The 57,671-nt window shown below is 41.8% G+C and carries 53 protein-coding genes, 7 tRNA genes and 3 pseudogenes (2 of these 63 cut by a window edge); 16 read left to right on the top strand and 47 right to left on the bottom strand.

The genetic code is table 11. The annotated features are described in order from the left end of the window. From rpoB to FTT76_RS04530, 27 genes and pseudogenes are all read right to left on the bottom strand, one after another. A protein-coding gene (gene rpoB, locus FTT76_RS04400; protein ID WP_180007035.1) for a DNA-directed RNA polymerase subunit beta crosses the window boundary here: on the bottom strand, window positions 1–3,618 show its 5' portion. The gene continues 471 nt to the left of window position 1, outside the view; only the first 3,618 of its 4,089 coding nucleotides appear in the window; it begins with the start codon at window positions 3,616–3,618; its stop codon lies beyond the left edge, outside the window. Between the two features lie 303 nt (window positions 3,619–3,921). After that, the gene (rplL, locus tag FTT76_RS04405) at window positions 3,922–4,293 is read right to left on the bottom strand and encodes a 50S ribosomal protein L7/L12 (RefSeq protein WP_078189828.1); all 372 of its coding nucleotides are present in this window, start codon (window positions 4,291–4,293) and stop codon (window positions 3,922–3,924) included. A 48-nt stretch (window positions 4,294–4,341) separates the two neighbouring features. Further along, on the bottom strand, window positions 4,342–4,848 hold the full coding sequence (gene rplJ, locus FTT76_RS04410; protein ID WP_111885844.1) for a 50S ribosomal protein L10: 507 nt from the start codon (window positions 4,846–4,848) through the stop codon (window positions 4,342–4,344). A gap of 301 nt (window positions 4,849–5,149) precedes the next feature. Further along, window positions 5,150–5,845, bottom strand: coding sequence for a 50S ribosomal protein L1 (gene rplA / locus FTT76_RS04415; RefSeq protein WP_078189830.1), 696 nt, complete (start codon window positions 5,843–5,845; stop codon window positions 5,150–5,152). A 3-nt stretch (window positions 5,846–5,848) separates the two neighbouring features. Then, on the bottom strand, window positions 5,849–6,277 hold the full coding sequence (gene rplK, locus FTT76_RS04420; RefSeq protein WP_004868049.1) for a 50S ribosomal protein L11: 429 nt from the start codon (window positions 6,275–6,277) through the stop codon (window positions 5,849–5,851). Between the two features lie 115 nt (window positions 6,278–6,392). Continuing rightward, entirely contained in the window at window positions 6,393–6,926 is a 534-nt protein-coding gene (nusG, locus tag FTT76_RS04425) for a transcription termination/antitermination protein NusG (RefSeq protein ID WP_078189831.1), read from the bottom strand. Between the two features lie 7 nt (window positions 6,927–6,933). After that, window positions 6,934–7,374, bottom strand: coding sequence for a preprotein translocase subunit SecE (gene secE / locus FTT76_RS04430; RefSeq protein ID WP_078189832.1), 441 nt, complete (start codon window positions 7,372–7,374; stop codon window positions 6,934–6,936). A gap of 76 nt (window positions 7,375–7,450) precedes the next feature. Then, window positions 7,451–7,526: transfer RNA gene (locus FTT76_RS04435), tRNA-Trp, on the bottom strand. 55 nt (window positions 7,527–7,581) lie between these two features. Then, complete coding sequence (gene tuf / locus FTT76_RS04440; protein ID WP_078190047.1) at window positions 7,582–8,772, bottom strand: elongation factor Tu; 1,191 nt, start codon at window positions 8,770–8,772, stop codon at window positions 7,582–7,584. A gap of 154 nt (window positions 8,773–8,926) precedes the next feature. Next, window positions 8,927–9,001, bottom strand: a tRNA-Thr gene (locus FTT76_RS04445). Window positions 9,002–9,024: 23 nt separating this feature from the next. Beyond that, a tRNA-Gly gene (locus tag FTT76_RS04450) sits at window positions 9,025–9,100 on the bottom strand. A 38-nt stretch (window positions 9,101–9,138) separates the two neighbouring features. Next, window positions 9,139–9,222: transfer RNA gene (locus FTT76_RS04455), tRNA-Tyr, on the bottom strand. A gap of 54 nt (window positions 9,223–9,276) precedes the next feature. After that, window positions 9,277–9,352 (bottom strand) — tRNA-Thr (locus tag FTT76_RS04460). Between the two features lie 98 nt (window positions 9,353–9,450). Then, window positions 9,451–10,944: an anthranilate synthase component I gene (gene trpE / locus FTT76_RS04465; protein ID WP_078193306.1), complete on the bottom strand. Its 1,494-nt coding sequence runs from the start codon at window positions 10,942–10,944 to the stop codon at window positions 9,451–9,453. A 117-nt stretch (window positions 10,945–11,061) separates the two neighbouring features. Next, window positions 11,062–11,730, bottom strand: coding sequence for a phosphoglycolate phosphatase (gene gph, locus FTT76_RS04470; protein WP_180025946.1), 669 nt, complete (start codon window positions 11,728–11,730; stop codon window positions 11,062–11,064). Window positions 11,731–11,807: 77 nt separating this feature from the next. Further along, window positions 11,808–12,557 carry an FHA domain-containing protein gene (locus FTT76_RS04475; RefSeq protein WP_180025945.1) on the bottom strand — a complete coding sequence of 250 codons (750 nt, stop codon included), beginning with the start codon at window positions 12,555–12,557 and terminating at the stop codon, window positions 11,808–11,810. Window positions 12,558–12,634: 77 nt separating this feature from the next. Continuing rightward, window positions 12,635–14,866: a type II secretion system secretin GspD gene (gspD, locus tag FTT76_RS04480; protein WP_180025944.1), complete on the bottom strand. Its 2,232-nt coding sequence runs from the start codon at window positions 14,864–14,866 to the stop codon at window positions 12,635–12,637. A 42-nt stretch (window positions 14,867–14,908) separates the two neighbouring features. Further along, entirely contained in the window at window positions 14,909–15,775 is an 867-nt protein-coding gene (locus tag FTT76_RS04485) for a type II secretion system protein N (RefSeq protein WP_180007029.1), read from the bottom strand. Then, window positions 15,775–16,518 carry a type II secretion system protein N gene (gspN, locus tag FTT76_RS04490; RefSeq protein ID WP_168379021.1) on the bottom strand — a complete coding sequence of 248 codons (744 nt, stop codon included), beginning with the start codon at window positions 16,516–16,518 and terminating at the stop codon, window positions 15,775–15,777. The genes FTT76_RS04485 and gspN overlap by 1 nt, the downstream gene beginning before the upstream one ends. Window positions 16,519–16,685: 167 nt before the next feature. After that, entirely contained in the window at window positions 16,686–17,012 is a 327-nt protein-coding gene (locus tag FTT76_RS04495) for an H-NS family nucleoid-associated regulatory protein (RefSeq protein ID WP_180007248.1), read from the bottom strand. A gap of 142 nt (window positions 17,013–17,154) precedes the next feature. Then, window positions 17,155–17,587, bottom strand: a pseudogene (locus FTT76_RS04500) (acyl-CoA thioesterase). 9 nt (window positions 17,588–17,596) lie between these two features. Then, window positions 17,597–18,790 (bottom strand): heme biosynthesis protein HemY, encoded by a 1,194-nt coding sequence (locus tag FTT76_RS04505; RefSeq protein WP_180007025.1) that lies wholly within the window; start codon window positions 18,788–18,790, stop codon window positions 17,597–17,599. A gap of 6 nt (window positions 18,791–18,796) precedes the next feature. Next, window positions 18,797–19,639 (bottom strand): hypothetical protein, encoded by an 843-nt coding sequence (locus FTT76_RS04510; protein WP_180007023.1) that lies wholly within the window; start codon window positions 19,637–19,639, stop codon window positions 18,797–18,799. Beyond that, on the bottom strand, window positions 19,636–20,415 hold the full coding sequence (locus FTT76_RS04515; protein ID WP_180002832.1) for a uroporphyrinogen-III synthase: 780 nt from the start codon (window positions 20,413–20,415) through the stop codon (window positions 19,636–19,638). Before FTT76_RS04515 ends, FTT76_RS04510 begins: the two co-directional genes overlap by 4 nt. 3 nt (window positions 20,416–20,418) lie before the next feature. Then, on the bottom strand, window positions 20,419–21,336 hold the full coding sequence (gene hemC / locus FTT76_RS04520; protein WP_218945470.1) for a hydroxymethylbilane synthase: 918 nt from the start codon (window positions 21,334–21,336) through the stop codon (window positions 20,419–20,421). A gap of 95 nt (window positions 21,337–21,431) precedes the next feature. Beyond that, window positions 21,432–22,172, bottom strand: a complete 741-nt coding sequence (locus FTT76_RS04525; RefSeq protein WP_180002830.1) for a LytTR family DNA-binding domain-containing protein — start codon at window positions 22,170–22,172, stop codon at window positions 21,432–21,434. Between the two features lie 53 nt (window positions 22,173–22,225). Further along, window positions 22,226–23,379 (bottom strand): annotated as a pseudogene (locus tag FTT76_RS04530) (sensor histidine kinase). Between FTT76_RS04530 and argH the strand changes: the two are divergent. After that, on the top strand, window positions 23,370–24,800 hold the full coding sequence (argH, locus tag FTT76_RS04535; RefSeq protein ID WP_180007020.1) for an argininosuccinate lyase: 1,431 nt from the start codon (window positions 23,370–23,372) through the stop codon (window positions 24,798–24,800). The pseudogene FTT76_RS04530 and the gene argH overlap by 10 nt on opposite strands. 27 nt (window positions 24,801–24,827) lie before the next feature. Then, window positions 24,828–25,097, top strand: coding sequence for an oxidative damage protection protein (locus FTT76_RS04540; protein WP_180007019.1), 270 nt, complete (start codon window positions 24,828–24,830; stop codon window positions 25,095–25,097). 1,002 nt (window positions 25,098–26,099) lie between these two features. On the opposite strand, the gene pgsA is transcribed toward FTT76_RS04540, so the two are convergent. The 3 genes from pgsA to uvrC form a co-directional block, all read right to left on the bottom strand. Continuing rightward, window positions 26,100–26,687, bottom strand: a complete 588-nt coding sequence (gene pgsA, locus FTT76_RS04545) for a CDP-diacylglycerol--glycerol-3-phosphate 3-phosphatidyltransferase (RefSeq protein WP_078190467.1) — start codon at window positions 26,685–26,687, stop codon at window positions 26,100–26,102. A gap of 104 nt (window positions 26,688–26,791) precedes the next feature. Next, window positions 26,792–27,586: a thioesterase family protein gene (locus FTT76_RS04550; protein WP_180050760.1), complete on the bottom strand. Its 795-nt coding sequence runs from the start codon at window positions 27,584–27,586 to the stop codon at window positions 26,792–26,794. 136 nt (window positions 27,587–27,722) lie between these two features. Next, window positions 27,723–29,522 carry an excinuclease ABC subunit UvrC gene (uvrC, locus tag FTT76_RS04555; RefSeq protein WP_180042078.1) on the bottom strand — a complete coding sequence of 600 codons (1,800 nt, stop codon included), beginning with the start codon at window positions 29,520–29,522 and terminating at the stop codon, window positions 27,723–27,725. Between the two features lie 178 nt (window positions 29,523–29,700). Here uvrC and FTT76_RS04560 point away from each other — a divergent pair, with 178 nt between their 5' ends. Further along, the gene (locus FTT76_RS04560) at window positions 29,701–30,759 is read left to right on the top strand and encodes an AAA family ATPase (RefSeq protein ID WP_180065789.1); all 1,059 of its coding nucleotides are present in this window, start codon (window positions 29,701–29,703) and stop codon (window positions 30,757–30,759) included. Window positions 30,760–30,811: 52 nt separating this feature from the next. Here FTT76_RS04560 and FTT76_RS04565 read toward each other — a convergent pair whose 3' ends face one another. The 3 genes and pseudogenes from FTT76_RS04565 to FTT76_RS04575 all read right to left on the bottom strand — a co-directional run. Then, complete coding sequence (locus FTT76_RS04565) at window positions 30,812–31,222, bottom strand: PH domain-containing protein (RefSeq protein WP_180025935.1); 411 nt, start codon at window positions 31,220–31,222, stop codon at window positions 30,812–30,814. A gap of 181 nt (window positions 31,223–31,403) precedes the next feature. Further along, window positions 31,404–32,486: a diguanylate cyclase domain-containing protein gene (locus FTT76_RS04570; RefSeq protein WP_180025934.1), complete on the bottom strand. Its 1,083-nt coding sequence runs from the start codon at window positions 32,484–32,486 to the stop codon at window positions 31,404–31,406. A 366-nt stretch (window positions 32,487–32,852) separates the two neighbouring features. After that, window positions 32,853–33,051 (bottom strand): annotated as a pseudogene (locus FTT76_RS04575) (lipid A hydroxylase LpxO); the annotation flags it as partial. Between the two features lie 814 nt (window positions 33,052–33,865). On the opposite strand from FTT76_RS04575, the gene fadB reads away from it, so the two are divergent. The 3 genes from fadB (at window position 33,866) to drt2 (ending at window position 38,999) form a co-directional block, all read left to right on the top strand. After that, window positions 33,866–36,019, top strand: coding sequence for a fatty acid oxidation complex subunit alpha FadB (gene fadB / locus FTT76_RS04580; protein WP_180190090.1), 2,154 nt, complete (start codon window positions 33,866–33,868; stop codon window positions 36,017–36,019). A 12-nt stretch (window positions 36,020–36,031) separates the two neighbouring features. Continuing rightward, window positions 36,032–37,204, top strand: coding sequence for an acetyl-CoA C-acyltransferase FadA (fadA, locus tag FTT76_RS04585; RefSeq protein ID WP_180059364.1), 1,173 nt, complete (start codon window positions 36,032–36,034; stop codon window positions 37,202–37,204). A 406-nt stretch (window positions 37,205–37,610) separates the two neighbouring features. After that, window positions 37,611–38,999 (top strand): antiviral reverse transcriptase Drt2, encoded by a 1,389-nt coding sequence (gene drt2, locus FTT76_RS04590; RefSeq protein ID WP_180190091.1) that lies wholly within the window; start codon window positions 37,611–37,613, stop codon window positions 38,997–38,999. A 196-nt stretch (window positions 39,000–39,195) separates the two neighbouring features. Here the strand turns inward: drt2 and tehB are convergent, their stop codons facing one another. Next, window positions 39,196–40,068 (bottom strand): SAM-dependent methyltransferase TehB, encoded by an 873-nt coding sequence (gene tehB / locus FTT76_RS04595; RefSeq protein WP_180190092.1) that lies wholly within the window; start codon window positions 40,066–40,068, stop codon window positions 39,196–39,198. Window positions 40,069–40,364: 296 nt separating this feature from the next. On the opposite strand from tehB, the gene FTT76_RS04600 reads away from it, so the two are divergent. Then, window positions 40,365–40,919 carry a hypothetical protein gene (locus FTT76_RS04600; RefSeq protein ID WP_180190093.1) on the top strand — a complete coding sequence of 185 codons (555 nt, stop codon included), beginning with the start codon at window positions 40,365–40,367 and terminating at the stop codon, window positions 40,917–40,919. A 54-nt stretch (window positions 40,920–40,973) separates the two neighbouring features. Here the strand turns inward: FTT76_RS04600 and FTT76_RS04605 are convergent, their stop codons facing one another. The 11 genes from FTT76_RS04605 to FTT76_RS04655 form a co-directional block, all read right to left on the bottom strand. Further along, a complete protein-coding gene (locus FTT76_RS04605) occupies window positions 40,974–41,873 on the bottom strand; it encodes a GGDEF domain-containing protein (RefSeq protein WP_257235039.1) in 900 nt (299 codons plus the stop codon). Between the two features lie 51 nt (window positions 41,874–41,924). Further along, complete coding sequence (locus FTT76_RS04610; protein ID WP_180190095.1) at window positions 41,925–42,335, bottom strand: hypothetical protein; 411 nt, start codon at window positions 42,333–42,335, stop codon at window positions 41,925–41,927. A gap of 376 nt (window positions 42,336–42,711) precedes the next feature. Further along, window positions 42,712–42,990, bottom strand: a complete 279-nt coding sequence (locus FTT76_RS04615; protein WP_078190480.1) for a hypothetical protein — start codon at window positions 42,988–42,990, stop codon at window positions 42,712–42,714. Window positions 42,991–43,069: 79 nt separating this feature from the next. Then, window positions 43,070–43,819, bottom strand: a complete 750-nt coding sequence (locus FTT76_RS04620; protein ID WP_111885958.1) for a hypothetical protein — start codon at window positions 43,817–43,819, stop codon at window positions 43,070–43,072. Window positions 43,820–44,011: 192 nt separating this feature from the next. Further along, on the bottom strand, window positions 44,012–44,539 hold the full coding sequence (locus FTT76_RS04625; protein ID WP_257235021.1) for a hypothetical protein: 528 nt from the start codon (window positions 44,537–44,539) through the stop codon (window positions 44,012–44,014). A gap of 193 nt (window positions 44,540–44,732) precedes the next feature. Beyond that, window positions 44,733–45,467 carry a class I SAM-dependent methyltransferase gene (locus tag FTT76_RS04630; RefSeq protein WP_180190096.1) on the bottom strand — a complete coding sequence of 245 codons (735 nt, stop codon included), beginning with the start codon at window positions 45,465–45,467 and terminating at the stop codon, window positions 44,733–44,735. A 105-nt stretch (window positions 45,468–45,572) separates the two neighbouring features. Then, window positions 45,573–46,298: a hypothetical protein gene (locus FTT76_RS04635; RefSeq protein ID WP_257235023.1), complete on the bottom strand. Its 726-nt coding sequence runs from the start codon at window positions 46,296–46,298 to the stop codon at window positions 45,573–45,575. A gap of 30 nt (window positions 46,299–46,328) precedes the next feature. Further along, the gene (locus FTT76_RS04640; RefSeq protein ID WP_180190097.1) at window positions 46,329–46,769 is read right to left on the bottom strand and encodes a hypothetical protein; all 441 of its coding nucleotides are present in this window, start codon (window positions 46,767–46,769) and stop codon (window positions 46,329–46,331) included. A gap of 151 nt (window positions 46,770–46,920) precedes the next feature. Further along, window positions 46,921–46,996: transfer RNA gene (locus FTT76_RS04645), tRNA-Phe, on the bottom strand. A gap of 137 nt (window positions 46,997–47,133) precedes the next feature. Next, window positions 47,134–47,209: transfer RNA gene (locus FTT76_RS04650), tRNA-Phe, on the bottom strand. A gap of 207 nt (window positions 47,210–47,416) precedes the next feature. Further along, window positions 47,417–47,806: a GNAT family N-acetyltransferase gene (locus tag FTT76_RS04655; RefSeq protein ID WP_078190486.1), complete on the bottom strand. Its 390-nt coding sequence runs from the start codon at window positions 47,804–47,806 to the stop codon at window positions 47,417–47,419. Window positions 47,807–47,903: 97 nt separating this feature from the next. On the opposite strand from FTT76_RS04655, the gene hisB reads away from it, so the two are divergent. From hisB to FTT76_RS04695, 8 genes are all read left to right on the top strand, one after another. Further along, on the top strand, window positions 47,904–48,497 hold the full coding sequence (gene hisB, locus FTT76_RS04660) for an imidazoleglycerol-phosphate dehydratase HisB (RefSeq protein ID WP_078190487.1): 594 nt from the start codon (window positions 47,904–47,906) through the stop codon (window positions 48,495–48,497). Beyond that, window positions 48,497–49,114, top strand: coding sequence for an imidazole glycerol phosphate synthase subunit HisH (hisH, locus tag FTT76_RS04665; RefSeq protein ID WP_180190098.1), 618 nt, complete (start codon window positions 48,497–48,499; stop codon window positions 49,112–49,114). Before hisB ends, hisH begins: the two co-directional genes overlap by 1 nt. Window positions 49,115–49,244: 130 nt before the next feature. Beyond that, a complete protein-coding gene (locus FTT76_RS04670; RefSeq protein ID WP_111884526.1) occupies window positions 49,245–49,754 on the top strand; it encodes a DUF805 domain-containing protein in 510 nt (169 codons plus the stop codon). A 227-nt stretch (window positions 49,755–49,981) separates the two neighbouring features. Further along, window positions 49,982–50,455 (top strand): DUF805 domain-containing protein, encoded by a 474-nt coding sequence (locus FTT76_RS04675; protein ID WP_180190099.1) that lies wholly within the window; start codon window positions 49,982–49,984, stop codon window positions 50,453–50,455. A 174-nt stretch (window positions 50,456–50,629) separates the two neighbouring features. Next, a complete protein-coding gene (locus FTT76_RS04680; protein ID WP_180050689.1) occupies window positions 50,630–51,295 on the top strand; it encodes a 3'-5' exonuclease in 666 nt (221 codons plus the stop codon). Between the two features lie 432 nt (window positions 51,296–51,727). Next, window positions 51,728–52,492, top strand: coding sequence for a hypothetical protein (locus FTT76_RS04685; protein ID WP_180050685.1), 765 nt, complete (start codon window positions 51,728–51,730; stop codon window positions 52,490–52,492). 193 nt (window positions 52,493–52,685) lie between these two features. Beyond that, on the top strand, window positions 52,686–53,417 hold the full coding sequence (gene hisA / locus FTT76_RS04690) for a 1-(5-phosphoribosyl)-5-[(5-phosphoribosylamino)methylideneamino]imidazole-4-carboxamide isomerase (RefSeq protein ID WP_078190493.1): 732 nt from the start codon (window positions 52,686–52,688) through the stop codon (window positions 53,415–53,417). A gap of 69 nt (window positions 53,418–53,486) precedes the next feature. Next, complete coding sequence (locus tag FTT76_RS04695) at window positions 53,487–54,401, top strand: DMT family transporter (protein WP_180050682.1); 915 nt, start codon at window positions 53,487–53,489, stop codon at window positions 54,399–54,401. Window positions 54,402–54,467: 66 nt separating this feature from the next. On the opposite strand, the gene FTT76_RS04700 is transcribed toward FTT76_RS04695, so the two are convergent. Continuing rightward, on the bottom strand, window positions 54,468–55,877 hold the full coding sequence (locus FTT76_RS04700) for an FAD-binding oxidoreductase (RefSeq protein WP_180050679.1): 1,410 nt from the start codon (window positions 55,875–55,877) through the stop codon (window positions 54,468–54,470). 60 nt (window positions 55,878–55,937) lie between these two features. Beyond that, the gene (locus FTT76_RS04705) at window positions 55,938–57,269 is read right to left on the bottom strand and encodes an APC family permease (protein ID WP_180190100.1); all 1,332 of its coding nucleotides are present in this window, start codon (window positions 57,267–57,269) and stop codon (window positions 55,938–55,940) included. Window positions 57,270–57,365: 96 nt separating this feature from the next. Here FTT76_RS04705 and FTT76_RS04710 point away from each other — a divergent pair, with 96 nt between their 5' ends. Then, window positions 57,366–57,671 carry the 5' portion of a helix-turn-helix domain-containing protein gene (locus tag FTT76_RS04710; protein ID WP_180050672.1) on the top strand. It continues 54 nt past the right edge of the window, so only the first 306 of its 360 coding nucleotides appear in the window; its start codon is at window positions 57,366–57,368; its stop codon lies off the right edge, out of view.

The raw sequence follows: 57,671 nt of genomic DNA on the forward strand, positions 1-57,671 counted from the left end.
AAATACTGGTGTTGCTAAAGGAACACCTTTACGCAAGTTACCTGAAAGCACCAAGATTTCTTCATCAGTCAAGCTATCAAGATCTTCTTGTTCGCCACCAACTTTGTTGTAAATCTTGTCTAAGAAATCACGAAGCTCAAGTACAGTACGTTGCTCTTTCATCATCTTGTCGATTTGATCGCCAAGACCTTTAGCTGCCATACCTAAGTGAGTTTCAAGAATCTGACCCACGTTCATACGTGATGGTACACCCAGTGGGTTAAGTACAACATCAACTGGAACACCGTTTGCATCGTGTGGCATGTCTTCTACAGGCAAGATGTTTGATACAACACCTTTGTTACCGTGACGACCCGCCATTTTATCACCCGGTTGGATGCGACGTTTTACAGCCAAGTAAACTTTAACAACTTTCAATACGCCAGTTGTTAGTTCATCACCTGTAGAAAGTTTGCGTTTTTTCTCTGCAAATTTTTCGTCAATTTCAAGGCTCTTCTCTTTCAAGAACACTTGAATTTGAGTTAAACGCTCAGCAATCGCTTCGTCAACTGGTTGGATTTCAATAAGATCAACCAACTCAAGACCAGACAATAACTCTTCAGTTAATTTGTCACCGCGTTTAGTTGTACCGCCACCGTTAGATTCTTGACCTTTCAATAGACGAACAATACGTTCACGAGCCGCTTCTTCGAAGATTTTGTATTCTTCTTTCAAGTCTTTACGGTAAGCATCAAGTTGTGCTTTCTCAATTGCTTGAGCACGTTCGTCTTTTTCAAGACCGTCACGTGTAAATACTTGAACGTCAATTACAGTACCTTTCACAGATGAAGATACACGTAATGAAGAGTCTTTTACGTCAGCCGCTTTTTCACCGAAGATTGCGCGAAGCAATTTTTCTTCCGGAGTTAACTGAGTTTCACCTTTAGGCGTTACTTTACCTACAAGAATGTCACCAGCAGTTACTTCAGCACCGATATAAACGATACCTGATTCATCCAATTTAGAAAGTGCAGCTTCACCCACGTTCGGGATATCCGCTGTAATTTCTTCAGCACCCAATTTGGTATCACGTGCAACACATGAAAGCTCTTGGATGTGTATAGACGTTAAACGATCTTCTTGAAGTACACGCTCTGATAATAAGATCGAGTCTTCGTAGTTGTAACCGTTCCAAGTCATGAACGCTACACGCATGTTTTGACCCAATGCCAATTCACCGCCATCTGTTGATGGACCATCAGCAAGAACGTCACCACGTGCAACTTTATCACCTAAACGTACAACAACGTTTTGGTTGATACATGTATTTTGGTTCGAACGTGTGTATTTGATCAGGTTGTAGATATCTACACCTGCTTCGCCTGCCACCATCTCTTCTTCGTTTACACGAATAACGACACGAGAAGCATCAACGAATTCAATACGACCACCACGTTTCGCAAGTACACACACACCCGAGTCATGCGCTACGTTTGCTTCCATACCTGTACCAACAAGCGGTTTGTCAGCACGTAATGTAGGAACAGCCTGACGCTGCATGTTTGAACCCATCAATGCACGGTTGGCATCATCGTGTTCAAGGAACGGAATAAGTGATGCCGCTACAGATACCACCTGCTGAGCAGATACATCCATATGCGTTACTTTTTCTGGTGGAATACGTACGAATTCACCTTGGTGACGTACAGATACGAATTCTTCAGTTAAGTTACCGTCTTTATCGATACCAGAATCGGCCTGTGCAATCACAGTACCTACTTCTTCAATCGCAGAAAGGTATTCAACATCATCCGTTACACGACCATCAACAACTTTACGGTATGGAGTTTCCAAGAAACCGAAGCTGTTACATTTAGCGTATACAGACAATGAGTTAATCAAACCAATGTTTGGACCTTCAGGAGTCTCAATTGGACATACACGACCGTAGTGAGTTTGATGTACGTCACGTACTTCGAAGCCCGCACGCTCACGAGTCAAACCACCTGGGCCCAATGCTGATACACGACGTTTGTGTGTAATTTCAGACAACGGGTTGTTTTGGTCCATGAACTGAGACAACTGGCTTGAACCAAAGAATTCTTTGATTGCAGCAGCAACTGGTTTCGCATTGATTAAATCTTGCGGAGACAAGTTATCAGTTTCAGCTTGAGATAAACGTTCTTTAACAGCACGTTCAACACGAACTAGACCAACACGGAATTGGTTTTCTGTCATTTCACCAACAGAACGAACACGACGGTTACCCAAGTGATCGATATCGTCGACTTCACCTTTACCGTTACGGATTTCAACTAATGTTTTCAATACATCAGTGATGTCTTCGTTTGAAAGAATACCTTCAACTTCACGAGACTTCTGATCCGTACCCACTTCGTAAGGACGACCCAAACGACGGTTGAACTTCATACGACCTACTGGTGATAAGTCATAACGTTCAGAAGAGAAGAACAAGTTATTGAATAAGTTTTCAGCAGCTTCTTTTGTTGGTGGCTCACCCGGACGCATCACTTTGTAGATTTCTACAAGTGCTTCTTCACGACCAGTTGTAGTATCTGCACGTAAAGAGTCCGCAATGAATGGACCACGGTCGATGTCATTGGTATAAAGTACGTTGAATTGCTTAACGCCGCCCTCAGCCAATTTCACCATAATTTCATGGCTAAGTACGGTATTTGCCGCAACAACTTCGCCATCACGTAACGTTACATCTTCAGCAACGATACGTTCATATAGGTATTCATCAGGAACAGAAAGTTTTTCAAGACCTGCTGCTTCCATTTGACGAACATGGCGCGCGTTAATACGTTTACCTTGTTCAACAATTGTTTTACCGTCTGTACCCACGATATCAAACTGTGCCATTTCGCCACGTAGACGTTCTGGAACCAAGTCAATTTGATAGCTACCCATATCAAGATATACAGGTACTTTTTCGTAGAACATGTCTAGGATTTGTTCGTTATTATAACCCAAGGCACGAAGCACAACAGTCGCAAGTAATTTACGACGACGGTCAATACGAACATATACAAGATCTTTTGCATCGAATTCAAAGTCTAACCATGAACCACGGTAAGGAATGATACGAGCAGAATAAAGAACTTTACCGCTAGAGTGAGTTTTGCCTTTATCGTGATCAAAGAATACACCTGGTGAACGGTGTAATTGAGATACGATTACACGCTCAGTACCATTGATCACAAAGGTACCGTTGTCTGTCATAAGTGGCATTTCACCCATGTAGACTTCTTGCTCACGCACATCTTTGATTGTTTTAGTTTCGCGATCTTTAATGATCAGACGAATTTTTACACGCATTGGCGCCGCATAAGTTGAGCCACGAAGAATACATTCGCGCACATCAAATTCAGGCTTACCAAGACTATACTCAACAAATTCTAAAGCAGCATTGCCAGAATAACTTTCAATAGGAAAAACTGAACGAAATGCGGCTTGGAGACCGATATCTTCGCGGTTTTTTGGAGTTTTGCCGTCTTGAAGGAAAGTTCGGTACGAGTCGACTTGAATCGCGAGCAAGTACGGAACATCCATTACCTTGGGCAATTTACCAAAATTCTTACGGATCCGTTTCTTTTCGGTATATGAGTATGCCATCTGGAGTCCTCGGAAAGTAAACTAAGTCCGCCTGCAGAACGAACTTAGAAGGAATTACGCAGGCCGATATGGCCACCACTTTCACAAATGCTGCAATTTTTAGTGGTATTAAAACGCTTAACAATATTTTTTACTGAAAAATATTGGTAAGCGTTTGGTTTTATAAATTATTTTTAATTTGTATGATTTTTATATCATGCAAACAAAAATCGAGCCGATTATTGTAACGCAAAAAGGCTGATGACCCAAGGGCCACCAGCCATTTTTTGGAGCCGATTATAAAAAAATCGACTCCCCTTAAGATTACTTAAGTGTAACTGTAGCACCAGCTTCTTCAAGTTTTTTCTTAAGTTCTTCGCCTTCTTCTTTAGAAACGCCTTCTTTAAGAACTGAAGGAGCGCTTTCAACAAGATCTTTAGCTTCTTTAAGACCAAGGCCAGTAGCTTCACGAACTGCTTTAATTACAGCAACTTTGTTAGCACCGAAAGAAGTCAACTCAACGTTGAATTCTGATTGTTCTTCAGCAGCAGCACCAGCAGCGCCAGGAGCAGCAGCAACTGCTACAGCAGCAGCAGATACGTTGAATTTTTCTTCGAAAGCAGAAATAAGTTCAACAAGTTCAAGAACAGTTTTTTCAGCAACTGCGTTTAAGATTTCTTCGTTTGTTAAAGCCATGAGAGTAACTCCAAATGGGTATTGAATGGTGTGTAAATTGATTTAAGCTTAAGCAGCTTCTGACTCGTTTTTCTCTTTGAGCGCAGTAATAAGGCGACCCAATTTCGAAATAGGAGCTTGAAGAACGTTTGCAAGCATAGTAAGCGCTTTCTCTTGGTTTGGAAGGTTCGCGATAACGCTAACTTCAGCACCTTGATAAACTTTACCGTCAAATGCAGCAGCTTTAAGTTCAAATGCTTTATTAGTTTTAGCAAATTCTTCGAACAAACGAGCAGCTGCGCCCATGTCGTCTTCAGAAGTTGAGAAAGCTAAGATTGTTGGGCCAACAAGGTTGTCGCTCAAGATATTGAATTGAGTATCTTGAAGAGCACGTTTAGCCAAAGTGTTACGAACTACACGAGTAGCAACACCTAGTTTACGAGCTTCAACACGTAGAGCAGTTAATTGCTCAACAGTTAAACCTTGATAGTCAGCAACAACAGCAGCATACGCAGTAGAAGCAACTTCAGTTACTTCAGCTACGATCTGTTTTTTGCCTTCGATAAGAAGAGCCATTGTAAAACCTCCTAACGGTGATTTATGCACCTATACAGATGCACTCCCAATTCGTTAGCTCATCACTGAACCAACACGCGGAGGAGGAACAAATCACACCACCGCGTCTACTCAGGCTGGGCTATTAAGAAGAAAGCATAAAACTCCCCTCGCCTGAGGTCTTTGACGCTGATAAATCTAAATTTATCAATTCAAAGTTTGCCTGAATCACGCAATATACGACGGAACGTTTCTTGCGTAATATTTAAAGCGGTGCTTCAAATATTACTCAGGGCTTTAAAATTCTGTAATAAGTCGAAACTTATTTAGAAACGTTTGCCACATCAACAACAAGACCAGGACCCATAGTAGAGCTTAGAGTGATCTTTTGGATGTAAACACCTTTAGAAGTAGCAGGTTTTGCTTTCTTAAGGTCTGCTACAAGAGCTTCAACGTTTGAACGAACAGCTTCAGCAGTGAAACCTACTTGACCGATCGCAGCGTGGATGATACCTGCTTTGTCTACACGGTAACGTGCTTGACCAGCTTTCGCATTTTTAACAGCAGAAGCTACGTCAGGAGTTACAGTACCCACTTTAGGGTTTGGCATTAAGCCACGTGGACCAAGAATCGTACCTAACTTACCAACAACGCGCATTGCATCCGGAGCTGCAATTACTACGTCAAAGTCAAGGTTACCCGCTTGGATGCTTTCAGCAAGATCATCAAAACCAACAACGTCCGCGCCTTCAGCTTTAGCAGCTTCAGCAGCAGCGCCTTGAGCAAACACAGCTACACGTACAGTTTTACCAGTACCTGCAGGAAGTGTAGTCGCGCCACGAACAACTTGGTCAGATTTACGAGGATCAACACCTAGGTTTACAGCAACATCCAAAGATTCTTTGAATTTTACTGCTGGAAGGCCGTTAAGAACTGCAACTGCTTCTTCCAAAGTGTAAACTTTGTTAGCTTCAACAGCAGCAACAATGGCTTTTTGACGTTTAGTTAATTTAGCCATGTCTTATAGCTCCACTTCCAAGCCCATAGAACGCGCAGAACCAGCAATGGTACGTACACGTGCGTCTAAATCAGCACCAGTAAGATCTGGTTCTTTAGTAGTCGCAATTTCTTCTAATTGAGCGCGAGTCAACTTACCAACTTTAGTTTTGTTAGGTACAGCTGAACCCTTTTGGATGCCCGCAGCTTTCTTAAGAAGAATCGCAGCAGGAGGAGTTTTCATGATGAATGTGAACGACTTGTCGTTGTACACAGTGATCACTACTGGAATTGGAAGACCAGCTTCAACTTTTTGTGTCGCAGCATTAAATTCTTTACAGAATGCCATGATGTTAACACCACGTTGACCTAGTGCAGGACCAATCGGTGGAGATGGATTTGCTTTACCAGCTGGAACTTGCAGCTTGATATAGCCGTCAATCTTCTTAGCCATTTCAATTACCTCTGGGTACTAACGCCGCTAGGCTCCCCATACATATAAGTAACGATACCGTTACAACAACAATGCCCGACTCATAACAAATCGGGCGTTTATCAACCAAGTTAAATTAAACCGATTTTTCGACTTGGCGAAATTCCAGCTCAACCTGAGTTGGTCGATTAAATACATTAATCGTCAACGTTAAACGTGACTTATCGTATAGAACTTCTTCCACCACGCCTTTAAAATCGGTGAATGGACCGTCAATTACGAGTAATTCTTCACCTGGTTCAAACATCGTCTTAGGACGAGGTGCTTCGCCAGTATTGCGTACACGTGCAAGAATCGCATCAGCTTCTTTTTGCGTAATTGGTGCAGGCTTTTCTGCAGTACCACCGATGAAACCTAATACTTTTGGACATTCTTTAACAATGTGCCAAGTTTCATCATTCATTTCCATCTCGACTAACACATAGCCGGGAAAGAATTTACGCTCAGATTTACGTTTCTTACCATCCTTCATTTCCACTACTTCTTCAGTAGGGACAAGGACTTCACCAAAGCTATCGGCTACAGCGCTACGCTGGATTCGATCATTAAGTGAGCGTAACACTTGTTTTTCATAACCAGAATAGGCATGAATAATGTACCAACGTTTCATAGCTCTCTTACCCGATAATAAACTTCATTAACCAGCTCAAAGCATAGTCAAAGCACCATAATAAAATAGATGCCACTAAGACTACCGCAAGTACCTGCCAAGATGTGGTCATGGTCTCTTGCTTGGTTGGCCAAGTCACTCGACGTAACTCAATTCGAGCATCTTTCAACAATCGAACAAAGCCTTTGCCTTGATGGGTGGCGTATAATAAACCTAAAGCCACGATGATACAAGCCAAAATTACCCCAACACGGACCCAAACATCATTCGCTGGTGCCCAGTATGCTGGCAAATGTTGATTCACCATCATAGAACTACCGAGTAAAATCAACGCGATAACCCACAGAACATAGTCTAAAGGGGAACCAGAATTAACAACTTCAGCAGGATTATTTCTTTGAGGAATTGGCGCGTCGCTTAATGCGTCACGCGATTTATCATTCGACATTTTTGTACTCGTCGTAGGATTCGCGACTTATTATATGACCAGTTGAGCCAGCATCAAGCTTCTTTTTAAAAAAATTTGGCAGGCCAGGAGGGACTCGAACCCCCAACATTCGGTTTTGGAGACCGACGCTCTACCAATTGAACTACTGACCTGCAGAGCAAATCGAGAGTCGAAACTCTCGATCTGTACAAAGATAACTGTATTATATTATGCAGTTACTTTAGAAACAACACCCGCACCAACTGTACGGCCACCTTCACGGATCGCGAAGCGTAAGCCAGCGTCCATTGCGATTGGGTGGATTAATTCTACTGACATTTCCACGTTGTCACCAGGCATAACCATTTCAACGCCTTCTTTAAGCGCGATCGCACCAGTTACGTCAGTTGTACGGAAGTAGAACTGTGGACGGTAACCGTTAAGGAATGGAGTATGACGACCACCTTCGTCTTTAGAAAGTACGTATACTTCTGCGTCGAATTTAGTATGCGGTTTGATTGTACCTGGTTTAGCCAATACTTGACCACGTTGAACGTCTTCACGTTTAGTACCACGTAGAAGAACACCACAGTTCTCGCCCGCACGACCTTCGTCAAGAAGTTTACGGAACATTTCTACGCCAGTTACAGTTGTTTTAACTGTATCTTTAATACCAACGATTTCAACTTCTTCGCCTACTTTCACGATACCAGTTTCAACACGGCCAGTTACTACTGTACCACGACCTGAAATTGAGAATACATCTTCGATTGGCATAAGGAATGCAAGGTCGATAGCACGTTCTGGCTCTGGAATGTAAGAGTCAAGAGCTTCAACAAGAGCAACTACTGCGTCTTCGCCATATTGACCAGCTTCACCATTAAGCGCTGCAAGAGCAGAACCACGGATTACTGGGGTGTCGTCGCCTGGGAAGTCATAAGTAGAAAGAAGTTCACGAACTTCCATTTCTACTAATTCAAGAAGCTCTTCGTCGTCAACAAGGTCGCATTTGTTTAAGAATACAACGATGTAAGGTACACCTACCTGACGAGAAAGAAGGATGTGTTCACGAGTTTGTGGCATTGGACCATCAGTCGCAGCACATACAAGGATCGCACCATCCATTTGCGCAGCACCAGTAATCATGTTTTTAACATAATCGGCGTGACCTGGGCAGTCTACGTGAGCGTAGTGACGGATTGGAGAATCGTATTCTACGTGTGAAGTATTAATTGTAATACCACGTGCTTTTTCTTCTGGTGCAGAGTCGATTGCAGCGTAATCTTTCGCTTCACCACCGAATTTTTTTGCACATACAGTTGCAATCGCAGCTGTTAAAGTCGTTTTACCATGGTCAACGTGACCGATTGTGCCCACGTTAACGTGTGGCTTATTACGTTCAAACTTAGCCTTAGCCATGCTTTTCTTCCTCGTTTACGTCGAACACAATTCTGAGTAAAACCCAGCTCCGACATATCGCCTAAAAAAATAAACACCCAATACTTGAAAAGCAGACTAAAAAGCCTGCTTCTGGAATCTTGTGCAACATTTAAAGTTGCTAAACTGTAAAATCTGGAGCTCTTATCGAGATTTGAACTCGAGACCTCTCCCTTACCAAGGGAGTGCTCTACCACTGAGCTATAAGAGCAAATATAAGCACTTCAATAGATATGGAGCGGGAGACGAGGGTCGAACTCGCGACATGTAGCTTGGAAGGCTACCGCTCTACCAACTGAGCTACTCCCGCACGATGTTGGTACAAACCACTTATTGAAGTCTTAAAATTGGTGGTGAGGGAAGGATTCGAACCTTCGAAACTTTCGTAGCGGAGTTACAGTCCGCCCCCTTTGACCGCTCGGGAACCTCACCATTTTACACTTACTTCAGTGCCGTTCTTTCTACTCACTCTCAAACTCTCTAAGATGGTGCCGGCACACGGATTCGAACTGTGGACCTACTGATTACAAGTCAGTTGCTCTACCAACTGAGCTATGCCGGCGTTTCTTAGTGTTTCGTACGTTTCGTATCGGAACGGTGTGCAGTTTAGCAAATCTTGAAATCCTTGCAAGTGTTTTTTCTAAAAAAAACGTGAAAAACTCATAAAATCAATCCATTTGATGATAATTCAACCGCTTTGATCACTGCGCGAGCTTTTATTTGGGTTTCATTCCACTCTGATTCAGGATTTGAGTCATAAACTACCCCTGCTCCAGCTTGAACATAGACCTTATTTTCTCGAATTACACAGGTACGAATCGCAATCGACATGTCCATTTCACCATGCCAGCCTAAATAACCAACAGCACCACCAAAAATTCCACGTTTTACTGGTTCAACTTCGTCAATAATTTCCATAGCACGGATTTTTGGTGCGCCTGAAAGCGTGCCCGCAGGGAATGTTGCCTTAAAAACATCCAAAGCATCGACATCATCACGTACTTCACCTTGCACATTTGACACAATGTGCATGACATGCGAATAACGTTCGATCACCATTTGATCAGTCACGTGAACTTTACCGATTTTAGAAACGCGTCCAACATCATTTCGCCCCAAATCGATCAACATCAAATGCTCTGCAATTTCTTTTTCATCAGATAGCAAATCTTTTTCTAGCGCTAAATCTTCTTCTTTTGTTTTACCCCGTGGTCGCGTTCCCGCCAAAGGACGAACTGTTGCCACACCATTTTCTAAACGGGACAAAATTTCAGGTGATGAACCGACGATATGAAAAGGAATGTCATTTTCTAGTGTCTGCCCTTGCACCAAGAACAAATATGGCGATGGATTGAGGTGACGTAGTGCACGATAGACCTGCAAAGGCTCACCATCAAAATCGGATACCATACGATGGCCCGGCACAACCTGCATCACATCACCGGCCTTAATGTACTCTTTTACTTTCGCAATAGAATCAATAAAATTGTCATGTCCAGTGATGGATTCAAACTGTGGTGCAGTATGCTTATTTGCTTTGAGTGCAATTGGGGTTGCCAAAAGTTCTTCTAGCTCATCCAATTGTTGCTGCGCCTTGGTATAGGCCTCAGCATCATTTACATCGGCATGCACAATTAAGAATAAGGTATCCTTAAGGTTATCAAAGACGATGACGGTTTTTGATAGCATCATCCAAATATCCGGAATCCCGACCGGGTCAGCTTCTGGAACGTTATTGAGCTTTGGTTCGATATAACGTACAGCATCATAACCAAAGTATCCAACCAATCCACCGGTAAAGCTCGGCAACGCTGGCAAATCTTGCTGTGTAGGCACTTTATATTGTGCTTGGAAGTCACGAATGTATTGAAATGGGTCAGCACATTGTTGTTTTTCAACCGAGCCATCAGCATGTTGAACGGTCAACTGCCCTTCATTACACGAAAATACGGTGGACTCGCCCAAGCCAATAATGGAGTAACGCGCCCAGTTTTCGCCACCCTCTACAGATTCAAATAAATAGGCTTGTTTATGTTGTTTTAATCGCGCAAAGACAGAAAGTGGAGTTTCTGTATCTGCCAAGCGCTGACGATATACCGGAATCAAGTTATATCCAGCAGTTTTCAGTTGTTCAAATTGAGTTTGTGTAGTCATTTGGGTTTCTCTATATTTCGCGTGGTCAATTTCAGTTAATTTCTTCTCATGCTGATTGAGTGACGCCATCGAAAACCTACACACTTGCTCATTTTCACTTCCTTAACCCTACTTATTTCAACCCAATAATTCTTTTAAGTTATCAACCACGTGCTGCGGCTGACAATCTCGAATATTTTCACCATGATTATAGCCATAGCTGACCACAATACAATCAATACCCGCACGACGTGCTGCCTCTACATCATTGACAGAATCACCCACCATCAAAATTTGCTGTTTCGGCAAGGCATAATGCTCCGCACAATACTCTAGCTGCTTGGGATGTGGTTTACGCTCTTCAAAACGATCTCCGCCAATCACATCATCAAAGTATTCATGCATACCTAGTGCCTGCACAATACTGCGTGCCGGTTGCTCTGGTTTATTGGTCACACAAATCAGAATTTTCTCTTCTGCTTTTGCCCAATCCAAGAACTCTAGAATGCCGTCAAAGGGCTGCGTCAAAACACAAGGATCTGCATTGTAAATCTTTAGAAAAGTTTCCAGTAAAAGATGGTGCTGTGCGGCATCCACCTTCCCGGTCAAGTATTCAAGTACGCTATGACAAAACAATGAAGTTCCTTTCCCAATCCAGTTTCGCACCTGCGCTTCTGTGACCAACGGTAATTGCAACGCATTTAAACTCATATTCATCGCACGATGTAAGTCAGATGCTGAATCGACTAGCGTTCCATCCAGATCAAATAAAATCATTTGGCGTTCTGCTAAACGAACTTCAAACATAATGTCCCTCTATTTTTTTGTAAATTTTCCCCATAAAAAAGGCATGCCCATGCATGCCTTTTGAGGAATGTCTCGGTTTATTTAAACAAGACCCATGCAATAATTGCAAGAATGATTAAAACAATGACTGAGATTAAGCCCACAGAGGCATTTTTTTGCGCTTCACGCTCTTGCTCTACACATGTCGCTGGAATTTCTACATCACATGCTTCATTTTTCGGAACAGCAGTTACGTCAATTCCCTCAGGAATTGGTGCAGGTTTAGGCACATCTACATTGGTCGGCATACCATCACGAGTCAATTGAACTGAGCTATCTCGCTCTTTCAACTCTGGCATACCTTGATCATTCATTTGTTGTGCTGCGGTTTTAACGACAGGCTCTTGTGCCTTAGTCTCAGACGTGTTTGCTACAGACTCTTGTGCCACATTTTCAGAAACTGCAACAGCTTCAGACGGCTGCTGAACAGGTGTAATTTCTTCTGTTTGCAATGCTTCAACGCTTTGTTCGATATCCGCTGGAATCTGAACAGCTTTAGCTGGAGCCAATAAACTAAACTTCACACTGGCAAACTGTACAATATCACCTTCTTTTAAAAGTGATTCACCAGTCAAACGGACATCATTAATAAACGTCCCATTAGATGAATTGAGATCTTGCAACCAGAGTGCCTGATCTTTCAGTACAAAGGCAGCATGTTTACGCGATACATCAGATTCTTGTAAAACAATATCTGCTTGTTGATGACGCCCCACCAACATATCTCGCTCAATACTAATTTCTTGTCCTGTTAAATCACCAGAAATTGCTTGAATTTTCCAAGTCATGAAGTTAATTCTCTATTGCTCGTTTTTTTCATCATAGCATGCTGTGGTTTCAAAGCTAAACCACCCTGCCGTCTAACCTAAGGCGTGCCCGCCACTTTGCCATTCGGTACGGTAATGGTTTGGCGCTTCACCGCAGGTTCAATGGCGACTGGCGTGGAGACCACTGCCGCTGGCTGTGTCATTTGTGGTGCTGTCGGTACCGTCTTATACACAGGGGCTGGCGCTGTACCTTTTGAAACAGGTATGCGCTGTTGATACACATCATCCACATTTTCAGGTAATTTCGCAAAATTACCGTCATTATCCAGTGCCAGTTGCAGACTATAGAGCTGACTGTAGCGCTGCTGAGACATTTTCTTCACATCGGCAGAATTTCCAACAATAGTCGGATGAATAAAGATCAGTAAATTGCGTTTACTGTTAGATTTTCCTTCCGAGCTAAAGAGTTTGCCGAGTACAGGAATAGCCCCTAGCCCCGGAACCGATTGACGCCCATGCAATGTATTGTCAGAGATCAAACCACCCAACACAATCGTTTGACCATGCTCTGCCAAGATCGAGGTTTTAATCGCACGTTTAGTCGTAACCAAGTCCGACGCTTGACCTTTATTGTCTTTTACATCAGAAACTTCTTGCTCTACCTCTAAACGCACCGAGCCGCCATCACCAATATGCGGCACAACTTTCAAAGTAACACCGACATCTTTACGCTCAATCGATGTATACGGATTGGCTGTACCACCATTGGTGGTGACCGAACCTGTCACAAATGGAACGTTTTCACCCACCACAATATAGGCTTCTTCGTTGTCCATCGTCACAATAGACGGTGTAGATAATAGATTCGATTTGGTTTTTTCTTTTAAGGCCTGAATCATCGCACCATAGAGTTTGCGCGAACCATCACTGCCTTCACGATAATCACCAAGAACTAAAGAAGTACCGGCACTCACCGCGCTACCTGCACCCGCAGCGCCGCCAGTTAAATATCCTGCGGCAATATTTTTTAAACTAGAACCAAAGTTATCAAAGTTAATTAAGCCGATACCACTACTGATATCTCCCAACGCCCATTGCACACCGAGCTGATCGGTATCCGTGCCTTCAACTTCAATAATCGCCGCTTCGATCAGCACTTGCTGACGACGAATATCGAGCTGCTGAATCGCAGATTCAATTTCTCGCATGAGCTGCGGATCTGCTTTTACAATCAGTGCATTTTGTGTTGCATCAGCAATAATACTCACGCCATTGGCGTTAAAACTTGAGATACCGTTTTGCGTATTATTGGAAGAGTTATTGCTGTTGAGGTTAATGCCAGAACTGGTGTTGTTTTGTGAACTGAATGACTGTGAATTTGAACTGTTACTATCATTCATTAAACTGTTCATCGTGCTGCTATTTGAGCTATTCGATGAATTCGTACTCGAAACGGCCTGCCCCGTGACCAAGCCTTGTAAGATTTCCGACAAGTTTTTTGCACTTGCATACTTTAGACGAAAAACTTTCAATCCACCCAATCGATCTGCCGCAGGCACATCTAAGGTCTCAATAATCTTACGAATACGCTTACGTGTCGCTGTATCACCTTTAATGATAATACGATTGGTTCGATTGTCTGCGATGATACGAATTCGTGACCCTTTTGGGTCTTTTGATGCGCCGGTCGAACTCATCGACTCTAACAGCCCAATCATTTCTTCGGCCTGACTCGATTGCAGCGTCACGGCTTCGATATCATTTTGACCCGTTCCATCTAAATTACGAATAATCGTTTCGAGCTGGTAAATATTACTTGCGCGATCTGACACAATCAGCGCATTGGTCCCTGCCACTGCTGACAAATGTGCAAATTGCGGCATCAATGGACGTAGGGCTGGAATTAAGTCGTTGGCATTGGTGTTATCAAGCCAAATCACTCGGGTGACAATTTGGTCTCCAGATGCACGGTGGCGCGCATCATAAGGAATGCCCGAGCTTTTTACATTACTGTCTGGAACCAGTTTAATGGTGTTGCCTGATGGAATCGCTACCACGCCATTGACATTCAATACACCGAGAAACAGGTCATAGACTTCATTTTTATTTAAAGGCTTATTGGAAATAACCGTTACATTTCCTCGTACCCGTGGATCAACTGCAAAATTTTTCCCCGTGATATCTGCGACTTCATTAATGAATGCCGTAAGATCTGCATCACGTAAATTGATTTTCCATGTTTGTGCATAACTTGCTGTGCTGACCATAGCAACCAAGGGCACCATGGCATAGGCAGCTAAAGTTGAACGGTTATTATTAAATAAAGCCATATACGCCTGTGTTTCCTAACCCTATAAAGTGATGAAACATCACTAAAAATCCTGTTGTATGGTCATCACTTGATCACCACGTTTGACTTCAAGTTTCACCTGCCCTTCACGGCGGGCTTGTTCTAATAATTGCGCCTCAGATTGTCCTGCACCGACTGCCTGCCCATTTAAAGACATGATGCGGTCACCCGGTTGCAAACCCAATTTATTTCTCAAGGCAGCAGGTGTTCGATTTGAAATCTCAAACCCACCATTACCTGATGGATTCACCCCCATTTCCTGCAGATATTGCTCACGATTTTCTGTCATGCGTTGTACGGCCTGACCAATCGCGGACTGCGTCGTGCCTTGCCCTGAATTTGCAGGATTAGCTGCATTTTGCATGCTGTTATTTTGCAAAGATCCGCCTGATGTTGCATTGGCTGTAGGGACAATCGGTTGATCTAATCCGTTTTCAATACCTTGGAACGCTAATTCACGCCGTGCACCATTACCCTGCGTTAAAATCACCTTATCCCAATAAACTTCAGCCAGTTGATATGATGAACCTTGAATGGTTTCTCCAACCAAGTAGCGATCTGAACTCTCATTGACCTTAATCACTGCCGACGAGTAGCGACTTGGCTGTCCAACCACCACACCTTGTAACACCATATTTAACTGCGCGTCAGCTGCTGAACTGCGGTTTTCCTGAAACAAGGCAAAAGAGCTAATATTAGGAACTTGCGTTTGCTGTGAACCCAATTCAACTCGGTCTAACTGCATGGCTTGTGGCGGTGCAATCAATAACCAAAATAAAGCGGCTAACTTCCAGCACAGGTACAAAATTATTAAAACCAAGACCACAGGTGCAAGTCGATCTGTTTGCTTCCAATTGATCTCGCGGATTTTTTCGAAATAGTCAGCCATCAGTTCACCCCACTCAATAGGGGTTGACGCGAACTAATCACATACGTATCTAATCCTGCCTTACCTTCATAGGAAGCAACATTCATCAAAAAGCGCTGGGTTAATTGCACATCCAACATGAGGTCTGGCTCAAGTGACATGTTCATCATTTTTTGTTCACGTTGATCTCGAACATCAATCGACAATTTGCCATTATCGTCTTTTAATTGAGCCAACATGGCAGGCACATTCATTGACTCTTGACGCTGTGCAAAGCTAAATGATAAATCCCCACCTGCCCACTGTATCTCGCCTGATGAACGACTAAATCCCTGTTGTGGCTTATATTTAAACTGCACATCTTTTAATTGAATGGCATTCATTGGCCATTGCCAATCGGCAAAACTTTTTAAGGTTTCAGGAGCAATTTGACCCTCTAAGTTTTTAATACTAATACTTTTACCAAAACCATACCCCATCACACCTTGTAGTTTGGTATTGCCACTATGAATTTCAACATTTGCACCCAAGCGTAATAAAATCAAATCCCACGGGCGTGTGTTCCAGTTTAACGAGCCTTTCAAATTTCCTCGTGTCCAATCTGCTTGCCCATGCCAAATATTGCCACTGACGTTATGTAGCATTTGGTTATTTTTATAAAACTTTGTAATGAGCCACGCTGCTGGCACTTGCAGCATAACGAAAATTAAAAAACTGATCGCAGCAAAAATGAGCCACCGAATATTATTAGTTTTATTGATCATCCCACCACAACCGATCCATCAATTTTTTTCCATCATTTAAACATTTTTCTTTATAGACACATTATGCATACTTTTTCTGCATAGCCAATTCAAAGAGATAAAAAAACCAGGCATTTGCCTGGTTTAATTATCCTGAACTCAGGATATGACGATTTCATGAATTGTTCTTAAATTAAGAAGTCTTCTAGTTTCGCGCCTTTTTCTAACTCAGCCACTAACCAACGTGGTTGTTTACCACGACCAGTCCACGTGTCATCTGCATTGGTTTTGCTACGGTAACGTGGCTCAACCGCTTTACGCGTTGATTTTTTACGTTTGCTTAAACCAAATTCAAGAATTTGTTCAACGCTTAAATCTAAATTTTCTGCAATTTCAACAATACGGTTATACGCATCTTCAATCGCTTGATCTTTTTTAGATGCAATCAGTGCTTCAGCTTCTACTTGAAGCTTCTTTAACTCTTCAACTGATAAATTACTAATATCAGGCATAATCTTTAACTCCGAAATTTCATTTTAATAATGCTTATGAAAACTCGCTCATAATATTATAATAAAATTTTTATTCAATAAATAATTTTCATTTTACTACAATATTTTAACACGACTCCTTAAAATATATAAAGTTAAATTGTATTTAAATATTATTTCCCACTGAATTTTCTAAGGCTTTTATTTTGGTTTTAATATTTTCTGGAATAGATGTTTTTTGCAGGGTCATTTTATCCACGCACACAATAACCGCATCGCCTGTTGCAACGATTTTTTGTTGCTGTTCACTCCATAATATATAACCCATACGAAATGCACTATTTCTTAATTCTTCAACGCGCGTTGCCACTTTTAAAATATCAGGATAAACCACGGGGGCTTAAATATTTACACTGGCTTGAAGCAACAACCGTAACCACAGACTGATTAAATATATCCAACTGATCTAAATAACCAATCCGCGCACTTTCCATATAACGATAATAATGCACGTTATTTACATGACCAAAAGCATCCATATCCCCCCAAGCTACGTGTTGAGTATGAATCAATGAATATTGAGCTAAATCTTTTTGCATATTATGTCCTTATATTCGAATTTCCATAAAATTAGCATTATTTTCAAATATTAAATTTAATTGTTTGGTCAAATATTCCTGCTGATTTAAAGCTGACTTGATACGTAAATAACTCATTAATACATCATCTGGATATAATTCTAATAATGCATCCGCCTCAGCTTGGCGTTCTGTCGCTTGGTAAATATTCCATTTTGCAAAACTAAAAACAGGTAGTGCAGGATACTTTTCTTCCCAACGTTGAATCTGCTGTTCTACAGCCACATAGTCAGGGTTTTGCTTCAACATTTTTTGCTGGAACCACAAAAAGAACACTTCTTTGTTAAATTGCTGTTCAAGTAAATGAATAGCCAATTGCTCATGTTCCTGACTCATCTCTGGCATACGAGACAAGACTTTTAACCACAACACTTTGACCGCATATTTACGCTCTGTTATTTGATCTTGCAAATCCAAATAACGCTGCTTTAAATGCTGTAAGTCATCGACATCAGCTTGATCAAATGCAGATAATAATTGCTCCAACCAAGCTTGTTTTGTCAGCTCATCTAAATGTCCATAACGTGTCGAACGCAAATACAACCAAGGAAACTGCAACGCAAACATGCCCCATAGCGTGGTTAAACGCTGCTCATAGGCAGTGCTGACTTTTTGCAACCATGGCGATAATTCATGTTGATTCAAAAATTCGAGATGCGTTAAAGCCTTTTCACCCTCTTGTTGGGATAAATAAATTTCAATCCGTTGCAATTCTGCGAGTTCAAAAGCCATTGGATTGGTCTGAGTTAATGCATTTAATGCTGTTTCATATTGTTGCTGAATCCAATATAAACGCGCATCAATCACCCCTTTTAATAATCCAGACTCAGTAAAAGCTTGCTGAATAAAGTTTTTTTGATCTTGCGCAGCATTTAAAAGCCAAATGACAGCCAATTGTTCATAGGGATGCAGTTTATTAAAACTAAAGACTGTTTCAGATTTACGCTGCTCTCGACTTAAATAGCGTTTAACCGCATACCAAAGCATTTGCACGAACAAACTCAGTAGTGCCAGCAATAATGCTAAAAACCAAATATTGGATTGAACTTGCCATTCACGCCAGTATAAATAGACATAGCCTGCACCATGTCCAAAACTCAGCAAACTAATAATGGCAACAACCAATAAGCTAATAAATAAATAGGCCAATAAAATATGTTTCATAGTCGATTATCCTATGAGTGCCCGAGTATTTAATAGCGGTACAGAAATAACCGGAATGTCCTTTAATTGTTCTAGACGTTGGCGTATCGGTTTTAATGAAGCATCTGGCAATTGCTGCATAATTTGCATAATTTCAGTGATTTCTTGTTGAAATTGAGGATATTGTCCTTGATTTAAAACTTGCTGAGCCAAAATTAAACGTAACTGCATTTCTTTTAATACCAAGCTACGCTGCATTAATACGGGACTCGGTTGTTCGACTGATTCGACTTGAATCCATTTTTGCCAAAAAGAAAGACCTTTTTGCTGCTCTTTTGAACTGTATGGCTTTAATATTTCTTTTTCTAACAATTGATCGATGGATTGCAGGGTATTTTTCACTTTATCAGATTGCAACTGACGCTCTGTCACATATTGCTTTAAGGTCTCACGGTCTTTTTGAATCACCTGATGCAAACTCATACGCAGTGCAGGTGCCAAGCTCAACTGATCTAATTGTTGGTCTAATTGGTTTAATTTTTCTAAAGCAACAGCAAATTGTTGTTGCTGCATGGCAAATTCAACCAAATCAAGTTGCTGGCCCACAACCATCATTGGCTCAATACTATGGGTCGCCTCAGCAGCAATCGAAGCATTCGATGTCGTTGCAGCCGACATCTCGGTCGTTGTGCCATTCAACTGGCGTTTCAAAGCCACGACCTGATCATTCAAACCTGCATTGCGCTGTTGCAATAAAGTTTGTTGTTGCATCAGTTCGGTTTGTTGAGCATTGACCTGAAACAAGTCAAAACTGAGTTTAGCCAACCAAAGTACGGCGACAATGACCACAACGACAAACAACTTCTTCATGTATTTCCCTGCACGACTTGCACATGCTGCAATATGTGTGTCGCGTTTAAATCTTCGAGTTGAATAATTTTAAAATCTTTGTTCAGTGTTATACGACTTTGCTCAAGTAGCTCGAACAACCTTACACCTAAAACTAAAAAATGTGCATGACTCAGCACTGATAAATGCGACTGAATCAAGTCAAGCCAATTGAGCCAACTGGCCTCACTGGTGATCAACATACAATACGGAGATGACAACTGATGTTCAGAAATGAGTGTTTTTACTTTTTGAGTGGTCTCTTCCGGTAGATGCCGTTCGTATAGCACAAAATTGAGAATCTGAATGCCACGTGCTAGCAACTGCTGCATCATAAATTGACGACCACCTTCACCGCGCCAAAACGCTACACAAGCCCCGGCCTCTAATTGTTCTAAATGGCTTAAGGTGAGCATTCCCTCTGAGGTTTCCACCTGCGGCACAACACTGTGAATGCCATAATCAGCCAGCTTTGCTGCGGTTGCGTCACCGACTGCAATCCATTGAGTATGTTCGAGCTGTTCAAGTGAAATGCCTGCCTTACGCAGACCTTGTATACCAAAGGTGACCGCAGAGGGGCTCACCACAACCAATACATCCGCAGCACTCAACTGGGCGTAGCACGCTGCCAATGCTTCTGACCATGCCCGCGGCTTGAGCTCAAGTAATGGAAGCTCAGCCACAGCAACACCCGCAGAGCGCAGCGTCAAGCTAAGCTGCGCTGCACGATCTGTCGGACGTGTATTGATAAAAAGCATGTATTAATACAGTGCCTTTAAAATTTCACCGGCACCTTGGGTTAACAAGTCTTGGGCCAATTTGACACCGAGCTGTTCAGCCTGTTCGGGAAGACCTACTTGCTGTGCTTTCAACAAGGTTTGACCGTCAACACTACCGACTCGACCTTCCAAATGAATCTGACCATTTTCTAAGGTTGCATAACCTGCAATCGGTACTTGACAGCCACCTTCTAGATATGCATTAAAAGCACGTTCTGCACGTACACAAGAATTGGTCTCTGCATGCATTAAGGGCAAAATTAAATCCAATACAGCTTGATCTTGGCTACGACATTCTAGGCCCAATGCACCTTGTCCAACTGCAGGTAAACTCACAACAGGCTCAAGAGTATGACGAATACGCTCTGCTAAGCCCAAACGCTTCAGCCCTGCACTCGCCAAAATAATCGCATCATAGTTACCCGCATCGAGTTTAGATAAACGCGTACCCACATTGCCACGCAGATCAATAATTTCAAGGTCTGGACGTTGTTTTAAAATTTGGCATTTGCGGCGCAAGCTCGACGTTCCAACCTTCGCACCCTGGGGTAAATCATCAAAACTGTTATAAGTATTTGAAACGAAAGCATCTAATGGGTCTTCACGCTCACAAATCACGGCCAAGCTTAAACCTTCAGGCAAAGCCATTGGCACATCTTTCATCGAATGAACTGCCAAGTCTGCACGACCATCCAACAACGCCGCTTCTAACTCTTTTACAAATAATCCTTTCCCCCCAATTTTGGCTAAAGGGGTATCTAGAATCTTGTCACCTTGGGTCACAAAGGTCACCAACTCAACTTTCAAATTTGCATGAAGTGCTTCTAAGCGTGCACGAATATGTTCCGCCTGCCAAAGTGCAAGCGGGCTTTGTCGAGTTGCGATCTTAAGGATATTCATAAATTTTAAAATACAGTCTATAGGGCTATTATTCTAAACTTAACTTGCTCAGTTGAAAATGCAAGCTTAATTCGCAATGTGCTTTGACACTTGCCCTATAATTTTTGTATTCGCTCACGTAAATTCGGTAAATGTCGACGGCTGACCGCCAAACGCTCTTCTAAATCTCGACAACGCACCTGATACTGCCCCGAGCTTACGACTTCTAAACCTTCTAAAAAGCTCACAGACACCAAGGCATTTCGATGAATACGTATAAAGCGATCACCAAATTCATGCTCTAAATCCTTCAGCGTTTCATCAATAAGTACATTGCCATTTTTATGCCGAACAGTGACATATTTCTGATCTGCAAGAAAATAATAAATATTTTCCACAGGGACCAGTTCTACACCACGATAAGTCTTTGCCGCGATTTGATGGCGGCTGATTTTAATTTCGTCCATATTTTCTTTTTGTTTTATCGTGCTCAATTGAGCTTGGGTTAATTTAGTTAAATGATCTAAAACCTGCTGCAATTCCTGTTGCATAACCGGTTTTAGTAAATATCCCTCTGCATTCGACTTAAATGCATCAAGTGCATGATGATCATATGCAGTACAAAAAATAATAGCGGGCATGGGGTCTAATTCACGCAACAATTTAGCGCAAGTCAGCCCATCCATTTCAGGCATTTGTATATCTAGTAAGATGACATCAGGCTCGAGGCTTTGAGCCAAGTCAATCGCTTGTTGACCATGTGAGGCTTTCGCAACCACTTGATGTCCAAGTTGAGTGACTAAACGTGACAATCGCTCTACTGCTAGAGGCTCATCATCACAGATCAGGATGTCCATTTCTCCTCCTTATCTCGTTAACGTCATTTATTTTTATTGGTCAACTGAGATTTCTATTTATATTGATATTGCACCACAGTCGTATACATTCCCTCGCCTGCGTAGGTTTGAAAAGTGACATGCTGACCATAATATGCCTCAAGTCGCTGTTTCACATTTTCGATGGCAATACCATTCCCCTGACGTAATTTAATTGTATCCTGTGTATAGGGATTTGTAATAACGATATTAATTTGATTTTGTAATATTTCAATCAATATATTTATCGTACTCTTTGTCAAAATCTTTTCGACTCCATGAAAAATACTATTTTCTAATAAAGGTTGTAAAGTTAATAGTGGAATTTGTACTTGAGCGTACTGTTCAATGTCGGCCAGTTTCCACTCCACATTGAGCCGATCGCCCAATCGCATTTGTTCGATGGCCAAATAACGCTGACACAAATCGATCTCATCTTTGAGACTCACCAGTTTCAATTCTTGAAAACTCGCACGGAACAATCGAGATAAATTCAGTAGCATTTGCTCCGCTTTATCTGGGTCAATCGCAATCAAGCTAATCACATTGTTTAAGCTATTAAATAAAAAATGTGGATGAATCCGAGCTTGCATAGCCTGAATGCGTGAGTTTAATTCACTATGATGTTGTCGACCCCACTGTTCTCTTAAATATAAATATCGAAAACAAAATGCCCCAAGTAATACCCCATAGCTCAGATTTAAAACCACACTAGCAGTTAAAACATCTGCACTCAAACCAGCTAAACTGAAATTTTCACCAAAATAGATCAAAACATTTAAAATTAAGGTGGTGAATAACACCAAAGCTTGCAATAAAACAAACCCGCTAAACATGAGCATTTTCATGCTTAAACCACGCGTCTTGCTCTGCAAAAGCTCTGAAAATGCTGCAAATGCCAATAATATCCAGTTAATAAACAACACATGCTGCATGACACTGTAAACACTTAAGGCTTGCCACGATTGAGCTTGTGCCAAAGCCAAGACCAACGCCACAATATTGCCCGCAAGAAAAAGCTCCCACAAATAATGCCAACGGCCCATTTTTCTTGAAAATACAGAAATTGTCATAGGCCCAAACCTTGTCTAAAAGTTTGATCAACTTGCCCTTCGGCAACTGGGTTCGAATTTGCTATACTCTTGTTCAGTTCTATGCTTTTTATCTTATTGAGCCGACATGACCACATCTTCTAATTCCTCAAATCCGTCACAAGCCCAAACTTCAGGCATGTGGGGCGGTCGTTTTTCCGAAGCTACTGACGCTTTTGTTGCTGAATTTACAGCATCTGTACAGTTTGACCAACGCTTTTATAAACAAGATATTGCAGGTTCAATTGCACATGCAACCATGCTTGCAAAAGTTGGCGTTCTAACTGAACAAGAGCGTGACGATATTATTAATGGCTTAAACACTATTAAAGCAGAAATTGAAGCGGGTAACTTCGAATGGCGCATTGACCTAGAAGATGTGCACATGAATATTGAGTCACGCTTGACTCAACGTATCGGTATTACAGGTAAAAAACTACACACCGGTCGTAGTCGTAATGACCAAGTTGCAACCGATATCCGTCTGTATGTTCGCGACGAAATCGATGCGATTTTAGAATTATTGAAAAAATTACAAAAAGGCATCCTAGGCTTAGCGGCGAAAAATACCAATACCATCATGCCGGGCTTCACGCATTTACAAACTGCACAGCCAGTGACTTTTGGTCACCATTTAATGGCATGGTTTGAAATGTTAGTACGTGACTCAGAGCGTTTAATTGACTGCCGTAAACGGACCAACCGTATGCCTTTAGGTTCTGCTGCACTTGCTGGAACAACCTACCCAATCGACCGTGCATTCACTGCAGAACTACTAGGTTTCGAAGCTGTAGCTGAAAACTCTTTAGACGCTGTATCTGACCGTGATTTTGGTATTGAATTCAATGCTGCAGCATCACTCATCATGATGCATTTATCACGTATGTCAGAAGAAATGATTCTTTGGACATCGGCTCAGTTCAAATTTGTGAACATTCCTGACCGTTTCTGCACTGGCTCTTCAATCATGCCGCAAAAGAAAAACCCAGACGTTCCTGAGTTGATCCGTGGTAAAACTGGCCGTGTATATGGTGACTTGATGAGCCTATTGACCCTGATGAAAGGTCAACCATTGGCATACAACAAAGACAACCAAGAAGATAAAGAACCACTATTCGATGCAATCGATACTGTTCGTGGCTCACTCATGGCATTTGCCGACATGATCCCTGCACTAGTGCCAAACATTGACATCATGCGTGAAGCAGCGCTGCGTGGCTTCTCAACTGCAACTGACCTTGCCGACTACCTAGTTAAAAATGGCGTGGCATTCCGTGATGCACATGAGATTGTGGGTAAAGCAGTTGCTCTCGGTGTTCAAGAAGGCAAAGATCTTTCAGAATTAACCCTTGAGCAACTTCAACAGTTCTCTGACTTGATTCAGGCCGATGTCTTCAAAAAAGCTTTAACACTCGAAGCATCTGTCAATGCACGTAACCACATTGGTGGTACTGCACCTGCTCAAGTTGAAGCAGCAATTGAACGCGCGCACGCACGTTTAGAAAAACTTTACGCATAACTTTTTCAAGTTAAATGGAGTATTGATATGTCTCGACAAGTTTTTTGCCGTAAATATCAGGCTGAAATGGAAGGTTTAGACTTTGCACCATTCCCGGGTGCAAAGGGACAAGAATTGTTTGATACGATATCTAAACAAGCTTGGCAAGAATGGCTAAAACACCAAACCACGTTGATCAATGAAAAACGTTTAAACGTGTTTGAAGCTGACGCGAAAAAGTTCCTTGAAGAGCAACGTGAAAAATTCTTCAGCAATGATGAATCTTTAGAAAAAGCCGAAGGCCTAAAGCCTGAGTAAAACTTAAAGCATTGCTTTAAGTTTTACGCAAGACAAGCGAAGCGCGTAGCTTCAAATGTCATGAAGGAGTCCAATGGGACTCCTTTTTTGTACTCAGGAGCACTGCTCCGCCACGCCGCAAAACAAGCAGCTATGCTGTGCGTAGGCTTTAATTGAAAAGAATCTCCAATCTTGGGGATTCTTTTTTATTGCTCTAAAAATTACGCAACACAAGCGAAGCGCGTAGCTTCAAATGTCATGAAGGAGTCCAAAGGGGCCCCTTTTTTGTGCTTAGGAGTACTGCCACGCCGCAAGACAAGCAGCTATGCTGCGCGTAGGCTTGAATTGAAAAGAATCTCCAATCTTGGGGATTCTTTTTTATTGCTCTAAAAATTACGTAAGACAAGCGAAGTGCGTAATTTCAAAATAAAGTCTGAAAGGACTCTTTTTTGCTTCGGAGCACTGCTATTTTCGCAAAACCAAGATGACGTCTGTGTAAGCTTTCATTCAGAAATGATCTTCATCATTGCTGGAAAATCTTTTATCCATTGATCAATTTTATTTAAACTTAAATAAATGAACTTATTATTTAAATAATGTTAATTGTATTTTTTCCATTACATATATCGACTTTTATCGTTTAAATCCAAACAAAACCTACCAAAGTTATTGGCCAATTTGTATCAAAAATTCTTAATGTAAATTTGTGATACATTTCTCAATAAAACACAACATTACACTACAAGAAACTCCATGTATTTCTAAGTCTGCTTTCCTATACTAGCAATCAAGGAGATGGAAACATCTTCCATAATAGCGATAAGTAACCCCGATTTTCCTTCCCAGATTTCCCCCAAAATCTGGGAATTTTTTTATCCAAAATTTGCGCTAACGTCTCACATTTAACTTCAAGCTCTATTCAAATGAAGCGTTGTTCAAACTAGACAAACCCTCAATTTTTTCTAAAAGCTAGGCAATAAAAAAGCCCCGATAACGGAGCTTTTAATAATCTACATTTTTTCATCAAGGCTGTTTTAAATACGGCCATGCGGCTTTCAAATATATAAACATCGACCATAAAGTTAAAACCACTGCTGTATAGAGCAATCCATACGCCAACATTTCAAGGGGTTGCCAATTCAGCAAAAATACTGAGATCGCAATCATCTGAAATGCTGTTTTATATTTACCAACGGTTGAAACCGCAACACTGGTACGTGCGCCTAATTCAGCCATCCATTCACGTAGCGCAGACACTGTAATTTCACGTGAAATAATCACAATCGCTGCAAAGGCCATCGAAATGGTCGGTTGCCATTGCACCAAGACGATCAACGCAGTTGCGACCATCAGCTTATCTGCTACAGGATCGAGAAAACGTCCAAATGCTGAAGTCTGATTTAAACTTCTCGCAAGGTAGCCATCAAACCAGTCAGTGACAGCTGCGATCACAAAAATAGCGGTCAGCAATATATGACGTGACATGCTTGCAGCATGCTCACCCACGCCCATTGCAGGTGGCCAATACGCCACCAACAAAAACACAGGAATTAAAGCAATTCGTGCCAATGTTAAAATATTAGGAATATTCAGGATTCGACCTGTTGTCATAGACACCCCAGTTTTCCCCTCATGCACGATGAAAATGCAAAATAATTTGAGGATTTATCCATCGTTAGTTGCACTCACTTTATACGAAATGCCCCTCAGTGTCACTAGGCAAACACCGTAACAGTCTGTCGCGCAATCGCTATCAACTGGTTATTTTCATCCCATAAATGAGCATATTCTGTAGCGTATCCATCCGCTGCATAATCGGTAAATACTTTATATTTAAACCAATTATGTAAGTTTGATTGCAAGGGATGTACATAGGTCAATGTCCACGTTAAAGAACTAGCAGGTGCCATGGTTTTGTACATAGGCAGTACACCGGGCGGCCACATATCCATCGAGACCATTAGGTCAGCAACAGTCATCTTACGGTTATCATGACGTTCTGGGTTAAAACGCATCCAACCACTAAAGTCAGGCTTTTGACTTGCTGTACATGGATACTGCCCATCTACCCAGACCAAATCCATTTGCTGAAAGCACTGGGGTGCAAGTGGATGATGTTCGGCAATCTTTAAGCTGCTCACTTCAGGAAAATTGGGTGCTTGACGCTCCTGATTGACGGCAATGCTTGATTCACGTGGAACACCAAAGCTCGCCAATAAAATGCTTTGTACGGCATCATCTTGCCAAAGTCGAACTTCAATGGTGGTGACGGATTTGCCCTGTCTTAAAATTTCCGCACTTAAACGCACGGGCGCCAATTGTACTGGCCCAACAAAGGTCACATTACAACTGAGTAAACGTCGCTGCGGATCTGCAATGATGGCAACGGCTTTGTGCATCATCATGCCAGCCACTAAGCCGCCATAGATCGTACGTCCTTGCAACCATCCTTCTGGAATCTCAACCCATTCATTGTGTTCAATATGTTGATACAACTGTGCGAGTGACATCATCATCCCTGATCATATTTTTGATTTTTATATCATTGTATAAAAATCAAATGATGTGAATGATCAGTGACTCATGCGTCAATGAGCATTTTGGCAAATTCAGACTTGATGCGTCATCGATTGGGCTTAGTTCGCGCTATTCATGCAGGATTTTATAAATGGTGCGCGCCATCACATCGCCTAATCCCGGTACAAGTTTTAAATCATTTTCCGAAGCTTTGAGTACCCCCTGAATGCCACCAAAATGGGTCAACAGATCCCGACGACGTTTTGGCCCTAAGCCCGGAATCACCTCAAGTACCGATGAGCCACGCTTTTTATCTCGTTTCGCTCGATGTTTAGTAATAGCAAAGCGGTGGGCTTCATCACGAACCTGTTGAATCAAATGCAGGGCTTTATGGTCTTCGGGCAATTGGATTTTTTCACCATCGGTAAAGTGCAAGGTTTCCAGACCTGGTTTACGCCCCTCGCCTTTGGACACCCCGACCATAAAGGCATCGAGCTCGAGCTCCTGCATGACTTCCATCGCCATGTGTAATTGACCTTTACCCCCGTCAATTAATAGCAAATCGGGCAGCATATGCTTTTTATAGCGGCGGGTCAGCGCTTGACGCATGGCAGCATAATCATCGCCTTCGGTAATATCATTGATGGAAAATTGGCGATAGTCACGCTTTCTTGCGCCGCCCGCATCAAAGACCACACAAGACGCGATGGTTGCCTCCCCCATGGTATGAGAAATATCAAAACACTCAATACTGTCAATCGGCCGCCCAACGACTTGCTCTAACTGATGAAAGCGCTCATTCAATTCAAAATGATCAGCCAATTTACCTTTAATCGCATGTTGTACATTCATCTGTGCCAATTCTTGCCACTCTGCACGGGTTTCACGCACTTTATGTTTGATTTGAATCCGCTTTTCAAAGTGTTGGTACAACGCATCTTCCATGTCTTTACGATCTGGAATATCGACATTAATGATGAGTTCCGCAGGGATTTCGTCTGCCACCTGAAAGTAAAAATTGGCAATAAAATCTGAGAGCATTTGCCCCAAATCATCGCCCAACATGTCAGGAAAATAACTCTTTCCGCCGAGCATTTTACCATTGCGCACATGCATAATCTGCACACAGGTCACACCGGCTTGATAAGCAATGGCAATGATATCGGCCTCACCTTTGACTTTATAAATCGCTTGCTGGGTTTGTACATCACGCAGCAGCGCCATACGATCACGATAAAACACCGCCTTTTCAAACTCCAAAGCTTCGGCAGCAGCTTCCATTTTTCCAATTAACTCTTGATTGAGCTCTTTGGTGTCGCCTTGTAAGAAACGAATCGAGTTATTGACATCTTCTTTATAATCTTCGGGTGAGATCAACCCCACACAAGGCGCGGAACAACGTTTAATTTGGTATTGCAGGCATGGTCGTTTGCGCTGTGAAAAATAGCTATTTTCACACTGACGCACATTAAACAGTTTTTGCAGCACCACCAAAGTATCACGCGCGTTATAAGCACTCGGATAAGGCCCGAAAAACTTACCGGCCTGATGCTTCGCTTTGCCTCGCCCTGCGGCAATTCGTGGATAGGGTTTATCGGCTGAAATAAAAATATAGACATAGGATTTGTCGTCACGCAGCATGATGTTATAGGGCGGACGATGCAGCTTAATCAGGTTTTGTTCGAGCAATAAAGCTTCGGTTTCAGAACGCACCACCAAGGTTTCAATGTCGTAGATTCGTGCCACTAAGGCCTGTGTTTTCGGATGTTCAATGGTTTTAACAAAATAGCTCGACACGCGATTTTTTAAATTCTTGGCTTTACCGACATACAGCAACTCACCGTCTTTACCAAGCATGCGGTAAACACCAGGTAGAGTCGTCATATTAGCCAGAATTTTTTCAATATGTTCGCGTGCGTTTTCGTTCACTTTTGCCTTGTTCCATCATCGATATTGCTCTTTGACATGATGTGATGCTTTTACCTGCATTTTCAAGCAATCCAGCAAATTTATTGTTGCTCATAGCAATGATCTGATTGCTAAAAGCTATTAATGCAAAATTCTAAATTTGCTATGCTCAAAACATCCCGCTTTAGGAACATGATGCATGACGAACGCCAATCCCGCCATCCATGTCGTACACCCGACAACTTCGACGCATAGCACTGCTGAAAAAAACCGTTTGATGGGTAAGCCGCGTTTTCATTTTGAACCGCATGACGTTATGCAACACCTAAAGCAACGGATCATTGGACAAGAAGCAGCATTAGACGAAATTGAAAAAATGCTGCATGTGGTCAAGGCTGATTTTTCCAGTCCTGAACGACCGCTCTCCGTAACCTTAATGCTTGGACCGACAGGTGTTGGTAAAACCGAAACTGTGCGTTTAATCAGTGAAGTGATTTATGGCCGACCTGATGCCTTTTGCCGTATTGATATGAACACGCTCGCACAGGAACATTATGCGGCTGCCATTACTGGCGCGCCTCCGGGCTATGTCGGTTCTAAAGAAGGCCATAGTTTATTTGATGAAGTTGCCATTGCAGGTAGTCATACCCGACCGGGCATCGTGCTTTTTGATGAACTGGAAAAAGCGTCAACCGAAGTGCTTCGCGGCTTAATGAATGTGCTGGATAGCGGAAAATTAACCCTAACCTCAGGTACAAAAACCATCGACTTTCGTAATTGTATGATCTTTATGACCAGCAATGTCGGTGCACAAGCGGCACAGCAATATCTAGATAAGTTAAATTTTTTACCCGAAAAAATACAGAAGGTTTGTCTCAAACGCGTGCCGGTCAGCAGCATTATTGAAAAAGTCATGCAACGTAAATTCGACCCTGAATTTATTAACCGTATTGACCGTGTACTGCAATATCAACCCGTTCAAGATGATGCCTTGCCCCGTTTGGTGGAGATTGAACTGGAAAAACTTAATCAACGCCTACAACATCAAAAACGCAGTATCAAACTCACAGATGCAGCCAAAGCACATTTTTATCAGAACCATGATATTCGTTATGGCGCACGACATTTAGCACGAAAAATACGAGTAGAACTTGAGCCAATTTTGGCGATGTATTTTTTACAGTATCCTGAACAAACTCAATTACACTTAGATGCACAACACGACAAGTTGGTGATCACCGACGAACTTAATTCATAAAAAAGCACGTGATCGCGTGCTTTCTATTGATTTTAAGCAACCAAATTGATAATCAACTTAAGTTGATGCCCAATGCCTGCGCAAAAGCTTGCTGGTCTTTGGGTGAAACCATGACAAATTTGGCTTTCCCCTCCTGCACATATTCGATTTTTAAACGTTTAATCGAAAGCGCAGGCGCAGCAGATAAATCCTGACTTGGACTAACGCGCTGAATCTCGACCAATGGAATACGCCAACGCACAAACATGCTGCGGATATTCAAATGTGTTTTCGTGATTTGATAACGCGTATTGAAAGGCCACCATAAAATCAGCACCGTCAACACGTACACGGCGGTATGAACAGGATATTGCTGCATGGTACCTTTAGCTTGCATCGTCAGTAATAATTGAATGAGCAAGCCACTCATACAAATAATAAATGCGACCACCCACCAATCTTTTTTTGAACGAAAAACTTGCATCTTATCCCCCATCAACAGCTTTTATTCTATACAAGATTTTGAAGGATGCATCTGCTATTTCAGCTTTATTTTTTGCAGGAAATAAGCGTATTTATCACATTATTTCCAGGAAGATTAAGACCCATTTAGCTCAAGTTTTGCAATTCATCCATTGTCATTTTTGACATTCTCTAGGCTCAGATCACGCTTCTTTCGACATGGGTTGTTCCTGCAAACGTTTATAATTCTTTTTCTCTTGATACATTTTAGCATCGGCTTGTTGTACTAAGCTCATCGCATCTACATAGCCTTGCTGATGGTCTGTTTGACACAACCCAATACTTAAACTTAAGCCTGCTTCCATTTCAGCCACTGCTTCTAATAAACGCGGGATAAAACTCCCTTCCACATGCTTTTCACTACATCCGGGCAAGACCAAACAAAATTCGTCTCCGCCATAACGGAAGCAATGATCATCCGAACGTGCAACCGACTTTATGGCCGCAGCAACCATTTGTAGTACCTGATCTCCACGTGGATGACCTTGTTCATCATTGATCTTTTTAAAATCATTGATATCAATAAACACTACTGTCACAGGTTCATGATTACGCTGTGCGGTATATAAAATACTGGTCAATAAGGTCGATAAATGCCGGACATTTAAGAGTCCTGTTAATGGATCGCGCTGTGAAAGCTCTTCCATTTCTTGTGCACGAAACTCTAGCGCATGCGCATACTGTTCCATTTTTTCACGGGAGATCTTCACCTCATTAATCAAACTCCATACATAGGTTTCCACCACCAATGTAGTATCGAACATAAAGAGCTTTTCCAAGGTGTTAATAATCCGCTGATATTGTTCCGTATCATTAAAGGTACGCTGAATTAAGCGAAACAACATGGTCTTTAGGGTATGCACCGCAGAGAGATACAACTTCGGCTCTACACCTATCCGCTTATGAACCAAACCAATCCGTAAACGGTTATTCACATACGCGCTGTCATAGCGCCCGGAAAATAAATCCAATAAATATTGATGCTGCGCGCGTTGCAAACGCTTCAAGGTATCAAGATCACCAATCAAAGTGGCAATTTCTGGAATTGAGGTCTGATTTTCATAAAATTCATCGACCATACTGTCGAGGATCGGCGCCACAATTCCACCAATCGAAGCCAGTTCCGCCAGCTCTAAATCAGTCAAGCCAAGCAACTGTTTACGTCGTTCTATATCTTGCATCGAAATATGCATTTGATGCATCAATGTTTGGTTGGTTGCTTTCATGAATCGGATCCCCTTCCCGCCAAATCAACCCCATCAGGCGTTTACACAGGGTTTCTATGCAGTAGGTCTTCATGCCTGCAGCAAAGCTTCCACCGTTTTCACCCTTGGGCTTTGGCTATCATTGATGATGACGATTTTTCTTTCAGCTCAACGGTTTTGCATGGGCTTAGGCTCGAACGTCAACATCATATTCCTCGTATATTGGTTCACTTTTTCTGGCTTATTCTGGCTAATATTCTTTCTGCTTTTGGCTGATTTGCTCTGCATGATTATTTTTATTCTGCTTGCACGATAACTGATATTTTGCTGACTGTCAGCATAAAAAAACGCCCCTAAGGGCGCATTTTTTCAATATTTATTCCACTTTTAAAATAAATATGGACGTACAAAAATCAGGAAGAAAAGCCCCAACATCAGGGACATCTTTAAAAAGTAATACAGTGAACGATTGTTTTTTCAAGGCTTTGGCTTTTATGCGAATTTGATAGACATAGCCAACCACTGTATTTAAGCCACCTGTTTTATCACCACTTTTATTCTGTGAACTCGCAGCAGTCATGACATTGGTCATCATCAGTACGAAATGCTTTGATACCGCCTTTTACATAAAGCCTATGCTTCATCACAAATCATTTCCCCGTTTTCATCTCAGACTTTTAAAGCTTTAAAATTAAGCGTGGTACTTAATAACTGATGTTATGTGTGTAAAAGTAATTTCGCATTTTTAAAATGAATTTTAAGTTTATTCGACAGGGTCTTACATTTAGGGTTTGAATAAAGGGATTAGCCTTCGGCTGGAGGTACTCTTACGAAACGTTGTTTCTCATTTGGCAAAATGAGAAGCGTGCTTCGTAAGAAAACCTACTCGCGGATGGCGTTACCGTGTATCGTTTTTTATTTGCGTCAAATTGCACTTCTGATGTTACTGCGTAACATCAGTTAATAAGATGACATTTTTGAGAGTGCTTCGAATCTTACATCGTGCTCAGTGATGCTTAAATCAGCAGCATAGATCACTGTGTCTCATCAAAGATGGATAACCATGCCAAAAGTGAATTGACCATTCTGCCGAAAAATACACTTGCTTTTTTCTTGAATTTTTCTTTCGCATCTCAATCTATAGCTTACATTTATAAAAAAATGTGAACTGAAACATAAGCTTCAACATATTTAATTAGAGCGATAGCGATTAAAGGCAGATCCAAAGGCTATTTCCAAAAGAAATTTTGATGACCCTAGCGTCACGGCTTGATACAACTTGTTATGTTCTTTTTAGATATAGTTATCGTAAGATTAGCGAGGCATAAAGTGTACGCAGGAACCGCGTACTCGCTTCACAACATCAACTTAGAAGTCCTCCAAAATAAAGGAGATCAGGCATGATCCACGCTGGCAATGCCATTACCGTCCAAATGCTTTCGGACGGAATTGCAGAATTCCGCTTTGACTTACAAGGTGAGTCGGTCAACAAATTTAACCGCGCAACAATTGAAGATTTTAAAGCTGCAATTGACGCTGTTAAAGCAAACGGTGACATCAAAGGTTTAATCGTTACTTCAGGTAAATCTACATTTATCGTGGGTGCAGATATCACTGAATTCGGTGACAACTTCGCTCAAGGCGAACAAGCGATTGTGGATTGGGCATTGCCTGTTCACGACATCTTCAATGCGTTTGAAGATCTAAACGTTCCTAAAGTTGCTGCAATCAATGGTATGGCATTGGGCGGCGGTTTTGAAATGTGCTTAGTGTGTGACTATCGTGTGATGTCAGATGCTGCACAAGTTGGCCTTCCAGAAATCAAACTGGGTATCTACCCTGGTTTTGGTGGTACGGTTCGTTTAAGCCGCGTGATTGGTATCGACAATGCGGTTGAATGGATGGCAATGGCTGCACCGAAAAAGCCAGCTGCTGCGCTCAAAGACGGTGCTGTTGATGCAGTTGTTACTGCAGACAAACTACAAGACGCTGCAATTGACCTTGTAAAACAAGCGATTGCTGGCCGTGTAGACTGGAAAGCAAAACGTCAAGAAAAATTAGATCCTGTTAAATTGAACATGCTTGAACAAATGATGGCATTCAATACAGCGAAAGGTGCAGTTCTTGCAAAAGCAAATCCTGCTCAATACCCAGCGCCAAAACTTCTTCTAGACTCATTACAAGCAGGTGCAAGCCTTCCACGTGATGAAGCATTGAAAATCGAAGCGCAAGGTTTTGCTAAAGCGGCTGTGACTCCACAAGCAGGTGCGTTAATTGGTTTATTCCTTAACGACCAAATTGTGAAGAAAACTTCGAAGAAATATGAAAAAGGTGCACACCCTGTCAACCAAGCAGCTGTATTAGGCGCGGGTATCATGGGTGGTGGTATTGCTTACCAAGCGGCAAGCAAAGGCACACCAATCATCATGAAAGACATTGGTAACCCACAACTTGCTTTAGGTATGAAAGAAGCTAATGGCTTACTGACCAAACAAGTTGAACGCAAGAAAATGAAACCTGCTCAAATGGGTGAAACTCTTGCGCGCATCCGTCCTACTTTAAGCTATGACGAATTCAAAGAAGTGGACATCGTGATTGAAGCAGTCACAGAGAACCCGAAAGTTAAGGGTATCGTACTGGCTGAAACTGAAAAAAATGTTCGTGACAATACGATCATTGCTTCGAACACGTCAACCATTTCAATCACACGTTTGGCTGAAAACCTACAACGTCCTGAAAACTTCGTAGGTATGCACTTCTTTAACCCAGTTCACATGATGCCATTGGTAGAAGTGATACGTGGTGAGAAAACATCTGCTGAGGCAATCGCAACGACTGTGGTTCTTGCTCAGAAAATGGGTAAAACACCAATCGTGGTAAATGACTGCCCGGGCTTCCTTGTAAACCGCGTATTGTTCCCTTACTTTGGTGCATTTGACCTTCTATTGAAAGACGGTGCTGACTTCCAACAAGTCGACAAAGTCATGGAAAAATTCGGCTGGCCAATGGGTCCTGCTTACCTCATCGACGTTGTGGGTATCGACACAGGCGTACACGGTGCAGAAGTGATGGCGGAAGGTTTCCCTGACCGTATGAAGCCTGACTTCAAAGGTTCAATTCAAACGATGTATGAAGCAAAACGTTTGGGTCAAAAGAATGACGTTGGTTTCTACAAATACGAACTTGACCGTAAAGGTAAGAAAGCCAAAGTGGTTGATCCAGTGGCTTACGAACTTGTGGCTTCTGTTGCAACTGCGGAAAAACGTGAATTTGATGCTCAAGAAATCATTGACCGTATGATGCTGACGTTCTGTAACGAAACTGTTCGTTGCCTAGAAGACAACATCGTAGCGACTGCTGCTGAAGCAGATATGGCGATGATCATGGGTGTAGGTTTCCCTCCATTCCGTGGTGGTCCATGCCGTTACATCGACCAAACAGGTGTCGCTGAATACGTAGCGCTTTGCGACAAATATGCGTATTTAGGTAAGGCTTATGAAGCGCCACAAATGTTGCGTGACATGGCTGCTAACAACAAAAAATTCTACGGTTAAGGAGCAACGTGAATGGCTACTTTAAATCCACGTGACGTTGTCATCGTTGATGGCGTACGTTCAGCAATGGGTAAAACCAAAAATGGTATGTTCCGTAACGTACGTGCTGACAGCTTATCTGCTGAATTAGTACGCGCGCTTGTTGCTCGTAACCAGTTTGATACCAATGAAGTTGAAGACGTTATCTGGGGCTGTGTAAACCAAACCCTAGAGCAAGGTATGAACATTGGTCGTAACATTGCGTTATTGGCTGATCTTCCAAAGACTGTTGCAGGTCAAACAGTGAACCGTCTTTGTGGTTCTTCTATGCAAGCAATCCACACAGCGGCTGCGCAAATTGCAACCAACCAAGGTGATATCTTCATCATTGGTGGTGTAGAACACATGGGTCACGTTGGCATGATGCACGGCATCGACATCAACCCTGAAGCGTCTAAGCACTATGCAAAAGCATCTAACATGATGGGCTTAACGGCTGAAATGTTAGGTCGTATGAACGGTATTTCGCGTGAAGAACAAGATGCGTTTGGTGTTGAATCACACCGCCGTGCTTGGGCTGCAACACAAGAAGGTCGTTTCAAAAATGAAATCGTGGGCGTTGAAGGTCACGATGCAAATGGTTTCAAAATCCTGTGCGATATCGATGAAGTGATTCGTCCTGATGCAAACCTTGAAGCATTCCAATCGTTACGTCCAGTATTCGATCCGAAAGGCGGTACGGTAACTGCTGCAACATCTTCAGCTTTGTCTGACGGTGCTTCTGCAATGTTGCTGATGTCTGCTGAACGTGCTCAAGCTTTAGGTCTTAAGCCACGTGCTGTGATTCGCTCTATGGCAGTTGCAGGCTGTGATGCTGCGATCATGGGTTATGGTCCTGTACCAGCAACTCAAAAAGCGCTTAAACGTGCTGGCTTGTCTATCGCAGACATCCAAACGTTTGAATTGAACGAAGCGTTCGCTGCGCAAGGTTTGTCTGTTCTTAAAGGCTTAGGCATTTATGACCAACAAGACCGTGTGAACTTGAACGGTGGTGCGATTGCATTGGGTCACCCATTGGGTTGTTCTGGTGCGCGTATCACAACGACTTTGCTGAACGTGATGGAACAGCAAGATACACAAATCGGTCTTGCGACGATGTGTATCGGTCTTGGTCAAGGTATCGCGACTATTATCGAACGTGTTTAATGTTTAGTTAAATACTGAGATAAAAATAAACCCCGCTAATTGCGGGGTTTATTTTTATTAAACAAATATTTGTGATTTAGATTTGAATTCAGTATATTACTTAAGCCCATGTTGTAGAACATGGGGAAGGTAATCTGTTGTCAAGTATTGCACCACACAATATTAGAATAATTTCTAGTACATCTGGTGAAACACTACAAACTGCTCGGAACCAAGTACAAACAATGTATATGGAACTCCACAGAATGTAATCAATGCTTCTCATAGTATATTCCTTTCGTGATCTAAGGACGGTTTAGAGGGAACTGATTTTTGGGGTTCTTAAGTATGCTCTTGGGAATTCTACATATGTAGAACGTTTAATACGGGGATTACCGTCACAACCTTTCCCTTGAGTTTTCTAATAATGACTATTGATGCTGATTTCTTTAAAAATAGACAAAAAAACTATCTGCATTTCGATTACCCTATGCAGCCTCAGAAAATTTATAATTACGTTACAAATCCTAAAAATATTGAGAAGCATGCTTTCTATCCATTCATACATTTCGAGCTAAAATCACGAAAAATAAAAAAAGATAGAACCAAAATTATTAGAGTAAGGGGAAAGAAAAATAGATATGCTATTGTCAAATGCGCGCCAAAGATTAGACCTATCAAATATTCTTCACATATAGATGGCCATATATATGCCTATTACGCTACATTACTAACTCCTAATTATGAAAAATTACTCGAAGAATCTAATCTGTCAGATAGTGTGTTAGCTTTTAGAAAATTACCTAACTCCCCTAATAATATTCATTTTGCTAAAAAGGTTTTTGAGGAAATAAAAGTAAGACAAAACTGTGTTGCTTTATGTTTTGATATTAAAAGTTTTTTCGATGAGCTTGATCATCAAATTTTAAAGAAAGCATGGCTTAAAGTCCTTAATGTAAATTTTTTACCTCGCGACCATTACCAAGTTTATAAATCACTTACTAAATTCTCTTATGTAAATAAGAAAGATGTTTATAACGCTTTAGAATTATCTGTTAATAAAAATCATAAAGATTTAAAAAGACTATGCTCCAGCTATGATTTCAGGAATAAAATAAGAAAAAATAATTTAATTATCAAAGAAGATAAAACGAAAGGAATTCCTCAAGGTTCAGCTATAAGTGCATTTTTATCAAATATCTACATGTTGGATTTTGACAAAAATATCAAAAACTATTTATCAAAATTAAATGCTTCATATTACAGATACTGTGATGATATTTTAATCATCTGTGACTCTGACTTAGGAATGAAAATCGCGCTGGAATCAGAAAAAAGAATTAAGCAACTGAAAGTTCAAATTCATCCAGACAAAACTAAACGAGTTTATTTTCAAGATGGATTACACATCTATGATAAACCATATATGAGTAGAGAATCTCTTCAATATCTCGGTTTCACCTACGATGGTAAAAAAATCTTATTACGTGATACAGGTTTAGCTCAGTATCATCATAAAGCATCAAAAGTTATCAGAATGACTAATAAAAAATTTTTAAAGATTAATGAATCAAGAATTAAAAGAGACGACCACCCCCTGCAATTAAACAAAAAGCACATTTATAGAAGATTTTCATATATTGGTAAACGGAACTACATAAGCTATGCATTGAAAGCAGCCAAAATCATGAATGAACCTTCTATTAATAAACAGATCAAATCACATTGGAAACGTCTTCAAGCCAAAATTAAATTACATGAAGAATTTAACAATGAATATTTTTTTTATATTTGTGATGAAAAGCAGAACCTGTAGAAATAAAAAAAGCTACCGCTGAACAAGCTATTGTAAAGCTGAGAAAAAGGCTGGTTTTCTGGTTTAAGAAGCTCCTTAAAATTACTAAAGCATAAAAAAGATGTCACAGTGACATCTTTTTTATTTGAGCATCCCATTTTAAAAGTGGAATCACGCATTGACTTATTATTTTAGTCAAAGTGCTTTTATGGCTATCCTAAACCCTCTGCGCCAACAACGTCGCAAAATGCTGCTTAATCCGATTGCCTTGCTCATCCACCCGATGCAACTCCCCGACATTTTCATTGTATTTCACAATGTTCCAGCCCTCATACAAAGCACTTAACTCCCCTGCTTTAAAGCTAAATGGAAAGTCAGGCTGCGCAGGCAGATCAGGCGTATCCATCGCACAGACAATCAGGTTATAACCATTGATATTTGTGGCTTGCTGCATCTGCTGAATCAGCGGCTTGACTGTATTGGCCTCTAAAAACATCATCACCACGGTACAGCAAATAAAGTCATATGTACCTGTAATGCTTGGGTCAGCGTTTAGATCACGCTGCTGTACATAAATATTTTCAATGCCTTCCGCAGCGATCACCTCTTGCAGCTTATGCAAACTGTGTGGGTTCACATCCCAAGCATCCACCTCAAAACGCTGCTCAGAAAACTGACTTAAGTACAGCGAATTACGCCCCTGCCCACAGCCGACATCCAAAGCACGACCACCTTGCAAATATGGTGTTGCTGCCAAAATTTCTGAATGTGTTGGACTGAGCTGATACTTCTTATAAAAATAGTCCTGTGCTAAGCAATAAAAACTCAACTGACATTGCACATCGTCACTCGCAGACACAATCTTGTGCCACGCCTGCGGTTCGATAAACGGCGGTGGCTGATCTGGGCTAAATACATGCGTGGAAAGGATATTTCCAGACGCATCTAACATGGCAAAGTTCACTTCACCTTGCAGTACGGTGAGTTTTGCCCAAGTGCCTGCTTTGGTATTGTGCTGATTTTTAAAACCTTGTGGAATCGACTGCTGCGTCCACACAGGGAGCTGTTTATAACAAATAAGCTGCTGCATCTGACGTAATCCCTCATGCGACGTTATTTTATGCCATACCAATGGCGGAAATGTATATTTACCATAACGGCTTTAATAGTGATTTTAAATCAGCTTTGAATTGAAAATTTCGAATGCTGTGCAATGCTCGCTGTTTTTGTTTGTTTTTCTGCGTAACTCCATGTTATCTGTTTGTAACATTGGTGGAATATTCACACAATCAAATCCCTTACTCTGTGCCGTGTAACCTAAGGGCTGTTGATAAGGCATAAAATTTACAATGCCTTATTTTAACTAAGTTTTATAGAGTGATGACTATGAACGCGATCAAAACTACTTTAGCTGTTGCTTTAGTTGCTGCTACAACTTCTGCTATGGCAACTACTGCTGTAGAACAAAAACCTGCGACTGCTGTTGAAGTTGTAAAAGCTCAAGCTGCACAAGCGAAAACTGCAACTGTAGCTGCTGCTCAAGCAACTAAAGATGCTGCTAAAACTCAAGTGGCTGTTGCAGAAAAAGCGACTCAAACTAAAACTTTAACAGTGAAAGAAACTACTAAAGCAAAAACTGCTGACATGAAAAAAGCAGTGGTAGAAAAAGCAGCAGCAACTAAAGAAACTGCAGTTGCAGCAAAAGACGCGACTGTAGCAAAAACTGTAGCAACTAAAGATGCTGTCGTTGCAAAAACTGTTGAAGCAAAAGATGCAGCTGTAGAAAAAGCAACTGATGCAAAAGAAGCTGTTGAAACTAAAACTGAAGAAGTAAAAGCTGAAGCGAAAAAAGACTGCGCTAAAAAATGTGCAGAGAAAAAAGCTGAAGCAGCAAAAGCTGAGAAAAAAGGTTTCTTTTCTTGGTTCAAAAAAGCAGCTTAATCGTTGATTAAATGCAAAAAAAAGATGCCTTCACGGCATCTTTTTTTTGCCCATTTAGACTGCAATACTGCTTTCTGACAACGGAATAATCTTTTGATAAACAAACTGATTTTTCCCTTGTGATTTCGCCTGATATAGGCAGGCATCGACATGTTGTAAAGTCGTGGAGTAATTGGACAAACTCAACTGTTGAAACTCGGCCAAGCCCATACTAAAGCTGACATCTAGCCTTAATTGATCTTTTCGAAACGGCACATGTTCGCAGCGTTCCAAAATTGTTTCACACAACATTTTACCCTGCTCCAAATCGGCACCTTCGAGCAAAATTAAAAATTCTTCACCGCCCCAACGACTAATAAAACTCGCGCGTGGACTACAATTTTTTAAGATTTTTGCCAAATGCACCAAAACACTGTCCCCCATTTGGTGTCCATATTGGTCATTAATTTTTTTAAAATTATCGACATCGAGCAAAATGACACAGCCTTTATCAACCGCACCCTCTATAAATATTTGTTCTTTAAAGGCATGGCGATTTTTCAGTCCCGTCAACTCATCGCAAAAACTTACACGTTGCAAAGCCAAATATAGACGTTTATTTCGTGCATACAGCTCACAAATAAACAGAAAAATGATCAAATAAATACCCAATGCCAAACGATAAGAACTGATCCGCGAGAGCATATGTACCTGTGCATCCGACCAATATTCCCCAGCCAATGGCATGGCACCATACCAGCCACAGATCAGCGTCATTAAGCCAATCAGCCAGCAAAAGGTTTTGAAGTCATATTTGATCGCGTAGTAACACATCAATAAAGGCAAGACCATGCAAGCATAGAAGATCTGATCATTTGAGATCACATATTGGACGGCCAGTGCCACGATCAGATAGCCATAATCCACCCACGGCACATTCATCCAGCGCTGAACACCAAACAGTAAACACACCACAGCCAAACTTGTTGCAAATTGCTCTAGAAAATAATCAACAAAGGCAAAGTATTAGTTGTCCATCTGAAAGCACGCCACAAACAAGAGACTGCCTGCAAAAGCACTCACGATACTCGGAACAGCTAACATTAGGGTTCGCTTAAAGCGGCGTTTTTTTAAATGGCTCAGCGCTAAATAGGCTTTAATAAATACCCAAATCTGAAATGCCGAAATCGCACACAGGAGAAATTTATCTTCTAAGATTTTGGCAGGATCGACCATCAGCGAAGCCACAAAGATCGCACTAAAAGCATAAAGCACGATCAGTAAATCGTGACTTAAATGCTTTCGCATTAAAACCATTCCATAGGCAGCGAATGCATTTACCACCCAAACAGGGCTAATGAATAATTCATAGGTATAGCCTATCGACACCAATGAAACCGCACATATGGCAAGCCATAGCAGTATTAATTTTTTCATACGCTAAAAAAATCGTCTCTAAAAATGGCGATAAACCTTTCATTCAAAGCCAATCGGTCTAAGGTTAGAATTTTTGCAAGTTCAATACAGCTCAGCTTCTTATGAGTTATGGGCTGCTGGCTAAAAAGTTATGTTTAAATTTTCGGCGTATTTTAAGTGATTTAAGTCACACTATTGGTTGATAGTTGTATTAAATTTGCAATTTAAACAATCAAAGACTGTTTTAAAGCCAATGTTTTTTGCGCCATTCGTGCTAGTTCGGAACTCAGTTCCCAAAATGATGCTCGATAACAACAAAAAAGCCATCCGCTAAAGGATGGCTTTCACTTGCATAACATGTCTCGAAGTTGTGCTGAATAATTTGAATGAAAAGGACTTATTTTAATATTTGTAATTGTTCCATCAACCAAGCCATGTATTTATCTTGATCCATAAAGTCAGGCGCCGTCCCTGTATCCAAACTATAAAATTGTTGATTAAATTCAATCACAATCTGTTCAGTCAGATGCCAATCTTCAATCATGCGAAAATACTGACTGAAGAAAAAACGGTTCTTGCCCCAATTGTTTAAACTTTCCAAACGTGGATATTGGCGGTTCGCGATAAAGTCGATATAGACCTGCTGAATATCATCAAAAATCTGAATAGCTCGCATGAGCATGGACCTCTATATGATGTAAAACCTTGCTATAAGCCACTTTATCGCGCAATTTTGAAAGAGAGATGACAGTCAGTTAAAGCTTTTGTTTCAACTCTGAACGGTTCTTTTGGCGGATCTCATCCATTTGTGCATTGAGCGCTAACATCTCTGTATAAAGCTGATTAAACTGCTTTAAAGGCGCATCTTCATAGAACATAAATAATTTATTTTTCTTTTCCCATTTATTGGCTTTCAGCACAGCAAAGAGCTCATCAGCCTTCGCCAAGCTTTGCTTTTCTAACTCAAATAAAGCATGCGACTCATCACTATCACGACTGTCTCTTAAACTCTGCGCAATTTGCTGACGAAACACCTGTTTGACCGCCAACTGTTTGGCCTGCGCTAAACCATTTTCCTCTTGCTGTGTGGTTTTTTGTTCATAAGCATCGACCACTGCATGCACCTGCTGCAGCATTTGCTCAGTCTCTTGATATTGGTTTTTTTTATCTTTTAATAAGCGATCGATATCGAGAAATTTATCCCAATTCAGTGCTTTAAGATCACGAATATATTGATTCCGCGCTTCTGCACGCTGCAGCATTTGGCTCAAAATAAAATCCGACATGATTTTATAATCCCCCGTTAGCCGTGCATCTGTCACATTGAGTTGTATCGGCTCTTCCCAGTGCTGAGCTTGCTGAAAAATTTGCTCGGTTTTTTCACGCAAAACCGTTTCATAGGTCGAGAGTTGCACAGCTTCTTTTTGCTGTACTGAATATTGATAAAACATCCATCCAAAGACCAATACCGTAGCACTGGCCAAGACAACAAAGATACGCGGCATAATGAGCTCCGAATGCCCTTTTATTCAGTTTAACCAAAAGTTTGAAGATTGACGATAAAATAGCCATGCTTTTTAAGAAGGCTATTTGAAAACATCAATGTAAATAGACTTAAATTGCGCATGCCATCAAAACGAAAATTCATGGATAAAACATGAATTTTCGCCTTCAATGTACTGTAGAGATGTATTCGATTATGGGGTCTTGATTGGATTGGTATTTAACTGACGGTCGATGTTTCCGAGATTGATTTGATCACGACTGATTTGCACATTGGTCGCATTACGGTCTATCCCAAAGGGTTGCAACATAATATATAAACCATTGCGTGGGTCAGAAGACTGCAAACCTGCGGCAATATTTAAAACATGCTGTTGCATCAAAGGCGATAAATTCGACATATCTGGCACTGCTGTGGCAGGTAAGATATCAATATTTGACACGATTGTTGCATCGACACCTTTGTTTTGAGTATCACGCTCAAGTTGCATCACCCGTTGCTGTAAGGCTTTACGGCGATCCACCTGCTCTTGATACTCAACAATGCCCGTCTCTGCACGCATTTCACGCTCTGCCATAATGGTTAAAGCAGGCATCTGAATAGCTTGTTGTTCGGTTTCATCAGCTTTTGTAGTGGCTTTTTCCGCAGCCAATGTACTCATAGCCGTCATTACTGCACTAACAAAAACCAAAACGGAAACAGATTTAGGGAGATTCATCATGTTCATTCCAAGAGATTTAAAAATAGAAAATTGAAAAAATTTACACTGCTATTATTGTACAACAATTAATCAATTTACCAGATTTAACCCCGACAAACGGCAGGATAGCACAGCTAGTTTAAACCTCACGTTGCTCATTCTGGACTTGAGATATCATCCTTTACCTATCTGCATTACCACTGCTTTTTCTTTTTTATACTGTTCCAATTCTTAACAGCACAGGAAATGACAAAGCAAACTCTTGCTGCGGATGACGGCTAAAGAAGTCGTGCAAAGCTGCACATGGTTGAAGTATCGGATGTTGCTGTTGATAATGTTTTAACCCAGACCATGTTTGTAAATAGTCCAAAATTTGCTGTGAACGCCACCTGTAATTTAAAAACAGCTGAAGTGTCGCTAACTCCTGAAATGGAAACGGAATACTACGATATTCTTCGTCGATGTAACAACGTTCAGCATCCCAATAGCCTTTTAACGTGACAAAATACAGATCCTGTAAAAGCTGGTTCAATTCCGCGTGTTCAAATTGAATTAGACCATAACCCACAATGGCGATATGACCTTGAGGTTTTAATACGCGTCGTACTTCTGCATAAAAGGCAGTAAAATCAAACCAATGAATCGCTTGCGCGACTGTAATTAAATCCGCTGAATGGTCTGCAAGCGGACAATGTTCGGCGCTGGCTTGCTCATAACGCACATTGTCTAAATTGGGTGCTTGTGCCAATTGCTCTGCACTCAGATCTGTCGCTAAAATCTGTTGAAAATAGGGCGCCAAACCTTTGGTAAATTGACCTGAACCTGCACCACAGTCCCATGCCAATTCACGCACGGCAACATGCTGCAAGATGCTATCGACAACTTCAGCAGAATAACTTGGACGTGATTGTTGATACAGCGCACTCCCTGTAGAGAAAAGGTCTTTCATTGTAAAAATTCATTATTTATTTTTTTATCAGTTTAATCGAATTTTTAGGGTCGGAAACTAGCACTTAAGTCATTGCTTCAGCGATAAAATTTGAGCTTCAAATATTTACTCAATCACGTGCTGTATATAAAAACTGGTCTGTGCAATCGGGCTTAATTGATCATTCATTTGATAATATTTCACATCATAATGACCAGTTTTCCATCCAGTCATGGGATAGAAACTCACCCAGTTTTGTTGCTGTTGCTCACTAACTTTGCGTGGCGTAAAGAGCAGCACTTCACCGCTATCACGATGCGTCCAACGCACCATAACTTGCGTATTGTTTGGAACTTTACCCATGGTATCAAAATGTGCATACAACGGCTGTGTGACATAGATTTCACGAGGTAAAACTTGATCTACATCTGTCTGTGATTGATCAGTCACATACGCTTGCCCTGCCAATCGCTGATGCGGATCATTTTTGGCTTGTAGAAATTCGTCTAACATCTGCTGCGCAAATTGTTGCTTATTTTGAATCCCTGCAAAACTGTAATTGGGAAATGCCTGCTGTAAATATCGCCCCAATTGTTGATCTGAAGTCTGCTGAATAATGCTCTGTAGCTGACGATGTTGGCTTTTGAGTTGTTGCTGTATATCTTTAGAATGAGGTTGATCCGAGGCATCTTGATCTAAAGCCAAGAGTGCCACAGGATTACTCGTCGCCAAAGTTACAAGCGAGTGTTCAGGTGGCGACGACGTCAAGCTTGGTTGGTCATTCCACGATGCCGCAATATAGCCCAGTGCAAAACAAAGCAGTCCAAGCATCGGATATTGAAGTCGCTTCAACTGTCGCTCCACGAACCTATGTTCATTTGATTAAAGGCCACAGCGGAGCACTTCTGTGCCGACAATATACTCACCAGAGTTCATCGTCGTACCCGTATTAATCACCTGATTTAAGCTAAAGTTAGATCCAACTTTTAATTTAAGCAGACCATTATCACATGCTGCAGTTATTCTGCTGCCCGATTTCATATTGGATACACAGCCCGTTTTAGTCACGGCATAAATTGTTTGCCCTGCGGAAATACTGGTGCTGCATGATGCAGTAATTATTTTATCGAGCGATGATTCACAAGAAGAACAATTGCCATTATCACAAAGCGCTGCTGCGTTTTCACTTTTACATTCATAGGTCACACCATTTTTAATAATGGTTTTAGAATAGGAAGAATCGACATTACTGCCACCCCCACCACCACATGCGCTCAGCAAGGCACTCATGCCGATCAAAACAGGAAATAATATTTTTTTCATAACCTTAACTTTTATTTTTAATAATTTTCTAATAGCCATTGGGCTCATCATCTGGCATCGATTGTATCAGTTAAACTGTGCGAAATATCAACAACTAAAAAACAGCAGACGAAAAAAAACCTCAAACAATGGTTTGAGGTTTTTTTGAATATGGTGGCGAGACCCAGGATCGAACTGGGGACACACGGATTTTCAATCCGTTGCTCTACCTACTGAGCTATCACGCCGATGCGGTGTATTAAGCCGTATCTCAGTTAATTAGTCAATCATATTTATAAAAATATTTTTCGTATGCATATTTTTTAGGCAAAAAAAATCCCTGATGGGATCAGGGATTGATAAACTGAAAAATCAGTTTTGAATATGGTGGCGAGACCCAGGATCGAACTGGGGACACACGGATTTTCAATCCGTTGCTCTACCTACTGAGCTATCACGCCGATGGGGCGTATTAAACAATTTCAGTCTCATGGCGTCAAGCATCCGTTGCGATTTTTTATGCAAATGTTTATTTTTAAATCAATATTTCACATTATTTGCTTATTTTTTGAGTGATTTCAAATTTTCACAGCTGAAATCACTGTGACGACGATGTATTTATCCCAAAAAAAAGCAGCTCAATGGCTGCTTTATTATTGGAGGGCAGGTTATTCAGCCGCAGTAATTTTTCCAATGTGTGCCAAACAGCGGTGGATCGCGCCACAACCCGGCTCAAAAGTCTTCACCCCTTTTTCTTCTTCCATACGGGTGGCCTCACTGACCAAGCGCTCTGCAACACCACGCCCACGATTTGCAGGGTGTACCACAATATATTCAAGGGTTTTGCTTTCACCTTGGCCTGTACACCAAATCGCACCAATCAATTTTGTATTAAATTCTGCAGTATAAACTAAGGTATACTGAGCTAAGTTCTGCTCAAGTTGTTCAATCGCATCGGAACCGTCGCTAAACTCAGGGCTGGTGTCATACAGTCGCTCAAGCTGGCTGCGCACTTCATCATTTTCTAAAGAAGTATAGGCATGTACGGTAATAGGCATTGATAAACCCTCCTGAGCAATCTAATATGCGGTGACTTTTCGTCACAGCGAAAATATTTTTACATCAATCATTTTGACGTATTTGAGGAACGTGTCTATGACAGATCGTATCAGTGAAGTGGTAAGAAACACCAACGAAACCAAAATTCGAGTTCGTGTGAATCTTGATGGTACTGGTCAAGGCACTTTAAACACTGGTGTTCCATTTTTAGATCATATGATTGATCAAATCAAGCGACATGGTCTGTTTGATATTGATATTCATTGTGATGGCGATCTTGAAATTGACGATCATCATACCGTAGAAGACTGTGGGATTACACTGGGCCAAGCCTTTGCTCAAGCACTGGGCAATAAAAAAGGCTTACGTCGCTACGGTCACTTCTATGCGCCACTTGATGAATCACTGAGTCGTGTTGTGGTGGATTTATCTGGCCGTCCGGGTCTTTGGATGGATATTCCATTCACTCGCGCGCGCATCGGGACTTTTGATGTGGATCTTTTCTCTGAATTTTTCCAAGGTTTTGTGAACCATGCGTTAATGACGCTGCACATCGACAACCTAAAAGGTAAAAACAGCCACCACCAAATTGAAAGCGTATTTAAAGCCTTTGCCCGTGCATTACGTATGGCGTGTGAAGTTGACCCGCGTGCCGAAAATACTGTTGCGTCTACCAAAGGAACATTGTAATGACCCGTATTGCCCTTCTTGACTATGGCATGGGAAATCTTCACTCAGCAGCAAAAGCCCTCGAACACGTGGGCGCAACTGTTGATGTCACCAATGATCCTAAGCTGATTGCACAAGCAGATAAAATTGTGTTCCCCGGTGTGGGAGCAATGCGTGACTGTATGCAAGGCATGCATGATGCAGGCATTGATGAAGTGGTCCGTAAAGCGGCATTTAATAAACCTGTGCTTGCGATCTGTGTCGGTATGCAAGCCCTAATGCAGCATTCCGAAGAAAATGGCGGTGCAGATGCATTGGGTATTTTTGAAGGTTCGGTTAAACACTTCCCTGACATAGAGGGATTAAAAGTGCCGCACATGGGCTGGAATCAAGTGCATCAGGCAGACCCTAGCCATCCGATGTGGAAAAACATTGAGCAAGATGCACGTTTCTATTTCGTACATAGCTTCTATGTAGAGCCGCAAGATTCAAGCATTGTCGCTGCTACCTGTGACTATGGTTTGGAATTTTGTACCGCAATTCACAAGGAAAACTTGTTTGCGACACAATTTCACCCAGAAAAAAGTCATACAGCCGGTCTGCAATTGCTGAAAAACTTTGTGGAATGGGATATTTAAAATTCCTTCACCGCAAAAAAGCCCGCTCCTTGCGGGCTTTTTTGTACTGTTTATTTTTCATCCTTTTATTTTCTACATATTCATTTTAGAATTTGCCTACTTATAAAAATACCAAAGCCTAGGAATAATAATGAATACCTTCACATCTGACTCACCGACCCAAGCCAGTGGTCGCTTTAGCCGGCGCGCATATCTTGCATGGAATCTACTTCTCGGCATTATTTTTACGCTAATTGCTGTTGTAGTCGGCCTGCTCATACCCGGCGCGCAAAATGCGCTGACTGAGGGTGCTATGTCGACGCCACTCATGATTATTTTCTTTATCATGTATGCCATCGTCATTTATTACAGCGTCATTTTCTTAATCCGTCGTTTACATGACCGAGACCATTCTGGATGGCTTGCACTGCTGATCTTAGTTCCTGTAGTGAATATATTGTTTGCGCTCTATGTGTTATTTGCACCGGGTAATAACGGTAGTAATAGCTTTGGACAACCACGCCCGACCAAAGGCTGGGAAACCGTGCTGGCTGTTTTGTATATCGTGGTGTTTATAGTCGGGATACTTGCTGCGATCATGATTCCGTCTTACCAAAACTATGTGATCCGCTCTCAACAAACCACGATTCAACAACAATAATGATAAATCATTAGATGCCGCCGAGATCGTCCTAAACAGCAATACATCTACTCAAACAAGCTCACACAAGTGGGCTTTTTTGTACTTTACCTTTATAATCAACGCGCTTTTTATGTTCAGGATCAAATCCTGTACTTTTTCACATTTTTATGTCGTTTTGAGCTCAATTTTTGCGGTTAAAAATGAATGATAACAATACTTTTTACGATAATTTAAGATCATTTAATATGAATAATTCACCCAATATAAACTCTGGTTGGAACCGTGACGGTCGCTTTAATCGCATGTCATTTATCGGTTGGAATGTCTTTTATGGCCTCATGCTGAGCATATTGATGCTACTGATCGTCAGCATGATGCCCAATACCCTCAATGCCCTAATAGCTCACGCTGAAAATCCAATGACGCAAGTGATTGGATTTATCCTAAATGTTTTAATGCTGATCCCTTTGATGATTTTTTCAGTGCGTCGTTTGCATGACTTTAATCTCTCAGGCTGGTTTGCACTCTTAGAGCTGATTCCGTTGCTCAATATCGTCATATGCATTGCGCTGATGCTCATCCCCGGGTCTGCAAATGCCAATCAATATGGTGAGCCACGTGCATCCAAAACATGGGAGGTGGTTCTCGCCTTTCTCTTTATCGGTTTATTCTTACTGATCTTGGTAAATGTATTATTTACTGCGCGTTTTCTGTTTTAAGTTACTGTCTTTAAATCTCTTGGTCACTGTGTTTAAGTGCCCTCGTCACTGTCATAGCAACGCGCTATGACAGGCAGGTGAGTCAATGGCTCATGCTCAACGCCACATCTCGGTATTTGCATTTCCCTACTAAACGCTCTAGGCTGCAACAACAAGCCTTTGAATTAAATCACAATGACTGATGCTCTACCGACACCTATTTTGCCAACAAAAGAACAGATTAAAAATTTTCCATTGTTCCAAAATTTAGTGCCAGAGCAGATCCATGTCATTCACAATGCAGAACAATGCCAACACTGGGCCGATGAATTGCAGACGACTGCCTTATTCGGTTTCGACTCTGAATCTAAGCCGACTTTTCGTAAAGGTGAGGTCTCTACCGGTCCACATTTAATCCAACTCGCTACGGCGCAACAGGCGTGGTTGTTTCAAATGAACGAATGCACTTGGGATTTTTTAAAGCCGATCTTGAGTAATCGTGATCAAATTAAAGTGGGTTTTGGCTTAAAAAATGATGCGCATTTATTTCGTAAAAAAGGCATCGAACTGAATAGTGTATTGGAACTCTCCAAGTGCTTTGCTTCTTTTGGCTTAAGCCAACCCGTCGGTTTAAAAAATGCCATGGCACTGCTTTTTCGTGTGAATTTTCCAAAATCTAAATCGGTCAGCACCTCCAATTGGGCCAAAAAGCGCATAAGTCCGGAGCAAATTCGTTATGCCGCTGCCGATGCTTATGCCCCTGTTTTGGTCTTTGAAGAATTATTACAACGTGGTTTATTACCTAAAACCATTCCCAATACCTCCCTCAAACTAAGAATTCGTCCGCACATGAAATTATAAACCCTTAATTATTTTAATGATTTAAATTATATTCAGCGATGTAACCGCTCTGTAACTGGATATTGCCCCAATCTATGGCATGACCAAGTGCAAAGATCGGCTGAAGAGTGCCAATGAATTTGCAGTTTATTTGCGCTAAAGATTTGAACAGTACCTTATTGCCTTAAAAATAGTCACTGCACAGTCTAAAAAAATAAAATCGCACCTTTTAAGTACATTTATATCTTTGATTTAAATCATTTTAATTACATTAATACACATTTATATTTTTATTCGACTAAGGTTTTGATCTCTCTAGATTTTCTAGCAGAATTACATGATTTATCTCATTCTTTCTATACTTTCATAATTTGTTTTCATCAGTCCCCTTTTGCTAAAACAAATCTGCCAAATACATAACACATCATAATTTAAAAACTTGGAGAACCTGACATGTTGAACTTATTTACAGGAAAAATCAGCGGTGTACTCAGCCTGACTTTACAAGGGATCAGTAAAGCGGTTGGACTGGTTTTAAATACTGTTTTGGATACTGTAGACAGCGTTTTAGAGACAGTGAATAGCTTAACAGCGCCCTTAACAGATGCACTGACTGAACTACCACTCATTGGCGGGACCATCGAAAAAGTACTCACGGTTGAAAATCAGTTGGTCGGCACCTTAGGTGACGGCTTACATGCTGTAGCTGATCAACTAGCGACAGGTGATCTTCTCGGCGATGTACAGACCGCTCTCAATGGCGTAACTGGTGTGGTCGGTCAAACTGTGACTGAAGTTGCAGGTTTGGTTGATCATATAGGTGGTGTTGCTGCACCAATCACAGACGCACTTTCTGACCTGCCATTGCTTGGCGGGCTATTGAATGCAGTAGGCGAAACTACGGGTAATTTAACTGGCTTGTTGGCTGAAACGGGCGACTATGTAGCCAGTATTGATCCTACCGAATTATTAACATCCGTCCTGAATGATCCTTTAGCAAGTGTGGGTGGTGTCGTGCAAGATGTTTCAGGCACGTTAGATACCTTACTGGATGACATTGCACCGATTACATCGATTGCCACTGAACTTCCTGTAGTCGGTGATCTCGTTCAAGTGGTCGGTGAAAGTACCACAGCCCTCAATCAAGGCGTATACGATGTCGGTAGCTTACTTCAATCCGTAAACAGCGATTTATTACAAACTGCTGCTTATGTTTAATGACTAAAAACGCGAATACACAGCGCATTTTTATAGACCAAGAATAAAATCCAATCCTCTATTTACACTGGCCTGACCTATGTCAGGCTTTTTTAATTCATCAATTCTGATATTAGCATTTAGTGAATAGCCGTTTATTTGATAAGATTGGGCACAAATTTATTCTTAATTTGATTGAGCAAGGAGCGAAAGCATGCTGATCATCCCTGCAATTGACCTGAAAGATGGCAAATGTGTCCGTTTAAAACAAGGTCGTATGGAAGACGATACCGTATTTTCTGACGATCCAGTGGCAACTGCACAGCATTGGGTAAATGAAGGCGCGCGTCGCTTACATTTGGTAGATTTAAACGGTGCTTTCGCTGGTACACCGATTCATAAGCCTGTGGTTGAAGCGATTGCTAAAGCACAGCCTGAATTGCCAATTCAAATTGGTGGTGGTATCCGCTCTCTTGAAACCATTGAACACTACCTTGATGCAGGCGTCTCGTTTGTCATCATTGGTACAAAAGCGGTAAAAGAGCCTGAATTTGTTGAAGAAGCGTGCAAAAAATTTGCAGGCCATATCATTGTCGGTATCGATGCCATGAACGGCATGGTGGCAACTGATGGTTGGGCAAATGTCACTGACGTGAAAGCGACTGATTTGGCAAAACGCTTTGCAGATGCCGGCGTATCGAGCATCGTCTACACCGACATCGCACGTGATGGCATGATGCAAGGTGTGAACGTTGAACAAACCGTTAACCTTGCAACGTATTCAGGCTTACCTGTTATTGCATCTGGTGGCGTGACCAACCTTGACGACGTGCGTAACTTAAAAGGCCAACCGGGCATTTTAGGTGCGATTACCGGTCGTGCAATTTATGAAGGCACATTGAACCTTCGTGAAGCTCAATTACTGCTTGATCAACAAAGCTTGTAATTTACCCGAGCAGAAAAGAGGTCTTCGGGCCTCTTTTTTTATTTCTCCTCTTTGAACATTCAAATACACATGCCAACCGTCCAATCTGCTTGGAAAGCCAAGTTTCCGCAGCTCGCACTCATCCTGATTACCATGATTTGGGGCGCCAGTTTTATCACCGTGCAATACGGTTTAAATTTTAGCAGTCCAGTGCTGTTTGTCGGTCTACGTTTTGCCGCAGCTACACTGGCTGTGAGTCTGTTATCGCTCAAATATCTTAGACATTTTTCTCAATACGATGTCATTGCGGGCGCAAGTATTGGCGCGGTGATTGCAATCGGCTATGCGACGCAAACAGTCGGCTTACAAAGCATCAGCAGCAGTGAATCGGCTTTTTTAACAGCGCTGTATGTACCGCTGGTTCCGATTTTTATGTGGCTGTGTTTTCGGCATAAACCACATGTGATGACATGGCTGGGTGTAAGTTTGGCTTTTGTCGGTTTGGTCTTTTTAACGGGTAATGGTTTTGGCGCTATTCAGCTCAATTTTGGACAAATCATTACGCTGCTCGGTTCGATTGCCATTGCCTTTGAAATTATCTTGATCAGCTATTTTGCGCCCCGCGTCAATCTGCGCAGAGTGACGGTTCTACAGTTGGCATTTGCCTCTCTGTTCTGTTTTTGCTTTGCCCCACTGGTGGGTGAAACCACTTTGCCAAAATTTGAATGGCCATTAATCGCTGTACTCTGCGGATTGGGGCTTGCCAGCGCCGTGATTCAACTGGTGATGAACTGGGCGCAGCGCATGGTTGATCCTGCACAGGCAGCAATCATCTATGCAGGTGAACCGGTTTGGGCCGCGATCATTGGGCGACTTGCTGGTGAACGCTTAACACCGCTCGCCCTTATTGGCGGGCTTTGCGTGGTTCTCGGTGTGATTGTGAGTGAATGGCGGCCGAAATTCTTAAAGAAAAATAAAGACAAAATTACAGAAGAAATGCCTTAACACGCAAAAGCGCCCTCAATAATGAGGGCGCTTTTAAGCGATATCCTTCATAAAAAAGACTTAAATTTAGAAGGACACCATCTTGCCCGGATTGACCATTGCCCCCAGCCCATAAGCGGTTTTCGCCATTGGAATCACCATTGGTGCAAGTGCGCGACCAAACAAAATGTCCTGATGCTGAATACTGGTGAGCATTTTAAAGTCATCGGCATTGCCACAAAAATCATCGGCAATGGCTTTGCCTATACGCACGGTTTGCGCCACGCCATGACCGCTCCAGCCTTGTACCGCATAAATCGGATATTTCCCATCGGACTTACGGCTATCGGCTGCGCCATTCATGGTTAAATCTGTGGTGCCACTCCAAACAAAGTCCAGCTCAACCTGTGTCAATTGCGGGAACACATGCTTGATTCGGCTCAGTAAATAATCATGGGTTTTTTCAGGCGTCCAGCAAGAGCCCGTCCCTTCACCGCCAAATAGCAAACGGTTTTTAGATACACCGCGATAATAATCAATTTGAAACTGCGTATCGTACACAGGCGCATCACTCGGCAGAATTTCAGCAAGATCGAGCTCTAAGGGCGCTGTGGTACACACATAAGTATAAAATGGAATGGTGGTTTGATTATGGCTTTGCAGCAGCTTAAATGAGGCATGATGGACCCCAATCACGGCGCTCTTACGTGCTTTAATCACACCGCCAGTGGTTGTCACATAAATGCCATCTTGACGCTCATCCACCGACAGCACTTCGGTTTGCTCATAGATTTTGCCACCTTGCTGGCTAAAACCATAAGCAAGGCCACGGTTTAATACCAAGGGATGAATATGCCCGCCGAGAGTATCGAGTAAACCGCCATAATAATTTTCCGATTTCACATGCTCAAACAACTCGTGCTTGCCCATAATCTGGGTATGGTCTTCACCCAAATATTTACGCGCATCTGCACCTTCAGTTAAACCCACCAAATGCCCTGGATGCACGGCTGCAGTAATGTGCTGATGTTTGCGTTGTAGATCTAAATCATAGTTCTGCGCAATTTGGTCAATTAAAGACATGGCCTCAGTCGAAGTGAAGTGCCATAAACGTTTAGCATCCTCATAACTAAAGTGTTCAATCATTTCCCCCGCTTCCCAACGCGCCAACCCAGGAGTTAGCTGTCCACCATTACGCCCCGATGCAGCACTGCCAATACGGTTTTTTTCCACCAGCACCGTGTCCACACCCTGTTCCGCCAAATGCAGTGCCGTAGATGTGCCCAACAAGCCGCCGCCGATCACCACCACATCACACTCAACATCCGCATTAAGGGCATCAAAAGCCTGCCATTCTTGCAGTGAGCTTTCATAATAATTGGCTGGAAAATCAAAACTGCCGCGAGCAGGATTGACCCAGTTCCACTCCTTACCGCTTTGCACATTTACACTGTTTTTATATTCAACATCGTCTACAAATTTTGGCTTTGTATTCATTTTTTTACATTCCTATTTATCAATTCAATTCTGTTTGATCGCTATAGAGGCTTCAGCCTCTTAATACGCATTGCCAATCACAATATTTTGTTTTCTTAACTTTTTATAAGCGAACAATACGACGCCCACTGCCAGCCAAATACCTCCGCAAACCAAGGCGTTGTGTTCTAGGCTCACCCAAAGGCACATAATCGCTGCCACTGAAAGTAGCGGCAGCAGCATGTTCAGGCAGATATTTTTAAGACCATGACGTTGACCATCACGTACATAAAACTTCATAAACACGGAGAAGTTCACGGCGGTAAAGGCAATGAGGGCACCAAAGCTAATCATGCTCACCACTGTAGCTAAATCTAAACGAATGGCTGCCAATGAAATCAGACCGATCAGCAATACTGCATATAAAGGTGTGCCTAACTTGCTATGCACTTGACCAAATGTGCCTTTATGAAAAATGCCGTCTCGTCCCATAATATGAATTAGGCGTGATGCGCTGGCATGCGTGGCAAGCCCAGAAGCAAATGTATTCATAATTTGGGCGCATAAAAATACTGATTGAAATAGCGCCCCACCCACGTACAGGACGATCTCAGGGAGCGCTTCATCTGGGTTGTTAAAACGGACATTGGTTGGAAAATACAATTGCACAAACCAGGATGCTGTAATAAAAATCACACCGCCCGTAAGCGTGGTTAGGATAACCGCTCGAGGAATTGTGCGTTTCGGGTCTTTGGTTTCATGTGACATGGTCGTCACCGCATCAAAACCTAAGAAGCTAAAGCACAGGATTGAAGCCCCTGCGATAAGTGGCAAAATTGACGTATCACCATTAAATAGCGGCGCGAGCGTCAAGACATGCGCATAACCTTGCTCACTCCCTATACCTTTAATGACGAGATAGATAAAAAAGCCCATCAGCAGTACAGGCGCACAGACAAAGATCATGCTTAAATTGGCCAAAATATTGATACGGAAGCAGTTGATGAGCGTGACTAAGCTAGTAAACAAAATCACCCATGCCCAGTACGGCACGCTTGGAATCACTGCTTCTAAATAAATACTTGCCAAAAGCGCATTGACCAATGGCAGCATGATGTAATCCAGTAAAGAACACCAACCGACAAAAAAGCCAGTTTGAGGCCCGCAAGATTCTGCAGTGTAGGTATAAGCAGAACCCGGTTTATCCGAATGCTTACTAAAACGCGCATAACTAAATGCGGTGAGGAGCATGGCAAATAAAGCCAAAATATAGGCCAGCGGCACACGGCCATCTGTAATACCGGACACAATGCCAAAAGTATCAAACACAACCATTGGCGTCATATATGCGACACCAATAATCACCACTTGCCATAAAGACATTTTTTTTAAAACAGACGCTAAAGTTTCCATGCACGTCACCTGAACTATATTTATTTGCGTTACAGGTTCTTTTGCAATCAACATGCCATATAATATTCATTCATTATTTTAATGATGATTCAAAAAATGCCAAAGTATGATTTAGAAACCAGAAAATCAGCCATTCAGATGTATAAAAAAACTGACTACAAAGTGGCTGTATGCAAAGAGTTTAACATCTCTCGAGTCACCTTGGATGCTTGGATTCGCCTGGAGGAAGAGACCGGAAGTTTGCTCCCAAAAGCCGCAAAAAACCGTGGTGCACCGAGCCACATTCGCGACTGGAATGAATTTCAAGTATTTGTAAAAAATACAAAATTTAAAAATATTAGTGATCTAGTTCCATTATTTGAACAGCGATTTAGCTATCCTGTTTCGTATGCGGTATTGGTA

Origin of the sequence: Acinetobacter sp. YH01009 (assembly GCF_013420765.1) — a bacterium.
Taxonomy (GTDB): Bacteria; Pseudomonadota; Gammaproteobacteria; order Pseudomonadales; family Moraxellaceae; genus Acinetobacter; species Acinetobacter amyesii.

Coding starts and splice junctions, on each gene's coding strand:
- secE (WP_078189832.1), bottom strand. CDS start 7,374: ATGTCGAATGATAAATCGCGTGACGCATTAAGCGACGCGCCAATTCCT.
- FTT76_RS04610 (WP_180190095.1), bottom strand. CDS start 42,335: ATGAAAAAATTAATACTGCTATGGCTTGCCATATGTGCGGTTTCATTG.
- FTT76_RS04670 (WP_111884526.1), top strand. CDS start 49,245: ATGAATACCTTCACATCTGACTCACCGACCCAAGCCAGTGGTCGCTTT.
- FTT76_RS04485 (WP_180007029.1), bottom strand. CDS start 15,775: ATGGCTGACTATTTCGAAAAAATCCGCGAGATCAATTGGAAGCAAACA.
- FTT76_RS04640 (WP_180190097.1), bottom strand. CDS start 46,769: ATGAAAAAAATATTATTTCCTGTTTTGATCGGCATGAGTGCCTTGCTG.
- gspN (WP_168379021.1), bottom strand. CDS start 16,518: ATGATCAATAAAACTAATAATATTCGGTGGCTCATTTTTGCTGCGATC.
- drt2 (WP_180190091.1), top strand. CDS start 37,611: ATGACTATTGATGCTGATTTCTTTAAAAATAGACAAAAAAACTATCTG.
- FTT76_RS04560 (WP_180065789.1), top strand. CDS start 29,701: ATGACGAACGCCAATCCCGCCATCCATGTCGTACACCCGACAACTTCG.
- FTT76_RS04700 (WP_180050679.1), bottom strand. CDS start 55,877: ATGAATACAAAGCCAAAATTTGTAGACGATGTTGAATATAAAAACAGT.
- FTT76_RS04540 (WP_180007019.1), top strand. CDS start 24,828: ATGTCTCGACAAGTTTTTTGCCGTAAATATCAGGCTGAAATGGAAGGT.
- FTT76_RS04695 (WP_180050682.1), top strand. CDS start 53,487: ATGCCAACCGTCCAATCTGCTTGGAAAGCCAAGTTTCCGCAGCTCGCA.
- hisA (WP_078190493.1), top strand. CDS start 52,686: ATGCTGATCATCCCTGCAATTGACCTGAAAGATGGCAAATGTGTCCGT.
- FTT76_RS04675 (WP_180190099.1), top strand. CDS start 49,982: ATGAATAATTCACCCAATATAAACTCTGGTTGGAACCGTGACGGTCGC.
- rplJ (WP_111885844.1), bottom strand. CDS start 4,848: ATGGCTCTTCTTATCGAAGGCAAAAAACAGATCGTAGCTGAAGTAACT.
- FTT76_RS04615 (WP_078190480.1), bottom strand. CDS start 42,990: ATGCGAGCTATTCAGATTTTTGATGATATTCAGCAGGTCTATATCGAC.
- FTT76_RS04685 (WP_180050685.1), top strand. CDS start 51,728: ATGTTGAACTTATTTACAGGAAAAATCAGCGGTGTACTCAGCCTGACT.
- rplL (WP_078189828.1), bottom strand. CDS start 4,293: ATGGCTTTAACAAACGAAGAAATCTTAAACGCAGTTGCTGAAAAAACT.
- rplK (WP_004868049.1), bottom strand. CDS start 6,277: ATGGCTAAGAAGATTGACGGCTATATCAAGCTGCAAGTTCCAGCTGGT.
- FTT76_RS04655 (WP_078190486.1), bottom strand. CDS start 47,806: ATGCCTATTACCGTACATGCCTATACTTCTTTAGAAAATGATGAAGTG.
- FTT76_RS04515 (WP_180002832.1), bottom strand. CDS start 20,415: ATGCTTTTTATCAATACACGTCCGACAGATCGTGCAGCGCAGCTTAGC.
- gph (WP_180025946.1), bottom strand. CDS start 11,730: ATGTTTGAAGTTCGTTTAGCAGAACGCCAAATGATTTTATTTGATCTG.
- FTT76_RS04510 (WP_180007023.1), bottom strand. CDS start 19,639: ATGAAGAAGTTGTTTGTCGTTGTGGTCATTGTCGCCGTACTTTGGTTG.
- fadA (WP_180059364.1), top strand. CDS start 36,032: ATGGCTACTTTAAATCCACGTGACGTTGTCATCGTTGATGGCGTACGT.
- FTT76_RS04525 (WP_180002830.1), bottom strand. CDS start 22,172: ATGGACATCCTGATCTGTGATGATGAGCCTCTAGCAGTAGAGCGATTG.
- trpE (WP_078193306.1), bottom strand. CDS start 10,944: ATGACTACACAAACTCAATTTGAACAACTGAAAACTGCTGGATATAAC.
- FTT76_RS04620 (WP_111885958.1), bottom strand. CDS start 43,819: ATGCCGCGTATCTTTGTTGTCTTGGCCAGTGCTACGGTATTGGTCTTT.
- FTT76_RS04705 (WP_180190100.1), bottom strand. CDS start 57,269: ATGGAAACTTTAGCGTCTGTTTTAAAAAAAATGTCTTTATGGCAAGTG.
- FTT76_RS04570 (WP_180025934.1), bottom strand. CDS start 32,486: ATGAAAGCAACCAACCAAACATTGATGCATCAAATGCATATTTCGATG.
- hisH (WP_180190098.1), top strand. CDS start 48,497: ATGACCCGTATTGCCCTTCTTGACTATGGCATGGGAAATCTTCACTCA.
- pgsA (WP_078190467.1), bottom strand. CDS start 26,687: ATGACAACAGGTCGAATCCTGAATATTCCTAATATTTTAACATTGGCA.
- FTT76_RS04475 (WP_180025945.1), bottom strand. CDS start 12,557: ATGACTTGGAAAATTCAAGCAATTTCTGGTGATTTAACAGGACAAGAA.
- hemC (WP_218945470.1), bottom strand. CDS start 21,336: ATGAATATCCTTAAGATCGCAACTCGACAAAGCCCGCTTGCACTTTGG.
- rplA (WP_078189830.1), bottom strand. CDS start 5,845: ATGGCTAAATTAACTAAACGTCAAAAAGCCATTGTTGCTGCTGTTGAA.
- FTT76_RS04550 (WP_180050760.1), bottom strand. CDS start 27,586: ATGTCACTCGCACAGTTGTATCAACATATTGAACACAATGAATGGGTT.
- fadB (WP_180190090.1), top strand. CDS start 33,866: ATGATCCACGCTGGCAATGCCATTACCGTCCAAATGCTTTCGGACGGA.
- FTT76_RS04630 (WP_180190096.1), bottom strand. CDS start 45,467: ATGAAAGACCTTTTCTCTACAGGGAGTGCGCTGTATCAACAATCACGT.
- FTT76_RS04600 (WP_180190093.1), top strand. CDS start 40,365: ATGAACGCGATCAAAACTACTTTAGCTGTTGCTTTAGTTGCTGCTACA.
- nusG (WP_078189831.1), bottom strand. CDS start 6,926: ATGAAACGTTGGTACATTATTCATGCCTATTCTGGTTATGAAAAACAA.
- gspD (WP_180025944.1), bottom strand. CDS start 14,866: ATGGCTTTATTTAATAATAACCGTTCAACTTTAGCTGCCTATGCCATG.
- FTT76_RS04565 (WP_180025935.1), bottom strand. CDS start 31,222: ATGCAAGTTTTTCGTTCAAAAAAAGATTGGTGGGTGGTCGCATTTATT.
- FTT76_RS04680 (WP_180050689.1), top strand. CDS start 50,630: ATGACTGATGCTCTACCGACACCTATTTTGCCAACAAAAGAACAGATT.
- FTT76_RS04625 (WP_257235021.1), bottom strand. CDS start 44,539: ATGATGAATCTCCCTAAATCTGTTTCCGTTTTGGTTTTTGTTAGTGCA.
- argH (WP_180007020.1), top strand. CDS start 23,370: ATGACCACATCTTCTAATTCCTCAAATCCGTCACAAGCCCAAACTTCA.
- FTT76_RS04505 (WP_180007025.1), bottom strand. CDS start 18,790: ATGAAACATATTTTATTGGCCTATTTATTTATTAGCTTATTGGTTGTT.
- tehB (WP_180190092.1), bottom strand. CDS start 40,068: ATGCAGCAGCTTATTTGTTATAAACAGCTCCCTGTGTGGACGCAGCAG.
- hisB (WP_078190487.1), top strand. CDS start 47,904: ATGACAGATCGTATCAGTGAAGTGGTAAGAAACACCAACGAAACCAAA.
- tuf (WP_078190047.1), bottom strand. CDS start 8,772: ATGGCTAAGGCTAAGTTTGAACGTAATAAGCCACACGTTAACGTGGGC.